Origin of the sequence: Haloglomus halophilum (assembly GCF_024298885.1) — an archaeon.
GTDB classification, from domain to species: Archaea; Halobacteriota; Halobacteria; order Halobacteriales; family Haloarculaceae; genus Haloglomus; species Haloglomus halophilum.
Genome location: NZ_CP101166.1, coordinates 4095819 through 4150960, shown reverse-complemented (window position 1 = coordinate 4150960; position 55142 = coordinate 4095819). Strand labels below are relative to the sequence as shown.

57 protein-coding genes and 1 tRNA gene are annotated in these 55142 nt (G+C 69.4%); 25 read left to right on the top strand and 33 right to left on the bottom strand.

The window, feature by feature from the left end; genetic code table 11:
- Positions 1-18 precede the first annotated feature (18 nt).
- Complete coding sequence (locus NL114_RS20185; protein ID WP_254822716.1) at positions 19-4098, bottom strand: DNA polymerase domain-containing protein; 4080 nt, start codon at positions 4096-4098, stop codon at positions 19-21.
- Between the two features lie 214 nt (positions 4099-4312).
- On the opposite strand from NL114_RS20185, the gene NL114_RS20180 reads away from it, so the two are divergent.
- From NL114_RS20180 to NL114_RS20170, 3 genes are all read left to right on the top strand, one after another.
- Positions 4313-4489, top strand: a complete 177-nt coding sequence (locus tag NL114_RS20180; RefSeq protein ID WP_254822715.1) for a DUF7331 family protein — start codon at positions 4313-4315, stop codon at positions 4487-4489.
- 46 nt (positions 4490-4535) lie between these two features.
- Positions 4536-4949: a DUF7322 domain-containing protein gene (locus tag NL114_RS20175; protein WP_254822714.1), complete on the top strand. Its 414-nt coding sequence runs from the start codon at positions 4536-4538 to the stop codon at positions 4947-4949.
- A 64-nt stretch (positions 4950-5013) separates the two neighbouring features.
- A complete protein-coding gene (locus NL114_RS20170) occupies positions 5014-5448 on the top strand; it encodes a DUF7346 family protein (RefSeq protein WP_254822713.1) in 435 nt (144 codons plus the stop codon).
- Positions 5449-5539: 91 nt separating this feature from the next.
- Here NL114_RS20170 and rad50 read toward each other — a convergent pair whose 3' ends face one another.
- Both rad50 and mre11 read right to left on the bottom strand, forming a co-directional pair.
- A complete protein-coding gene (gene rad50, locus NL114_RS20165) occupies positions 5540-8281 on the bottom strand; it encodes a DNA double-strand break repair ATPase Rad50 (RefSeq protein WP_254822712.1) in 2742 nt (913 codons plus the stop codon).
- Positions 8278-9690 carry a DNA double-strand break repair protein Mre11 gene (mre11, locus tag NL114_RS20160; RefSeq protein WP_254822711.1) on the bottom strand — a complete coding sequence of 471 codons (1413 nt, stop codon included), beginning with the start codon at positions 9688-9690 and terminating at the stop codon, positions 8278-8280. The genes rad50 and mre11 overlap by 4 nt, the downstream gene beginning before the upstream one ends.
- A 135-nt stretch (positions 9691-9825) precedes the next feature.
- On the opposite strand from mre11, the gene ybiA reads away from it, so the two are divergent.
- The 4 genes from ybiA to NL114_RS20140 all read left to right on the top strand — a co-directional run bounded on the left by ybiA (position 9826) and on the right by NL114_RS20140 (position 13134).
- Positions 9826-10296 carry a riboflavin biosynthesis intermediates N-glycosidase gene (gene ybiA, locus NL114_RS20155; protein WP_254822710.1) on the top strand — a complete coding sequence of 157 codons (471 nt, stop codon included), beginning with the start codon at positions 9826-9828 and terminating at the stop codon, positions 10294-10296.
- A 111-nt stretch (positions 10297-10407) separates the two neighbouring features.
- A complete protein-coding gene (locus tag NL114_RS20150) occupies positions 10408-11199 on the top strand; it encodes an SAM hydrolase/SAM-dependent halogenase family protein (protein ID WP_254822709.1) in 792 nt (263 codons plus the stop codon).
- Between the two features lie 128 nt (positions 11200-11327).
- Positions 11328-12719, top strand: coding sequence for an APC family permease (locus NL114_RS20145; RefSeq protein ID WP_254822708.1), 1392 nt, complete (start codon positions 11328-11330; stop codon positions 12717-12719).
- Between the two features lie 85 nt (positions 12720-12804).
- Complete coding sequence (locus NL114_RS20140) at positions 12805-13134, top strand: cupin domain-containing protein (RefSeq protein ID WP_254822707.1); 330 nt, start codon at positions 12805-12807, stop codon at positions 13132-13134.
- A gap of 342 nt (positions 13135-13476) precedes the next feature.
- Here the strand turns inward: NL114_RS20140 and NL114_RS20135 are convergent, their stop codons facing one another.
- From NL114_RS20135 to NL114_RS20120, 4 genes are all read right to left on the bottom strand, one after another.
- Positions 13477-14163 (bottom strand): potassium channel family protein, encoded by a 687-nt coding sequence (locus NL114_RS20135; protein WP_254822706.1) that lies wholly within the window; start codon positions 14161-14163, stop codon positions 13477-13479.
- Between the two features lie 40 nt (positions 14164-14203).
- A complete protein-coding gene (locus NL114_RS20130; protein WP_254822705.1) occupies positions 14204-14950 on the bottom strand; it encodes a DUF7411 family protein in 747 nt (248 codons plus the stop codon).
- Between the two features lies 1 nt (position 14951).
- Positions 14952-15302, bottom strand: a complete 351-nt coding sequence (locus NL114_RS20125) for a DNA-binding protein (protein ID WP_254822704.1) — start codon at positions 15300-15302, stop codon at positions 14952-14954.
- Positions 15303-15383: 81 nt separating this feature from the next.
- Positions 15384-17204 (bottom strand): ABC1 kinase family protein, encoded by a 1821-nt coding sequence (locus tag NL114_RS20120; protein WP_254822703.1) that lies wholly within the window; start codon positions 17202-17204, stop codon positions 15384-15386.
- Between the two features lie 125 nt (positions 17205-17329).
- Between NL114_RS20120 and NL114_RS20115 the strand changes: the two genes are divergently transcribed.
- Complete coding sequence (locus NL114_RS20115; RefSeq protein ID WP_254822702.1) at positions 17330-17950, top strand: MBL fold metallo-hydrolase; 621 nt, start codon at positions 17330-17332, stop codon at positions 17948-17950.
- Between the two features lie 134 nt (positions 17951-18084).
- On the opposite strand, the gene NL114_RS20110 is transcribed toward NL114_RS20115, so the two are convergent.
- The 8 genes from NL114_RS20110 to NL114_RS20075 form a co-directional block, all read right to left on the bottom strand.
- Positions 18085-18234, bottom strand: coding sequence for a 50S ribosomal protein L40e (locus NL114_RS20110; protein WP_254822701.1), 150 nt, complete (start codon positions 18232-18234; stop codon positions 18085-18087).
- A gap of 61 nt (positions 18235-18295) precedes the next feature.
- The gene (locus NL114_RS20105) at positions 18296-19612 is read right to left on the bottom strand and encodes a DHH family phosphoesterase (RefSeq protein WP_254822700.1); all 1317 of its coding nucleotides are present in this window, start codon (positions 19610-19612) and stop codon (positions 18296-18298) included.
- 151 nt (positions 19613-19763) lie between these two features.
- Positions 19764-20642 (bottom strand): SDR family oxidoreductase, encoded by an 879-nt coding sequence (locus NL114_RS20100; protein WP_254822699.1) that lies wholly within the window; start codon positions 20640-20642, stop codon positions 19764-19766.
- Position 20643: 1 nt separating this feature from the next.
- Positions 20644-21069 carry a DUF5791 family protein gene (locus NL114_RS20095; RefSeq protein WP_254822698.1) on the bottom strand — a complete coding sequence of 142 codons (426 nt, stop codon included), beginning with the start codon at positions 21067-21069 and terminating at the stop codon, positions 20644-20646.
- Between the two features lie 96 nt (positions 21070-21165).
- Positions 21166-24249 carry a DUF7286 family protein gene (locus NL114_RS20090; RefSeq protein WP_254822697.1) on the bottom strand — a complete coding sequence of 1028 codons (3084 nt, stop codon included), beginning with the start codon at positions 24247-24249 and terminating at the stop codon, positions 21166-21168.
- Positions 24243-25142: a DUF7284 family protein gene (locus NL114_RS20085; protein ID WP_254822696.1), complete on the bottom strand. Its 900-nt coding sequence runs from the start codon at positions 25140-25142 to the stop codon at positions 24243-24245. Before NL114_RS20085 ends, NL114_RS20090 begins: the two co-directional genes overlap by 7 nt.
- A complete protein-coding gene (locus NL114_RS20080) occupies positions 25139-25567 on the bottom strand; it encodes a DUF7285 family protein (protein WP_254822695.1) in 429 nt (142 codons plus the stop codon). Before NL114_RS20080 ends, NL114_RS20085 begins: the two co-directional genes overlap by 4 nt.
- Positions 25548-26018: a DUF7283 family protein gene (locus NL114_RS20075; protein WP_254822694.1), complete on the bottom strand. Its 471-nt coding sequence runs from the start codon at positions 26016-26018 to the stop codon at positions 25548-25550. Before NL114_RS20075 ends, NL114_RS20080 begins: the two co-directional genes overlap by 20 nt.
- Positions 26019-26164: 146 nt before the next feature.
- Here NL114_RS20075 and NL114_RS20070 point away from each other — a divergent pair, with 146 nt between their 5' ends.
- On the top strand, positions 26165-27046 hold the full coding sequence (locus tag NL114_RS20070; RefSeq protein WP_254822693.1) for a homoserine kinase: 882 nt from the start codon (positions 26165-26167) through the stop codon (positions 27044-27046).
- Between the two features lie 389 nt (positions 27047-27435).
- On the opposite strand, the gene NL114_RS20065 is transcribed toward NL114_RS20070, so the two are convergent.
- On the bottom strand, positions 27436-28335 hold the full coding sequence (locus NL114_RS20065; protein WP_254822692.1) for a KaiC domain-containing protein: 900 nt from the start codon (positions 28333-28335) through the stop codon (positions 27436-27438).
- 185 nt (positions 28336-28520) lie between these two features.
- Here NL114_RS20065 and NL114_RS20060 point away from each other — a divergent pair, with 185 nt between their 5' ends.
- Together NL114_RS20060 and mptA are read left to right on the top strand one after the other, a co-directional pair.
- Positions 28521-29345 carry an NAD(+)/NADH kinase gene (locus NL114_RS20060; RefSeq protein WP_254822691.1) on the top strand — a complete coding sequence of 275 codons (825 nt, stop codon included), beginning with the start codon at positions 28521-28523 and terminating at the stop codon, positions 29343-29345.
- Positions 29346-29441: 96 nt separating this feature from the next.
- Entirely contained in the window at positions 29442-30377 is a 936-nt protein-coding gene (gene mptA / locus NL114_RS20055; RefSeq protein ID WP_254822690.1) for a GTP cyclohydrolase MptA, read from the top strand.
- Positions 30378-30407: 30 nt separating this feature from the next.
- Here mptA and NL114_RS20050 read toward each other — a convergent pair whose 3' ends face one another.
- Together NL114_RS20050 and cyaB are read right to left on the bottom strand one after the other, a co-directional pair.
- Positions 30408-31613 carry a methionine adenosyltransferase gene (locus NL114_RS20050; protein WP_254822689.1) on the bottom strand — a complete coding sequence of 402 codons (1206 nt, stop codon included), beginning with the start codon at positions 31611-31613 and terminating at the stop codon, positions 30408-30410.
- 90 nt (positions 31614-31703) lie between these two features.
- Entirely contained in the window at positions 31704-32273 is a 570-nt protein-coding gene (gene cyaB / locus NL114_RS20045; protein ID WP_254822688.1) for a class IV adenylate cyclase, read from the bottom strand.
- 118 nt (positions 32274-32391) lie between these two features.
- Here cyaB and NL114_RS20040 point away from each other — a divergent pair, with 118 nt between their 5' ends.
- Positions 32392-33387 carry an FKBP-type peptidyl-prolyl cis-trans isomerase gene (locus NL114_RS20040; RefSeq protein WP_254822687.1) on the top strand — a complete coding sequence of 332 codons (996 nt, stop codon included), beginning with the start codon at positions 32392-32394 and terminating at the stop codon, positions 33385-33387.
- 327 nt (positions 33388-33714) lie between these two features.
- On the opposite strand, the gene NL114_RS20035 is transcribed toward NL114_RS20040, so the two are convergent.
- Together NL114_RS20035 and NL114_RS20030 are read right to left on the bottom strand one after the other, a co-directional pair.
- Entirely contained in the window at positions 33715-33960 is a 246-nt protein-coding gene (locus NL114_RS20035) for a DUF7508 domain-containing protein (protein WP_254822686.1), read from the bottom strand.
- Positions 33960-34439 carry a DUF5796 family protein gene (locus tag NL114_RS20030; RefSeq protein WP_254822685.1) on the bottom strand — a complete coding sequence of 160 codons (480 nt, stop codon included), beginning with the start codon at positions 34437-34439 and terminating at the stop codon, positions 33960-33962. The genes NL114_RS20035 and NL114_RS20030 overlap by 1 nt, the downstream gene beginning before the upstream one ends.
- Positions 34440-34730: 291 nt before the next feature.
- Here NL114_RS20030 and NL114_RS20025 point away from each other — a divergent pair, with 291 nt between their 5' ends.
- Both NL114_RS20025 and NL114_RS20020 read left to right on the top strand, forming a co-directional pair.
- Complete coding sequence (locus tag NL114_RS20025) at positions 34731-35573, top strand: hypothetical protein (RefSeq protein ID WP_254822684.1); 843 nt, start codon at positions 34731-34733, stop codon at positions 35571-35573.
- A complete protein-coding gene (locus NL114_RS20020; RefSeq protein WP_254822683.1) occupies positions 35573-35965 on the top strand; it encodes an Ig-like domain-containing protein in 393 nt (130 codons plus the stop codon). Before NL114_RS20025 ends, NL114_RS20020 begins: the two co-directional genes overlap by 1 nt.
- 15 nt (positions 35966-35980) lie before the next feature.
- Here NL114_RS20020 and NL114_RS20015 read toward each other — a convergent pair whose 3' ends face one another.
- A complete protein-coding gene (locus NL114_RS20015; protein WP_254822682.1) occupies positions 35981-36544 on the bottom strand; it encodes an NUDIX hydrolase in 564 nt (187 codons plus the stop codon).
- Positions 36545-36810: 266 nt separating this feature from the next.
- On the opposite strand from NL114_RS20015, the gene NL114_RS20010 reads away from it, so the two are divergent.
- The 3 genes from NL114_RS20010 to NL114_RS20000 all read left to right on the top strand — a co-directional run bounded on the left by NL114_RS20010 (position 36811) and on the right by NL114_RS20000 (position 38619).
- Positions 36811-37032, top strand: a complete 222-nt coding sequence (locus NL114_RS20010; RefSeq protein ID WP_254822681.1) for a DUF1918 domain-containing protein — start codon at positions 36811-36813, stop codon at positions 37030-37032.
- A gap of 10 nt (positions 37033-37042) precedes the next feature.
- The gene (locus tag NL114_RS20005) at positions 37043-37510 is read left to right on the top strand and encodes an RNA-binding protein (protein ID WP_254822680.1); all 468 of its coding nucleotides are present in this window, start codon (positions 37043-37045) and stop codon (positions 37508-37510) included.
- Positions 37511-37650: 140 nt separating this feature from the next.
- Entirely contained in the window at positions 37651-38619 is a 969-nt protein-coding gene (locus tag NL114_RS20000; protein ID WP_254822679.1) for a ferritin family protein, read from the top strand.
- A 7-nt stretch (positions 38620-38626) separates the two neighbouring features.
- Here the strand turns inward: NL114_RS20000 and NL114_RS19995 are convergent, their stop codons facing one another.
- Positions 38627-39076 carry a hypothetical protein gene (locus NL114_RS19995; protein ID WP_254822678.1) on the bottom strand — a complete coding sequence of 150 codons (450 nt, stop codon included), beginning with the start codon at positions 39074-39076 and terminating at the stop codon, positions 38627-38629.
- Positions 39077-39299: 223 nt separating this feature from the next.
- Positions 39300-39515, bottom strand: a complete 216-nt coding sequence (locus NL114_RS19990) for a hypothetical protein (RefSeq protein ID WP_254822677.1) — start codon at positions 39513-39515, stop codon at positions 39300-39302.
- A 59-nt stretch (positions 39516-39574) separates the two neighbouring features.
- Here NL114_RS19990 and NL114_RS19985 point away from each other — a divergent pair, with 59 nt between their 5' ends.
- Positions 39575-40336: a hypothetical protein gene (locus NL114_RS19985; protein ID WP_254822676.1), complete on the top strand. Its 762-nt coding sequence runs from the start codon at positions 39575-39577 to the stop codon at positions 40334-40336.
- Positions 40337-40406: 70 nt separating this feature from the next.
- Positions 40407-40491 (top strand) — tRNA-Ser (locus NL114_RS19980).
- 30 nt (positions 40492-40521) lie between these two features.
- Here NL114_RS19980 and NL114_RS19975 read toward each other — a convergent pair.
- Positions 40522-41343 carry an alpha/beta fold hydrolase gene (locus NL114_RS19975; RefSeq protein ID WP_254822675.1) on the bottom strand — a complete coding sequence of 274 codons (822 nt, stop codon included), beginning with the start codon at positions 41341-41343 and terminating at the stop codon, positions 40522-40524.
- 135 nt (positions 41344-41478) lie between these two features.
- Here NL114_RS19975 and dacZ point away from each other — a divergent pair, with 135 nt between their 5' ends.
- A complete protein-coding gene (gene dacZ / locus NL114_RS19970; protein ID WP_254822674.1) occupies positions 41479-42288 on the top strand; it encodes a diadenylate cyclase DacZ in 810 nt (269 codons plus the stop codon).
- A 3-nt stretch (positions 42289-42291) separates the two neighbouring features.
- Positions 42292-43089 carry a mechanosensitive ion channel domain-containing protein gene (locus NL114_RS19965; protein WP_254822673.1) on the top strand — a complete coding sequence of 266 codons (798 nt, stop codon included), beginning with the start codon at positions 42292-42294 and terminating at the stop codon, positions 43087-43089.
- A 12-nt stretch (positions 43090-43101) separates the two neighbouring features.
- Here NL114_RS19965 and NL114_RS19960 read toward each other — a convergent pair whose 3' ends face one another.
- The 3 genes from NL114_RS19960 to NL114_RS19950 form a co-directional block, all read right to left on the bottom strand.
- Positions 43102-43668, bottom strand: a complete 567-nt coding sequence (locus tag NL114_RS19960) for an acyltransferase (RefSeq protein WP_434084100.1) — start codon at positions 43666-43668, stop codon at positions 43102-43104.
- Between the two features lie 71 nt (positions 43669-43739).
- The gene (locus NL114_RS19955) at positions 43740-44198 is read right to left on the bottom strand and encodes an SRPBCC family protein (RefSeq protein ID WP_254822672.1); all 459 of its coding nucleotides are present in this window, start codon (positions 44196-44198) and stop codon (positions 43740-43742) included.
- Positions 44198-46114 carry a DEAD/DEAH box helicase gene (locus NL114_RS19950; protein ID WP_254822671.1) on the bottom strand — a complete coding sequence of 639 codons (1917 nt, stop codon included), beginning with the start codon at positions 46112-46114 and terminating at the stop codon, positions 44198-44200. Before NL114_RS19950 ends, NL114_RS19955 begins: the two co-directional genes overlap by 1 nt.
- Before the next feature lie 155 nt (positions 46115-46269).
- Between NL114_RS19950 and NL114_RS19945 the strand changes: the two genes are divergently transcribed.
- Positions 46270-46779, top strand: coding sequence for a type IV pilin domain-containing protein (locus NL114_RS19945; RefSeq protein ID WP_254822670.1), 510 nt, complete (start codon positions 46270-46272; stop codon positions 46777-46779).
- A gap of 18 nt (positions 46780-46797) precedes the next feature.
- Here NL114_RS19945 and purD read toward each other — a convergent pair whose 3' ends face one another.
- Positions 46798-48117: a phosphoribosylamine--glycine ligase gene (gene purD, locus NL114_RS19940; protein ID WP_254822669.1), complete on the bottom strand. Its 1320-nt coding sequence runs from the start codon at positions 48115-48117 to the stop codon at positions 46798-46800.
- 57 nt (positions 48118-48174) lie between these two features.
- Entirely contained in the window at positions 48175-49071 is an 897-nt protein-coding gene (locus NL114_RS19935; RefSeq protein ID WP_254822668.1) for an esterase/lipase family protein, read from the bottom strand.
- A 109-nt stretch (positions 49072-49180) separates the two neighbouring features.
- On the opposite strand from NL114_RS19935, the gene NL114_RS19930 reads away from it, so the two are divergent.
- On the top strand, positions 49181-51388 hold the full coding sequence (locus tag NL114_RS19930; RefSeq protein WP_254822667.1) for a thioredoxin domain-containing protein: 2208 nt from the start codon (positions 49181-49183) through the stop codon (positions 51386-51388).
- Between the two features lie 87 nt (positions 51389-51475).
- Here the strand turns inward: NL114_RS19930 and NL114_RS19925 are convergent, their stop codons facing one another.
- The 3 genes from NL114_RS19925 to NL114_RS19915 all read right to left on the bottom strand — a co-directional run bounded on the left by NL114_RS19925 (position 51476) and on the right by NL114_RS19915 (position 53141).
- A complete protein-coding gene (locus NL114_RS19925; protein ID WP_254822666.1) occupies positions 51476-51895 on the bottom strand; it encodes a TlpA family protein disulfide reductase in 420 nt (139 codons plus the stop codon).
- Between the two features lie 67 nt (positions 51896-51962).
- On the bottom strand, positions 51963-52385 hold the full coding sequence (locus NL114_RS19920) for a DUF488 family protein, N3 subclade (protein WP_254822665.1): 423 nt from the start codon (positions 52383-52385) through the stop codon (positions 51963-51965).
- Positions 52386-52514: 129 nt separating this feature from the next.
- Complete coding sequence (locus tag NL114_RS19915; protein WP_254822664.1) at positions 52515-53141, bottom strand: RAD55 family ATPase; 627 nt, start codon at positions 53139-53141, stop codon at positions 52515-52517.
- Positions 53142-53365: 224 nt separating this feature from the next.
- Here NL114_RS19915 and pyrB point away from each other — a divergent pair, with 224 nt between their 5' ends.
- Both pyrB and pyrI read left to right on the top strand, forming a co-directional pair.
- Entirely contained in the window at positions 53366-54283 is a 918-nt protein-coding gene (pyrB, locus tag NL114_RS19910) for an aspartate carbamoyltransferase (RefSeq protein WP_254822663.1), read from the top strand.
- The gene (gene pyrI, locus NL114_RS19905) at positions 54280-54747 is read left to right on the top strand and encodes an aspartate carbamoyltransferase regulatory subunit (protein WP_254822662.1); all 468 of its coding nucleotides are present in this window, start codon (positions 54280-54282) and stop codon (positions 54745-54747) included. The genes pyrB and pyrI overlap by 4 nt, the downstream gene beginning before the upstream one ends.
- Before the next feature lie 12 nt (positions 54748-54759).
- On the opposite strand, the gene NL114_RS19900 is transcribed toward pyrI, so the two are convergent.
- Positions 54760-55140: a DUF7522 family protein gene (locus NL114_RS19900; RefSeq protein WP_254822661.1), complete on the bottom strand. Its 381-nt coding sequence runs from the start codon at positions 55138-55140 to the stop codon at positions 54760-54762.
- Between the last annotated feature and the right edge of the window lie 2 nt (positions 55141-55142).

Genomic DNA, 55142 nt, shown 5'->3' with positions numbered 1-55142 from the left:
GTGTTCAGTATTATTCGGTTACATGAACGACCCGAGGCCGGTCTGCTCCTGCCCACTTTCGACCTCCTGCCAGGAGACGCCCAGTGCCTCCAGGATGCGCGCGATGGGACCTTTCAGCGTCTTCTCCAACATCTTCTCGTAGTCGACGTGGAACTCCTCGGGCACCTGGTCGGCGAACTCGAAGCAGATGACGTCCGGGTCGCGCTTGAATTCGCCGTACAGCGGGTCGGCGTGCGGGTCCAGCCCCTCCTCCTCCTCGATACGCTCGAAGAACGAGGCGTCCACGTTCTCCAGATAGAGTCGCATGGGCTTCGACCCGCGCCCGAAGTTCGTCCCGAGCAGCAGGTTGGCGTACTTCGCTCCGCGGACCTGTGCGGTGGCGGTGTCGTACGCGTCCAGCTTCTTCCCGATGCCGCCGGGGATGCCGATGTCGTCCAGGTCCGCGTTCTCCTCTTTGAACGACTCGATCTCCTCGTGGACGTACGTCCGCACGTCCTCCAGGTCCGCGCCCGTGACGATCATCTCGATGACGCGGTGCTGGACGCGCTTGGTGACGGGCGCGATGTCCGAGCGCTTGTACTCGAAGCCCGTGATGTCGATGTCGTCGACGTCCTTGCCCTCCTTCCAGACGATGTGGCCGGCGTAGCGCTTCTTCTTGCCCGCCTGGAAGAACCGTCGGTAGAGCTTCTCGAACTCGATCTGGAAGCGGTGGTGGGCGGCGTCGAGCTGTTCCATCGCGAACTCGTCGTACGAGTCGTTGATCTGTTCCTCCAGTTCGAACGACCGCTCGATGGCGGTCTCCTTGTCTATCCCACCACCGAACTCGACCATCACGCTGTCTGTGTCCCCGTAAACTATCTCCTGGTCGTTCTCTTCAACGATATCGCTCGTATATTCGATAACTTCTCGGCCCGTAGCAGTCACCGCCGCCCCCATCTCCTTGTCGTAGAGTCGGAAGCGGTCCCAGCCCAGGACGCCGTAGAGTGATTGCCCAACGAACTGGAACTTGCCGTTCCGGCCGGCCATGAGGGTGTGGTTGTCCTCGACGGTGACACAGTAGACGCCGCTGTCGGCGGTACTGCTCCCCCCCGACCGGTGCATGCGGAAGCTGTTCTTGCCGTCCTCGGTGCAGTAGATACGCCAGGAGCCGCTATCGTGGTTGACGCTCGGCGTGAGCCCCAGATGAACGCAGAGACGCAAGACATCGTCCCGGAGTGATTCGCTCGATGTGGTGTACCGCCAGCTGTTCGGCTGCCTGTCGCCGTCGCCAGCGATGAGCGTGTTCAGGAACCGCTCTTTCTGTTCCCGACTCGCCTCGAAGACGAACGCCGGAATCCGCTTCTCGAAGCTATCCCCGCCACACGTCTCCTCCAGCCACTCACCGAGGAGCTTCGACGTGAACTGGTAGCTCCTGTCGTCGACGTAGTAGTCGAAACCCATCCGGTCGAGCAGACCGCCGATCGCGGCGTGGTCACTCTCACTGGTGCCACCGTCGGCAACCGCCTCCTGTGCGATCTGAACCGTCGTTGCGCTCCCGCGGAAGTTCTCCCCGAACTGCTTGTCCTCGGACGCGTAGACGTTCCCCTCCGTGATGTACCAGGCCAGCAACTCCAGGAAGTCGTCCCCGTCGTAGTACCGCGGAATCCACTTCCGACCACGCTCGGCGTGAACGTAGAAGGTGGAGCAGTGTTCGTCGAGGTACTCGCGGTGTTCCTCGAACTCCTCGGCGGTGAACACGTACCCCGTTCCATCCTCGCCTTGCTTCTCCATCTTGTCCGGATACCAGCCGACCTCCGCAGCGAGGGTATGGCCGTGAACGTCGTTATCAGCCCAGATTTCGAACTCGCCGTCGAGCCACTCGATGAGGTCGACCTGCTCCAGACGCGACCCGTCCGGCCCTTCCCAGTCGTGTGGCAACTCGTAGTGCGACGATTCGTTCAGGTCACCGGCCTCGACGAATCGGTAGTCGTCCCAGGACACACCGTTCGTGTCGTCCTTTCGGACCAGCATCCGGTGGTTCGGCGTCACACTGAAGTCGACCTTGCTGGTCTCGATGTCCACCAGCTCCCCACGGTAGTCGGGATACCCTTGCGTCTCGATGACCGGCTTCACTTCCATCTGCATCGTCTCCGGGTCGAGCGAGTACACTTCGTCACCCACGTCGAGGTCGCGGATGTTCCGAACGCCTGCCGGCGTCAGCACCTCGGTATCTGGAGTGAAGCAGTTCATAATAACCTTGACAGCTTGCTGCTGCCGGTCGTACTGCTCGTACGGGTCCGTTCCGGGTTCGTGGTCGTTGCGGAGGCCCTTCTTCTCCTCGCGCTCGGTCAGCAGGTCGTCGACCATCGTCCGGATGATGCCGTCCGGCTCCTTGCGGAACTGCGTCCCGTTGGGGGCGTGGTAGGTCTCCCCGTCGTAGTCATCGCCGACCTTCGTCTCCGGCGACGCGTTGATGGTCACCATCGACATCGGGTAGAGCGATTTGAGGTCCAGCACCGAGACGTTCTCCTTGACGCCCGTGATGGGATCGAAGACGGCACCGCCCTCGTAGTCCTCGGCCTCGACGCTCCCTTTCGAGGGGAGGACGAAGTTCCCGAACACCTCGTGGAGGATGTACATGTCCACGGCGTCGCCGGGCGTGGTGGCGTCCTCCAGCTTGCAGCCGACGAAGGAGGCGACCTCCTGCCAGAACGGGACGATCTCCTGCTTGCGGTCCAGTTCGACACACAGCTCGACGTCGCGGAGGTTGTACTCCAGCAGGCGCTCGGGGTCGTCCTCCCAGAGGTCGCCGATGTCGCCGGGGTAGCGCTCCTTCCCCACGTCGAGTTCCGTCTCGCCGACCGCGTCCAGCCGGTAGCTGTCGAGTTCCGTGAACTGCGTGCGCTTGTAGGCGTACAGCAGGTCGAAGACGACGCGCCCCTTCACGTTCGGCCCCTGCCAGTCCGAGCGCCAGACCTCGTTCACGCGCGAGGTCGGGTCGATGGCGAGGTCGTTTTCGGGCGTCGCGAGTTCCTCGATTCGGTCCAGCAGGTAGGGGGCGTCGAAGTCCGTGAAGTTCCAGCCCGTCAGCACGTCGGGGTCTGTCTCCCGGATGTAGTCGACGAACTCGCTCAGCATCGCCTCCTCGCGCTCGAACGACCGGACCTCGACCTCGAGGTCGTCCTCGATGGGCTCGTAGCCCGGCAATCCGTCCGGGCCCTCGATGCCGTCGGGCGCGGTGTAGAGCCAGACGACGTACTCGTCGTCGTAGGAGTCGTGCGAGGTGAGACAGACGATGGGTTCCTCCCCATCCTCGGGAAAGCCCCGGCGGTCGTCGACCTCGATGTCGAATGTGCAGACGCGCGGCTCGACGTCCATCTCGACGGGTTCGAGTTCGGCGTGGTGGACGTCGATAGGCGCGCCGCCGTCGCTGTCGCCGTCCTCGTTCCCGTCGCCGTCGTCCTCGCGACGCACCGGCACGCGAACACCCGACCGGATGTCCCGGTCGATGAGCAGCCGGTTCGGGAAGAGGATGTCCGCCTCGTAATGGTCGAAGCGGTCGCGAAGTTGCCCCACATCCCGGGGGGTCTGCCCGGTTATCTTCAGCAGGCGCTCGCCCCGGATGCTCTCGAACGGCTCGCCGTCCGCGCCGGTGAGGTAGCGCCCCGTCAGCCGGTCGAACTGCTGCTCGGGGTCCTGCATCGGGTCGAGGTCGTCCTCGGTCCACTCCGCCGGGTCCTTCTCGGCGGCCGCGGCGTCGGTCACGAAGTTCGACAGCGGCGCGTAGAAGTACGGCTCGAACTCGTGAACCCGGACGTGGACCGGTTCGCGGTCCGCGTTCCGCCCGAACACGTGGAGCACGGGCCGCTCCTCGTCGCCACGGCCCTCGATGGTGTAGTCGACCTGTGTCACCGCGAGCGTGGTCGTGCCGTCGGCGTCGGGGTAGCGCCGCTCGGCCATGTCGACGACCGCCGTGCTGTCGCCGTTGCCGCCGTTCCCGGCGACCGCCTCGGCGATCTCCGCCTCGGTCTCGCGCCCTGGTCCCTCGCCGTCGTCCCCGTCCTCGTCCGCACCGGCGCTCCCGAAGTCGGTCAGCGATTGCTGGGAGTCCTCGGCCATTGTCGGCGTTCCGGCGTACGGGGTGAAAAAGGCACGTATCGGGCGCCGGCGCCGGGTCGAGTCGGGTCCTCGACCCGGGCGTTGTTCCGGGGCGTCCCGCTCCGTCCGGGCACGGACCCTCGTCCGCCGGCGGGCCGAGGCCGGGTTCTGAGTCCGATAATGCCCACAAGGGATATATGTGTGTCAATACTTCCCACGTCTGGGTAGAACCACCATGCCTGACCCCGACGCCGATGTCGATGCGGAGTGGGATAGCCCCGAGAGCGAGGCCGACGCTGTCGCCACGACAGAGGCCTACGAGACGGACTCGGGCGTGGTGCTCTACGACGCCGAGAACCCGCTCGCGTGGATCCAGGCCGACAACGCCTGCCAGGTGCAGGAGATGGCCTGAACCGCGCCGAGAAACGCTTTTGCGGCCACACCTCCTCGACCGACGCGTGAGCGATGGCGACCCGTGGCCGGACGAACCCGACGAGCCCACCAACCCCGGGAAGAAGTACCTCGACCGGTTCGACCCCGAGGCAGAGGCCCCCGAACCGGACCCGGAGGCCGACCTCGCGCCGGACATCCCCGACGAGAGCAAGGTTCCGGAGGGGCTGTTCCGTGCGTTCTGGGGCCTCGTCGCCACCATCAATCTCGGCCTGTTCGCCGCGAGCCTCGGACTGATGCTCGTCGTCTTCCGCGGCGAACTCCGCAACGGCGGCGCCGTCTTCCTGCTCGGCATCGCCGCACTCGCCTACGCCGGCTGGAAGTACCGGGAGGTCCAGTCGACCGACTACGGCGACGATGCCGAGGCCGATGAGGGCGACGCCGACACGGACGCCGAGGGTCGCCCGCCCGCCGACGACTGAGGCGACCGCCGGGGACGCCAGCGGCACCGCAATCCTCACGCCTGTCCAACTGCTACGGGGCCTCGTGCAGCCCGTCGAGGACACCGATGGCCGTCGCTACCTCCTCGTGAAACGCTCCGGGGAGTCCAGCCTCGTCCGCGACCCGACCACCGGCAGCGAGGCGTACCTGCCGAACGAGGAGCTCAGCTCCGTCGAGGCGTCCGGGCTCGAACTCGCGGCCGAGGCGGTCCCCGCGCCGGTCCGCCGGGTCCTGCGCGCCGTCCACAACGACCGCGCGCTGGGCCTCCTGCTCACGCTGGAGGACCGCGGGCCGACGGACGTTCGGACCCTCCTCGACCGAACGGACCTCTGCGAGTCCGACCTCCACGGCCTCCTCGGGGAGTTCCGCGCCGCTGGCCTCGTCGTCGAGGCGGACGTCCTGGGCGAGCGCGGCTACGAGACCACCGATGTCGCGAGCGAGGGCCTCGACCTGCTTCGAGAGGACGAGGCGAGGGAGTAATCAGTTATCGAGATATCCCACGCTACGGAAGGAAAATTTCGAGAGAAACCGGCAATTTCGGGTCTATCCTGCAAACTCGACATCCTGAACGTCAGTCGTCGCCTTCCACGGCTTCCGACTCCAGCGCGCCCGGCTCGACGGCGTTCGTTCGCTCGACCCGCGAGCGGTTGCTGGTCGGGTCCTTCGCCACGCGCACGAGGTCGTCGGCCGCGCCGACGAGTTCCTCGTCGTGGCTCACGACGAGAATCTGCTCGACGCCGAGGTCACGCATCGACTCGACCAGGTCGACCAGCTTCGAGACGTGGCCCGAATCGAGGAACACGGTCGGCTCGTCGAGGATGAGCGGCGGCATCGGCGCGGTTCCCTCGATACCCTCGGCGAGCAGCCGATAGATGGCACACCGCAACGAGAGGTTGAACAGCGCCCGCTCGCCGCCCGAGAGCTGCTCGGGTTCCAGCGGCTCGTCGTCCTTCTGGAAGACGGTCAGCTCGTACGAGCCGTCCAGTTCGATGTGCGAGTAGGCGTCGTTCGTGTACACCAGGTCGAACGTCTCGTTGAGCAGCCGTTCCAGCTTCTCGACGTTCTGCTGGCGGAGTTCGGCCCGCAGGTCGGCGTACATCGACTCCAGCCGTTCGGCCTCCTGGTACAGCGAGCCGAGGTTCTCGACCGTCTCGGCGAGGTCGTCACGGCGCTCGCGCAGGTCCTCCAGCGCCTCGATCTCGTTCTCCGTCGCGCCGATGGCGCCCTGCAGGTCGTCGCGGCGCTCCCGCAGGGCCTCCAGCTTGCCGCTGGCCTGCTCGATGTACTGCTCGGCACGTTCGAGTTCCCCTTCGGCGTGTTCGACGCGGTCCTCGTCGAACTCCGCCTCGAGTTCGGCCTTCCGGTCACGCTTGTCTGCGAGCGACTCGCGCCGGAGTTCGTTCTCGCTGGCGAGCGACTCGCGGCGCTCGCGGAGGCGCTCGATCTCGGTCTCGACCTCGTCGGCCCCATCGAGCGCGTCGGCTGCCTCGTCCAGCAGGCCGCGGCGCTGTTTCAGCGTCGCCTTCTCGCCGTTCAACTGCCCGATAGCGCCCTTCGCGGCCTCGGCCTGCTCCTCTGCGGCCTCTGCGGCCTCGCGCTTCGTCTCGGCTGCCTCGTCCAGTTCCGCGGCCTGCTCGCGCAGGTCGTCGACCCGCTCTTCGTCGTCGTCGAGCCCCTGCTCGCGCTCCGCGAGGAGTTCCCGGGCGCTCTCGCGTTCGCCCTGGGCCTGCTCGAGTTCGTCGGCCCGTTCGGCGAGCGCCTCGGCCGCCTCCAGCGCATCCTCCCGCTCCGTGACGGTCTCGCGGGCCGACTCGAGTTCCGACTCGAGTTCCACGACGCGTTCGCGGTCCTCGTCGACGCGCTCGACGTGCGGGGAGTCCTCGACCGGCTGGCCACACTCGGGACACTTCCCCTCGGCAAGCAGTTCCTCGGCCTCCGTGACCCGCTCGCGCGCGTGCTCGAGGTCGCCTTCCAGCGACGTGACCTGCTCGCGCGCCTCCGCGAGCGCATCGCGTCGCTGCTCGACCAGCGCGTCCGCACCGTCGGGGTCGCAGGGAGCGTCCTCGAAGCTGGCCTCCAGTTCGGCGATTCGCTCGTCCAGTTCGGCGAGCTGTTCACGCTGCTGGGCGACCGTCTCGCGGGCCGCCTCCAGTTCGGCCGCGAGTTCGTCGGCCTCCTCGCGCTTTTCCTCGGCCTCGGTCGCGAGTTCCTCGGCTCGCTCCCGAGCCGTCTCGGCGTCGCTCGCGTACTCCTGCTTCTCCAGCAGTCGCTCCTGGATGCGGTCGTTCACGTCCTCGATGCGCGTCTCGAGCGCCGCGACTGCGGCGTCGAGCGACTCGGAATCGGGGTCCGCGGGCCCCACGTCGACCTCGACACCGGGGCTGTCGTCGCCGTTGCCCGTTTCGACGGCCGCCCGGACTGCCTCGCGCGCGGTCTCGCGGTGCTCCTCGGCGGCCGTCGTCAGCTCCGCGATGCGCTCGGCCGCCTCCTCGCGTTCCCCCTCGCCCGCGGCGATCTCGGATTCGAGGTCGTCGATCTCTGCGGCGAGCTCCGCGATCTCCTCGCGCCTGGCCTCGTGGTTCTCCAGGATCTCCTCGGCCTGCGCCTTCGTGTCGCGGGCGTTCTCCAGCCCACGCTCTTTCTCCTCGATGTCGTTCCGAACCTCGCTCAACTCGCTTTGCAACCCGTTCAGCTGCTCGTGGAGCCCCTTCTCCTCCTTGGCCTCGATCTCGCGTTCCTTCTCCGCCAGCAGCTCCTGTTTCCCGTCGCGGACGCGCTTGACACCCACGCGGGCGTCCGAGGCCCGCTCCCGGTACTCCTCCAGCGTCCCGAGCTGGAGGAGGTCGTCGATCATGTCCTGCCGGGTCGACGGGTCGGCGTTGATGAGCTTGTTCACCTCGCCCTGCCGGACGTACGCGCAGTTGACGAACGCGTCCGTGTCCATCCGCAGGAGGTCGGTCACGTACGCTCGAACGTCCTTCACGCCCTCGATGGGCCCCTCGGGCGTCTCCAGCACGCACTTGTCGTTGGTGGCGCCACCGCCGCGGAGTTTGACGCGGCGCTCGATGTGGTAGTCGGTGCCCCCGTGTGCGAACCAGAGTTCGACCCTCGCCGCCTCGGCGCCGGTCGTGACCACCTCGTCGAGATTCGCATCGAGTGCCCGGTGGCCGTACAGCGCGAAGAAGCAGGCCTCCAGTAGCGAGGACTTGCCGCTCCCGTTCACGCCGTGGACCACGGTCACGCCGGGGTCGAGCGTGAGGTCGGCGTCGGCGTAGCACTTGAAGTTCTCCAGGACGACACGCCGGAACCTCACGCGAAATCACCCAGCGAACCCTGGCCGTCGGTACCCGACTCCTCGGTCTCCGCCTCGGCTGTCGCCGTCGCACTGTCCGCCTCGCCCTCGCCGTTGGCGTTGGTCTTGGTGTCGGCGTTGGCGTCGGCGTTGGCGTCGCTGTCGCTCTCTCCATTGGCATCGGCGTCGCCACCGTCGCCGGCCAGTTTCTCGGCCGCGGTTCCGGTCTGCTCGGCCGTCGTCTCGGAGACGTCCGGCGCGGGCCGGAACGCCGACGCCTCCCCCTCGTCGACGAGGTCGCGGACCCGCTGTTCCACGTCGTCGGCGACCCGGGAGTCGGGCGTCTTGCTCTCGCGGACCGTCTCGTCCAGCGTCCGGGCGGCGCTGCTCAGTCCGAGTTCACGGACGCGCTCGCGGACGGCCTCGTCGGGGTCCGCGAACGACACCTCGACCTCCTCGCCCGCTCGGTCGAACTCCCGGCGGTCGTTCACCCGGGCGACGAGCGCGCCCTGCTCGTTCATCCGCTCCTCGACCTGCGCCGGGGCGACCCGCTCGCCCGCCCCCGTGATGGTCACGACCGCGACGGCGTCGTCCAGGTCGTACTGGGTCACCTGTTCGTTCACGCGCTCGACACCCTCGCCGTCCTGCAACTCGACGTCGATGAATCGGAACTCCCGGGTCGGCAGCGAGCGCCGGGTGATGTGGACGCCGTCGGCCCCCGTGCCGTCGAAGCTGACGAGGTTGTAGCCGCGGTCCTCGCGCTCGTCCGCGCTCGCGCGCTCGGTCGACCCGCAGTAGGTGACCCACGCGTCGACGCCGTCACCGCCGTCCGTACCACCCTCCTCTCCGTCGTCCGGTTCGAGCCGCTCTCGCCCGGGTTTGTGGTTGTCACCGAGCAGCATCGCGTCGAAGTCGACGCTGGCCTCGGCCAGCACCTCGCGGGCGTCCCAGTCGCCGTGGTCGAACGGCTGGAACAGGCCGTGTGTGACCAGCGCCGCGTGGGCGGCGTCGTGGTCGGCGAACTCGTACTCGAGAGCGTCGCGCTGGGACCGGGGGACGAAATCCAGCCCGTACACCGCCACGTCGCCCACCACCCGGGGCTGGTCGCCCAGCCGCTCGGCGTAGCCCAGCGACGCGAACAGGTCGAGCCACTGGGCGTCGCGCTTCGTCTCGTGGTTCCCGACCACGGCGAGGAAGGGGATGCCCGCCTCGTCCAGGTCGCGCAGGACGGCGATGGTGCCCATCAGGTCCACCAGTTCAGGTCGCCGGTCGTGGAACAGGTCGCCCGCGTGGATGACGGCGTCCACGTCCGCCTCGATGGCGTCCCGGACGACCTGCTGGAAGGCCGCCATGAAGTCCTGCCGGCGTGCCGGCTCGTTGTACTGCCGGTAGCCGAGATGGGTGTCCCCCGTGTGGAGCAGCCGCGTCATGCGAGCGGGTTGGTCGGGTCCCCGTAAGAACGTGTCGTGGGCTCGGTGGAAGTGGAATCCCTGTGCCACGAGGCCCGGTCGGCGACCGGGGGAACGGGCCGACGTTTCATACTGGTTCGGGCACGGTTCCCCCCTATGGCGACCGTTCGATGGCCGACCCAGGACGTTGTCGGGCCGTTCGAGGGCGACTCCCGCTTCCTCTCCAACTTCGCTCCCATCGGCGTGCGGTACGACGGGACGGAGTTCGCGACGGCGGAACACGCGTACCAGGCCGCCAAGGCGAGGAACGAGCCCGACATCTACGACCGTATTGCGGCGGCGACCGACCCGGACGAGGCCAAACGCCTGGGTCGACGGGTCGCACTCCCGGACGACTGGGAGGACCGGAAACGGTACGTGATGCTGGAGGTGGTGACCGCGAAGTTCGGGCAGCACCCGGATTACAGGGAGCACCTGCTCGAGACGGGACAGCGGACGATCGTGGAACTGAACTCGTGGGACGACACGTACTGGGGCGCCGATATCGAGACGGGACTGGGCCGGAACGTGCTCGGCCGGATCCTGATGGGGGTCCGGTCCACGCTCCGATTCGACCGCGGACCGTGACCACGGCCGGGGCCGTCGGCGAACCTTCGCCGGCATCGACACCGGCGGAACGCACGGGTGGGACCCGGGCTGACCCCCACGATTACGTCGTCGCCCGTCCCAGTCCCGGACATGATAACCCTGAGTTCGGACTTCGGGGCGCCGTACCCGGCGGCGATGAAGGGCGTCATCCTGCAGCGCGTCGACCCCCGACTCGTGGATGTCAGTCACGAGTTCCCCCGGCAGGACGTGCGTGCGGCGGCGTTCTGGCTCCGGGAGGTTCTCCCCTGGTTCCCGCCGGCGGTCCATCTCGTCGTCGTGGACCCGGGTGTCGGCACGGACCGCCGGGCGCTCGTCGTTCGCGCGGGCGACCACGCGCTCGTCGGCCCGGACAACGGTGTCCTCCTCCCGGCAGCACGTCGTCTCGCGACGGCCTCGGACGCGGCCGACGGCAACGGTGGTGACGGCGAGGTCGAGGTGTTCGACTACGCCTACGGTGACCCTGCCAGCCGGACGTTCCACGGCCGGGACGTGTTCGCCCCCGCGGCCGCCGCGGTCCACGAGATCGGCGTCGACGACCTCGGCGCGGCCGACCGGCTCACGCCGACCGACGAGTACGAGGCCGTCTCCTTCCCGGACCCGTCGCTCGACGAGACGGGCGCCGACGGCGAAGTCATGGTCGTCGACGACTTCGGCAACGTCGTGACGAACGTCCCCGGGGAGACCCTGGCCGACCGCGTCGGCGACCGCATCGAGGTGAACGGCCTCGATGCGCCGGTGGTCCGGGCCTACGCCGAGCGCGCCCCCGGCGAGCGACTGGTCACCGTCGGCAGTCATGGCAACGTCGAGTTCGCGGTCAACCAGGGCCGGGGCGACGAGGCGTTCGGCCTCGCGCCCCGTGATACGGTCCGGCTGTCCTGGTAGGTGACTGCCCCGCCGCCGTCCGACGATTCTGGAAACGAGGTGGATATGGTGCCAAACTATTCGGTATCTCTAAAAGCGGGCCACTACACCAGATATTTCCGTCTCTCCGGCGGACCTGCCGGGCGAGTATGTCCGCCGAGAATCTCGGGCTGACGGAGTCGGTCTCCATCGCGCTCGGGGGGATGATCGGCGGCGGCATCTACGCCGTCATGGGGGTCGTGGCCGGCATCACGCAGTACGCGACGTGGGCCGCGTTCGTCGCGGCCGGCATCGTCGCGCTCTGTGCCGGCTACTCCTACATCACGCTCGACCGGATGACCGACAACCGCGGCGGCTCGGTCACGTTCGTCCAGTGTTACGCCGGGGACCCGGACCTCGCAGGGATGGTCGGCTGGACACTTCTCGTGGGCTACATCGGCTCCATGGCGATGTACGCCTTCGCGTTCGCCGAGTTCACCGTCTCGTTCGCGGTCGTCCCGGCGACCGTGGCCGGCCTCCCGGCCCGGCCGGCCATCTCCGTGCTGGCCGTCGCGGGGTTCGTCGCGCTCAACCTCGCCGGCGCCCGGACCACGGGGACCGCCGAGAACGTCCTCGTCGCGCTCAAGGTGTTCATCCTCGTCGCGTTCGGCGTCCTGGGGGTCGTCTACGCGTTCCGGTTCGCCCCCGGGAGCGGCGGGCTCCGCTTCGGCACCGGCTCGCTGGTCGGGGTCGGTCCCCTCGTGGCCGCGGCCATCTCCTTCGTCGCGTTCCAGGGCTGGCAGCTCCTGTTCTACGACCAGGAGTCCATCGCCGACCCCGAGGCGACCATCCGGAAGGCAGTCTACATCTCCATCCCGGTCGCCGCCGTCATCTACGCTCTCGTCGGCGTCGTGACGGTCAACCTCGCGCCGCAGGCGCTCCAGCAACACCCCCACGTCGCCCTGAAGGACGCAGCCCGGACGATGCTGTCACCCTACGGCTTCGCGACGGCTGGCGGCGTCGCGCTCGCCCTCTCGGCGCTGTTCTCGACCGGGAGCGCCATCAACGCGACCATGTTCTCGGCGGCCCACTTCGCGAAGGGGATGCTCGCCGACGACCTGCTGCCCGACGACATCGGTGACGCCGACGCCGACGGCATTCCCGAGCGGACGCTGCTGGTCATCGGCGGCGTCACGGCCCTGTTCACCGCCGTCGGGAGTCTCGGAGCCATCACCTCCTTCGCCTCGCTGGCGTTCATCCTCGTCTTCGGGGCGATGAGCCTCCTCTGTCTCCGGGAGCGCGACCACGACGCCGTCAATCCGGTGCCGCCCGCCGTCGGCTTCGTCGGCGCGACCGCGTTCCTCCCGCTGATGGCCTACAACCTCTACACCCGCGAACCGAACACGTTCGTGATGGTGCTCGTGGTAGCGGTCGCCGTCGTGAGCGTCGAACTCCTCTACTTCAAGCGCGACCTGCTGGAGGAGACGGTCGTCCCAATCGAGGAGGAGCGCATCGACAGCGCTGTCGACGATGCCACGGACCACCTCTCCGGAGCCGAGTGACGGTCGCCCACGCGAACCATTCCCGGCGGCATACCGGGGCGGCGCCGGCGCGTGGGACTAAGTTCCGCCCGGTCGTGAATCCGGTATGCTCGATTGCTACCCCGAGGCGGCCGCGCTCGACCCGGAGGAAGGAGAGGTCCAGACCGCGGAGCTCGTCGTCACCGACGACGTGCTCGTGAAGGCGTTCGCGCTCGGCGCCGGTGCCCGCGTCGAACCCCACGAACACGGCGACGCTACCAACGTCTTCCACGTGCTCGAGGGGACCGTCACTGTCGTCCGCGACGACGAGGAGGAGCGGGTCACCGCGCCGGGGGTCGTTCTCAACGAGCGGGGGGTCGTCCACGGCGCGCACAACGACAGCGAGGACGTCGCCGTCCTCACGGCCAGCCTCTGCCCGCTGCCGGGCGGCGGCTGATTTATATACCAGCACGATCCGGTGACGGCGGCCGGTCGGCCGGCGTCCTTCGCCCGAAACCGCAAGACGCGGGCACGACGGGCGTCCGACGAATTGCGCCGGTCACACGACTGTCTGACGCGGATTTATGTCCCTCCCGGGGATGGCTATCGGTGGGCGCGCACTGACGGCCTCAACACATCCCCATCCTCCCCACCGCGCGCCCGGACCTATCTCCTTTCCGGGGATGCAGAGGCCACATACACTCTCTGTCTCCTGCGCCCTCGACTCGGAGCTATGGCTCTCGACAGCGGTCGCTCGCCGGTCCGTCGCCCCCGAGAACTGACCGCCGGAATCGCCCGCTCAGGCGCCGGCTTCCGCGTCGGCGTCCGGGTCGTCGCCCCGGACCATCGCCCGGACATCGCCGAGCGAACTCCCGTCAGCGATGACTGCCAGCCGGTCGCCGGCCTCGATGGTCGCCTGCGGCAGCGGGATGTTCAGCGGCTCGTTCACCCGGCCGTGGGCGTACACCCGCGAACCCGCCGGGAAGTCGACCTCGACGACCCGGCTCCCGATGAGCGGTGAGTCGGCCGGGACGTCGACGGTCGCCGCCGTCAGCGTCTCGGTGAGGTCCGCGAGAACGTTCAGGTCGCCGCCCAGCAGCGCCGTCTTCGCGCCCGCCGCCCCGAGGCGCTCGGGGTAGACGATCTCGTCGACGTCCGCGGCGTACTTCTCGTAGATCTCCTCGCGGTAGTCCTCGTCGATGCGCATGACCGTCCGGATGTCGTGAGCCTTGCCGGCCATGCAGGCGGCGAAGTTGGCGTTCAGGTCGCCCGTGAGCGCGGCGATCGCGTCCACGTCGGCGATGCCGGCCTGCTCCAGCAGGCGCTCGTCCTGGCCGTCACCCTGGTGGGCCTGGAACCCATCATCGGACGCCTTCGCGACCTTCTCGGCGTCCTGTTCGACGATGGTGACCTCGTGGCCCTCGGAGGCGAGAATCTGCGCGGTCCGCAGTCCGACCCGACCGTAGCCGACGATGAGGAATCGCATACCGCCCCTTCTCCCCCCCACGTCAAGAGGTTTTCCGCGATTACGACCGGCCGGCCTGCTCGCCGTCCGACCCATCGCCCGGCCCGTTCCCCGACTCCGGGACCGACCCGTCGGTCCGCCCGACGACCCGCGACTGGACGTGGTCGGGGAACAGCTCGTCGACGCGGTCGTGGCCGTGCTCGCGGCGGATGAGCGTCCGGATGGCCGCTTCGTAGTCGGCCTTGGCCAGCTCGTCGCTGGGACCGATGGCGACCTCGAGACGGTCGCGGGCGAGCCGGTCGACCGCGCCCCGGCCGAAGCCGCGCAACGGAACGAGGTAGTCCACGCCGTGGCGGTCCTCCAGGCTCTGTATCGCCGGTCGGTCCAGCCGGGGAACCCGGTCGTCGCGGCGGGTGCCGTCGGCGATAGCCGGGGGCGTGTCGCCGCCCGCTTCGGCGGCCGCCGCCGCCGCGACCGTCTCCAGTGCCTGCTCGTGGACCGACTGGATGGCCTCCCGGGGGTAGCCGTCGGCCAGCGTCCGCTCGGCGGCCTCGTGGGCGACCGACTCCGGGAGCGACACCACGCGGTGCGGGAGGCCGATGGCCTCGGCGGCCTCGCGGGCGTGGTACGTCGCACGGGCGATTCCCCAGCCGGGCTCGGGCGCCGCGTCGACCCCGAACCCGACGGTGACGAGCGTCACGTCGTAGAACGGCTCGAGGCAGAGTGCGGCGAGCGCGGAGTCCTTGCCGCCGCTGAACAGGACCCACGCTGGCGGCTGGGCGGCCGACGCCGTCTCGGTCGGGGCCACGTTACCGGCGCTTGATGTCGAAGCTCTGCTCCTCCGGCTTGAGCTCCTGCAGGAGCTCCTTCATCTGCTCCTCGTCGATACGGCCCTGGAGCCGGCCCGAGCGGTGGAGCGCGATGACCTGCTGTTCGACCTTCTCGGCGAACTCCGGCTTGCTCATCCGGATGGTGTTGAGCCGCTTGCGCGCGCCGTCGTCCAGCGCCTTCCGGAGCATCGCCTTCTTCTGGGCCTCTGCCTGCTCGCGCTGGGCCTCCGCGGCCTCCCCGTCCGGAGCGCCGCCCTCCTGCTGGCGCTGCTTCAGCTCCTCCATCTTCTTCTGTCGCAGTTCGTCGATCTCCTCTTCGTTCCCACTCATGGACGACCGTTGTGTCGTTCGCAGGAAAACCGTTTCGCCGCAGGTACACGACGGGGCCGACGCCAGCCGGCCGCCCCGACCTCACTCCTCGCCGCGCTGGCGCTCGCGCATGTTCTGCCGCGTGAACTGCGGGGTCGCGCTGATGCCCCGGTCGCGGCGGAAGGACAGCGCCGTCAGTCCCAGTAGCCCGACGGTCCCGGCAGCTGACAGCAGGACGACCTCGGTCCCCACCGTCGCCCGGAAGCCGTAGGCGAGCGTCGTCATCACGATGCCGGCGGTCGCGAGCCCCCCCACCACGACCCGGCGGGTGAATCGCGTGACAACTCGCCCATCGTCGCGGACGGTCGCCCGGAGTTCGACGTTCCCGCGGACGACCCGGTCGAGGGCTCGTTCCGCACCTGTCGGTGCCCGGAAGACCGCGAGCCCGACCCTGGCCGCCTCGTCGATGCCCGCCTCGAGGAGGCGCCGGGCCGACTCCTGTCCCTGCTCCTTCCGGACGTAGTCGGTCACGACCGCGACGAAGTCGAACTCGTCGTCGAGCGTGTAGCACACCCCCTCGAGGATGGTCGAGGTCCGGACCATGAGTGCGAGGTCCCGTGGGAGCCGCATCGGGAACTCCCGGAGCGTCCCCTGGAACCCCTCGACGAGTTCGCGCACCTCGCTCACGTCGACCTCGCCACCCCGCAGGTTGTCGAACGCGAGCTCCATCCCGGCGCGCATGAACTCGCGGTCGGCGTCCGGGTCCAGCGCGCCCATCCCCTCGAACGCGTCCAGTACGCCCTCGATGTCCTCGCTCGCGACGGCGACGTAGAACTCGAACAGCTCGTCGCGCCGGCGCTCGCTCAGCGTCCCCGTCAGCCCGAAGTCGTAGAAGACGATGGTCCCGTCGGACTGGACGGCGAGGTTGCCGGGGTGGGGGTCGGCGTGGAAGACGCCGTCCTCGATTATCATCCGGATGTACGCCCGGAGGAGTCGGTCCGCGAGGTCGGTCGTATCGACACCCATCGACCGGAGCGTCGAGACGTTCGATATCTTCGTCCCCTCGACGTACTCCGAGACGATGACGCGGTCGGTCGTCAACTCGGCGACGACCGGGGGGATACGAACCCCCGTATCGTCGGCGAAGTTCGCCCGGACCAGCTCCTGCCGGCGGGCCTCGTGGGCGTAATCCATCTCCTGGCGGATGGTGGCGGCGTACTCGTCGGCGAGGTTCTCCAGCGTGAAGCGCTGCCCGGGCGGCGCGAGCCGCGTCACGAACGGCAGCAGCGTCCGGATGACCCGCAGGTCGGCCTCGACGCGCGGCCGGACGCCCGGCCGGAGCACCTTCACGGCCACGTCCGTGGGCGACTCGCCCCCGACGCTATCGGGGTCCAGTCGTGCGACGTACACCTGCCCGATACTCGCGCCGCTGATGGGCTCGCGCTCGAACTCGGCGAACACCTCGTCCACGGGCCCGAGTTCACCCTCCAGCACCTCACGGGCCTCGGACCAGGGGGCCGCGGGCACCCGGTCCTGGAGCGCCGACAGCTCCTCGACGTACGCCGGCGGGAGGACGTCCGGCCGCGTCGACAGCATCTGCCCGAACTTGATGAACGCCGGGCCCAGCTCCAGCAGCGTCTCGCGGAGCTTGCGTGCCCGGCGCCGGTCGTCGTCGTCGGTCGGCTCGCGGCCGTCACCGAACAGCAGCCACCGCCGCCGGTCGCGCAGGAAGGCGACGGCGAACGGCAGGAAGGCGCCGATGACGACGAAGAACCGGTACAGCGACCGGAGCCGGACGCGGAGCGGGAGCCGCTCGTCCGTGACCCCCCCGACGAGTTCCGGCTCCGGGAGGGCCGGGTCGAGGGCGTCGCTCTCGGCGTCCTCGGGGAACTCCGCCGTCGACTCCTCGGCTGCACTGCTCACGCCTCTACTGGGGCGCGGCGGCCGGATAAAGGGCCTGCTCGGGGGGCCTCTGGTCGGGGCTCGGTGGCACTGCCCGAGCGCCACCGGGGCAAACGACTTTGCGGGCGCCGGGTGCAGATACGGCCATGAGTGACACCGATGTCGTCTGCGTCACGGACGCGGCGGAAACCTTCACCTGCAACGCGTATCTGGTGCCGGGCGAGGTCACGACGCTCGTGGACGCGGGCGCCTGGGACGGCATCGTCGACGCCGTCCGCGAGCACGTCGGCGACATCGACCGGGTCGTGATGACCCACCAGCACGGCGACCACGTCGCACAGCTGGACGCCGTCTGCGACGCCTTCGACCCGGACGTGTACGCCTACGCCGACCACTCGTGCCGAACCCACGCCATCGAGGACGGTGGCACGGTGCAGGTCGGTGACGAGGACTGCGACGTGGTCTACACGCCCGGCCACGCCGACGACCACGTCTCCTTCGTCTCGCCCACGAGCCTCTACTCCGGTGACGTGGTGGTCCACGACGACGGCGCCTTCGACTACGGCTCCTTCGGCCGCACGGACATGGCCGGCCAGTCCCGCGAGCGACTCATCGAGTCCATCCGCGACCTCCTCGACCGACTGCCCGAGGGCGTCGAGCACATGTACGCCGGCCACGGCGGCGTCTTCCACGGCGACGTACGGGACGTGGTCGAGACGGCCCTCGAACGCGCCGAACAGCGCGAGCCGAAGTACCCCGACGGGTGAGCCCCGCCACGGCGCGTGAGACACCTGCAGCTCGGCGTCATCGATGGTACGGTGGCCCACCATCACCTCGACGGTGGTCGGGCTATCCCTGTCGAGAGCGGGAGAACCGAATCCCGGGCGGTGCGGCCGGCGATTCAGGCCGCGCGCCGCTCGGTCGCCTTCGGCCGGAGGTTCTTGTAGCCGCACTTCCGACAGCTGTCGGCCCGCTCGGGGTTCCGGGCGTTACAGCGCATACAGATCATCTTCTTCAGCATGCGGTCCTCCGCTTTGTCGAACTGGGCCATACCCCGGCTTCCGGGCGCGGCGGTTAAACGTTTCCGGGTCCGGCCGAGCGCCCCGTCAGGGTCAGTCGCCGCCGCTGGCTTCGGGCTTGTCGACGGGCTCTCCGGCATCCCCCTCGTCGTCGCTGTCGACGGCCGCCGGCGCTTCCCCGGCATCCACCTCACTCGCCCCGACCGTCCCCGGGTCGACCGGCTCGGCCATCTCGTCGGGGGCGCCCTCGGGGTCCTGACTCGCCATGACGGCGAAGATACTCTCGAAGAACCGCTCGATGCTCACGCCGTCGCCCGGGCCGAGCCCGGCCATGTGGTCGACGGAGAGCTGCCCGCCACCCATCCGGGCGTGGCCGCCCGCGTCCGCCATCGGGATGCCCTCGATGGCCGTCGAGAGCGTCTCGCCGATATCGACGCTCCCCTCGATGGCGCGGCCGGAGAGGTGGAGCGTCCCATCACACGTCCCGCTGACGACCACCGCCCGGACCTCCTTCATCCGGAGCAGGTCGTCGGCGGCCTGGGCGACCGCGTCCGGGCTCGGAACCTCCCCGGCGTGGGTACAGACGAACGCCCCCCGCTGGACGCGGTCCAGCACGGCTCGTGCCCGCACGTCCATCGTCTCCGGTGACATCGGTGGGGTCGCTACGCGCTCGATGGTGTCGGGGTCGGCACGCGAGGAACAGTAGGCCGCCGCGTCGAACTCCGCCGCCGTACAGCCGCGTGTGAAACCAGCCGTGTCGGCCCGGATGCCGTACACCAGTGCCGTCGCCAGCGATTCCGGCATCGACGGCTGCGAGTCGTCCCCGCCGTCGTCGGTGGTCTGCCAGCCCAGTTTCTGCAGGTACTCGGCCATGAGGCTCGCGCAGGCGCCGTACTCCGGACGAACGTCGGTGAACGCCGCCCCCTCGCCGTCGCCGGGGTGGTGGTCGATGACCGCGTAGGCCTCGACCCCGCCGGCGCCCGCGAACCCGCGGGGCTGGTTGTGGTCGACCAGCACCACGTCCCGTTCGGCGAGGTCGCTGGCGTCCCGGAGCCGGGTCGCCTGGATACCCAGCTCGCTGACGAGCGCGAGGTTCTCCTCGTGGCGTATCTCGCCGGGGTAGTAGATGGTGGTCTCCGTCTCGACCGTCTCGGCTAGCTCCCGAACCGCCAGCGCACAGGCGAGGGCGTCGGGGTCCGGGTTCGGATGTGTTAGCACCGCGATCTCGTCGCTGGCCGCCAGCGTGGCGCGGAGTCGGCGCCCCGGTGTCCGGGCCGCACGCACCTTCACGAAGAGGACGGCACCGGCCGCCGCGAGGATGACGACGGCGACGCCGCCGAGCAGAACGGGGTCGACTCCGGGTGGTGGACCGATGGCGTCCGCAGCCGCTGGCACGGTCCTCCCACTCACGAGACCCATCTCCCGTGCGGCTTGTTGTCGAGGGGAAATGAAGCTTCCCCTCCACCTGAAACGTACCCTTGGTTGCGGGAGATTCATCCCGGAAACGCTCCAGTGATGGCTCAGAAACGGCGAAAAATGCCCGGGGGTCGCCCCCCAGACCTCAGTCGCGATACGCCTCGATGGCCGCCCGATACCCCTCGCGGAACGTCGGGAACCGGAACTCGTAGCCGAGGTCGCGGAGGCGGTCGTTCGAGCAGCGCTTGCTCGTCAGGATGCGCCGCCGTGCCGCCGCCGAGAGGCCGGGGTCGTCGAGCCGTTCGTCCTTGCTCCGCTTCGGCGGGCGGTCGACACCACACTCGTCGGCCAGCCAGTCCGCGAACGCGTGCTTGTCGACCGGCTCGTCGTCGACGGCGAGCAGGAGGTCCTCGTCGCTGTCCTCCAGCATGAACCGGACGACGCCGGCGGCATCGTCGCGGTGGAGCATGTTCAGATACCCCGCCGTCACCGGTCCCTCGATGTAGCGCTCCAGCCGGTAGCGGTCCGGCCCGTAGAGGCCGGCGAACCGGGCGACGCGCCCGTCGATGCCGTACTCGGCGGCGACCTCCCGGGCGACCCGTTCGGCCTCGGCGAGGACGCGCGTCTTCTCCGTCGTCGGGTCGAGCGGCGTCGTCTCGTCGACCCAGCCGCCGTCGTGGTCGCCGTAGACGCCCGTGCTGGAGGTGTACACCAGCTGGTCCGGCGCGTCGTCACGCGCGCCGAACGTCTCGATGGCCGTCCGGAGGCCGTCGACGTAGACCTCGCGGGCGGCCTCGGCGCCACGGCCGCCCGAACTCGCGGCGAAGACGAGTGCGTCGGCGTCCGGCACGGCCGCCAGGTCGCCCGCGTCGGTCACGTCCGCCCGGACCGCGGTCGCACCGGTTCCTTCGACGGCCTCTGTGCCGTCCGCGGACCGCCTGACGCCGACCACCTCGTGGTCCGGCTGGAGCTGTCGGGCGAGTTCCAGCCCGACGTAGCCACAGCCGAGGATACAGACGCGCACGTCAGGGGCTCCGTGCCTGGATGGTCGCGTGGAGCAGTGCGAACTCCCGGAGCGTCATCGGGAAGCGGCCCTCGACCTTCGACTGGATCTCGCGCCCCTCAAGGGCCCCGCCGGTCTCCGCGGCGAGTGCCTCCACGTCCAGGACGGCGTTGGTCATCCCCATCAGCAGGGCGTCGCGGTCGAGCTGGACGGCCGTGTCCGGGTCGATGTCGGCGTCCACCGCGAGTATCGCCGCGGCGTCCTCGTGGTCGAGGTCGGGAGACTCCTCCTCGCGCAGCGCGCGCAGGGTCGCCGCGTCGATTCCGCTTTCGTCGGCTACCGTCTCGACGCCGTGGGCCTCGATGACCGCCACCAGTTCGGCCTCGTAGCGCTCGTACAGTTCGTCCGGCCCCAGTTCGTCGGGGTTCGGTACAACGTCGTGGAACACGGGGAGGCGTACGCGGTGAACGTATAAGGTCGCTGGGTCACGGGTCGCCTCGCGTCCCGGTCGGGCGCGCCACCCGCGGCCCCGCGGCCCCGGGACTCACGGGCGAGGCGCCGGCCACCCGGTCCGTTCGTCGGCCTTCCCGTTCGTGTCGCCGACGCCGCGGCCACCCGGCGGGACCACCACGAGTACCGTCGTCTCGATATCGAACGACACGCGCGTCGCCCGTCCGAGCCGCTCGCTCGTTCCATCGTCGTCCACGTCGAGCCGGACCGACCGGCCGTCGCGCTCGTACGCCAGCGGCGGTCTCGGTCGACCTCGGCCGTTCGCCCTGACCACCAGCGACGGATGGACCCCGCGTACGCGGACGTACCAGACGTTGACCGTCGCGTACCACGGCTGCACCGGGGGCAGGACCGGGAGTCCGGCGGGAACCGTCCGGGCTGGGCCCTCGTAGAGCCGTTCCCGGGCGGCTGTCGCACCGCGCTCGGCGGTCGCTTTCACGGCCTCGGTGGCCGCCACGTCGATCAGGTCGCGTACGAGGCGCCCGGTCCGCTCGGTCGGTCGTCGGGGAACACGGCCCGCCGCCTCCTCGCTGGCCTGGCGGAGCTCGGCCCGGAGCAGGAGTTCGAGCCGGTCGGCACTCGTTCGGCCGAGCCTCGGATTCCGGTCGACCGCCGTCTCCGCGATGGCGCTCGCTGCCGACCCGTTCAGCAGCGCCAGCGCACGGGCCGACGGTGTGTCCCACCGGTCGAGCGCGGACGCGACCACGGCTCGTCGTCGCGTGGCTCCCTCCATACCTTCCCGCCGGAGGAGCCCCCTGGCCCGTTCGCGGAGGGCGCCGTTCGCGTCGCGCACGGCGCCCTCGAGGTGGCCGCGCGCGGTCAGCAACGACCCGTTCGCGTGAACAGTGTCGTTCGCCGGGTGGGTGTCATTCAGTGCCGCCGCAGCCTGCAGGGTCCGTGCGGCCGTTCGTAGTGACACCGTCTCCCGCCCTCCACCCCGGACGAACGACGCGACGTCGTCGTACGGCAGCGTGAACACGTTCAGGTTCCGGGCGGCGAGTGGCCGGACCGTCCCGCCGCCCCGGAGGCCGACCGCCGGCCGCGAAACCGCCGTGAGCGCGAGCCGGTTCGGCGTCGTGTCCGGGACGAACCGGGACCCCGTGGCGGACGACGGCCGCACCCTGCCTGCCGTCGCATTCGCGGCGACCGCTCGCTGGCGCTCGATACGTGCCAGCGAGGGGAGCCCCCGGGAGACGAGCGAGTCGTTCAATCGCCGGCGGGCACGCTTCCGGCGGTCGGACCGGTCCTCGAGCCGGTCGATGACACGGTCGAGATAGGCCGCTCGGACGGCGATTCGGGCCCGGTCCGACACGCCGTCGTAGGTCCGTGGCGGGTCGAGCAACGGGCGCCGCTGCTGTCGCAGCGTGGCCGCGAGGTCGGCAGCGGGACTCGCCGCGAGTGTCCCCAGGTCGCGGCGCGAGGTCCGGACGGAGACGTTTCGAACACGTCGGTTGAGGGCCGTGAGGTCGCGCACTACCCATCGCTCCAGCTCGGGCGGCCGACGCCCCACCACCCGCACGGCGGTCGTATTCACCGCGTCGGCCGTGGCTCGCGCCGCGAGCCGGTCGTAGCCACCACGGGCCGCCACCAGCTGGGTGGTGGCCCGTTCCGCGACACCTCCGAGGTTCGGACCGTCGAGGACGCCACCGGGTTCGTGGATCGGACGCACCGGGCGCTGTGGGACATCGCTGTCGGGCAGAGTGTGTCGACCCAACACCTCGATGGCGACCGCGTTCCTGGTCGTGGTGGTGCGGCTGGTCGTCACCGTGCGGTTCCCGTCCCGCCAGTGACGGACGACCGTCTCCCGAACGATGACGCGACGGTGGGCCGAGGACAGGCGGTGCCATCGTCCCTGGGGGTCCGGAGGCTCGGCCCGCTCGTTGTCGATGACCTCGCGGCTCCGTCGGTCCACCTGCCGGTCGTGGTCGACGAGGCGCCAGTCGCCGGGGGACGCGGGTCGGCGCTGTCCGGACCGGCTCGTTCCGACTCGTCGGGTCGTCGTAGCGAGCCGGGCCCGAACCGTGTAAGACGCTCGGAGTACGTCGGTGAGGTTCCGCGTCCCTCCGGTCGGTTGCCGGAGCATCGCGGCCAGCGCGCTGTCGGCACTGGCACCGACATCGACGGTGACGGGTTCGTCCTCGAACGGTCCGGCGGTCCGACCCCCCTGCCGACTCCGGCTCACCAGGAACCGCCGTAGCGTATCCATCGCGCGCGCGGTGCCGCGGGAGCGATTCTGCTTGACCTGCCCGAAGCCGAGGGCGACGGCGTCCTGGCCGAGCGTCCGTGCGGCCGTGGTGGCGAATCCCTCCTTCCACGCCGGGTCCCGCGCGCCGAACGTCCGGGCCTGCGCGTCGTACACTGCGGCGTCGGTGGCGAGCGCGAGATGACGGTTGGCGAGCACGTTGCTGACCGGTGCGCCCGCCCACTGTGCCGTGCCGCGGCCGTACGCCGCAAGATAGGTCCCGAAGGTGAGACGTGCCCCGGCACTCTCGGGGGATAGCGTTCGGGCGTCCAGGCGGCGCTGGTACCGCGTCGTCCGGTCGTGAATGGCGAGGACCGGCGTCGTGACGGTCACGCTCGGGGCGAACGACTCGCGAGTTACCACCCGGCCGTCACGGGTCGCGCGGAGACTCACGTTCCGCAACCGGACCTGGAGTCGGGTCCCGTTCGGTCCGGTTCGGCGGAGTTCGACCCGCTCGATGGTCCGGCGGAGGGCCCTCGTTCCGTCGTCCTCGACCGCCGGTAGCGTGGTGCTGGCGCGGACGGAGTCCTCCCGGACGTGAACGGTGTCGAGCGTCGTCGCGGCTGACAGGTATATCCGGAGCCGGAGGGCATCCCGGAACGCGTGCGAGTCGTTCAGCGCCCGTCCAGCCGTGGTGTTCGCCGTCGTCAGAACCGGGTCCGCCGCGGCCGCGCGGGCGGCCTGCCGCACGGCGACACGGAGCGCCGGCACGGCGGCCGCACCGGCCCGCTCCAGTGCGGCCTCCGTCGCCGGTTCCCGGACCGCCGGTGCCGCTCCCAGGGAGGCGTGGAACGCGGTGCTCGTCACGAGCAGGACGACGCCGACGAGGGCGAACGGAACCCGGGCACGGTCGTCGGTCCCCAGGGTGTTCACCACGTGGCGACCACCACCCTGACCTCGCCGATACGGACGGCACGGGCGGCCGCAGTGGGGGAGTCGAACCGCTCCCGCAGGTCCGTCTCGTACTGTCGGGCGAGCGCGGTCGTGAGCCGTGCGTTCGCCCGGCGTGGCTCGACCGCCCGGACGGGGGCGGCCACGTTGGTCCCGAGCCCAGTGGCTGTCCGCCGGTAGCGCCGCGTCAGCAGCGCGTCGACGGGATAATCGCCACGGAGCGCGAGCCGGGCGTCCTGTGGCGGGAACCAGCCGGCGACCGTGGCTCGTGCGAGCGCCCGGGCGACGCCGGGGTAGCCGTCGCGTCGTGCCGCCCGGCGGGCCCGCTCGCGTGTGGCCCGGAACCGGCTTGGAACGGTGAGCGTCGCGGCTGCCACGCTCGCCCCCGGTGGCGGCCGGGGGCCCGCGCTCGCGACACCTCGCGTCGGCGCTCCCGGGTAGGGGGTCCAGGTCGCGGTGACGCGTGTTCGACCGCCGGTCGCGCGGGTCGCGTTCCGGACCACGGTGGCGACCCGTCGTTCGAACCCGTCGCTGGCGCCGGAGAGTACGCGCCCGTCGAGGGTCGCGTTCTCGACCGCCGCCTCGGCGAGCAACTCCGCGTAGCTCCCGTGAGCGACCCGCTCCGCCTCGCCGGTCCCGCTCGCGTGGTCGCCGGAGGCTTCCAGATGGCTGGTATCGAGCTCGTATGACACCGAGACGGTCCCCGTGGCGAGCGCCTCGGCAGTGGCCGACGGGTCGGGGCCGTCGTGGGGTGTACCCGGAACCGCTTGCGGTAGGACGAGCGTCCCGATGGCCGCCGACACCAGCAGCAGACAGAGGCTCACGTCGACGACAGTGCTGATGGCACGGTCGGTCCTGGCGCGGGCGCTACGGATCACCAGACGACCACCCGGAGTCGGCCCACGGTAGTCCGGCTCACGGCGGTGTCGACGGCGATGCGACGAGCAGCCCGGTCGGATGCAGCGTCTGGTATCGGCGGACCGGCGCACCACCGCCGGTCGGCCGCGGTGAGCGTCGCGTTCAGTCGGCGTCCCTCGGGTCCGGCGCCCGGCGCGGCGGACAGGCGCGTCGGGTCGACGACGCCGGTCCGGTCGCTCACCGCCTCGGCGACCGCATCGAGCGCGGTCGGCGCGAGGTCGGCACCGGTCGGTTCCGGGAGCGCGGCCTGGAGTGCCCCCGTGTAGAGACCGAGCGCGGCCGTCACCGCGAAGACGGCCGCCAGGGCCGCGAGCGGCTCCACCTGCCCACGGCCGGCGGGTTCCCAGCCGCGGGGGCCGCTGCATTCAGCCGACGAGCGTGACATCGACCTCCCCCCAGATGACGCGCCGGACGAGTAGCTGGTCGGGTGCTGGTCGCCAGTCCGGGTCGGTTCGTCGGGCGGCGGCAGCGCGCCCCGCGAGTGCCGTCGGCGAGCCGAGAACCCGACCCGGTCGGTCGCCGGTCAGGACGGCACGCAAGGGCGACGCGTCCGGCGGGACCGGCGTCACCGGACCGTAGGCCAGCGACTCACGGGCCGACCCACCGTCCGTCCGGAGCGAGATGCCGTCCGGGTCGACCCGCACGGCGGTCGCTTCGAGCGGGTGTTCGGCGGTCGCCGGCCGCGGGCTCGACGCCACCGCGTCGACCGTCCGGGCGACGGGCGTGGGGTCGGGCGGGGCCGCCGTGGGGAGCCCCGTCGCCGTTCCGAGGACCGCCACGCTCACGGTTGCGAGACCGAGCCACACGTACCACGCGTCGGCAGGAGTTCCGAGCACGGGGGTGCTGGTCCCGTTCCGGTACTTGAACCTTCGCCGGCGTGCCCGGAGACTCCAGCGAACGGTTCGGTGGGGCGTGCGTCCGAACGCCGGCGGGCACCCGACATGTCGCCAAGTTTTTGCGACGCTACCGACAATCCGGCCTCATGCTGACCGTCCGGGCGCCGGCCACGAGTGCGAACCTCGGGAGCGGGTTCGACGTGTTCGGGGTCGCCCTCGAGCGCCCGGCAGATGTCATCCGCGTGGAGAAGGCCGACCGGACCACCATCGACGTGTCCGGCGTCGGCTCACAGTACATCCCAGAGGACCCGGAGAAGAACACCGTCGGGGCCGTCGCGGAGGCGCTCGATGCCCCCGCGCACATCCAGATCGACAAGGGTGTCCGCCCGGCGTCGGGGCTGGGCTCCTCCGCGGCGAGCGCCGCGGCAGCGGCCGTCGCGCTCAACGAACTGTACGACCGCGGCCTCACCCGCGAGGAACTGGTCCCCATCGCCGCGGAGGGCGAGGCGGTCGTCTCGGGCACCGCCCACGCCGACAACGTCGCGCCCTCCATCATCGGCGGTTTCACCATCGCCCGCGAGGACGGCGTCACGGGCATCGACGCGGACATCCCGCTCGTCGCGGTCCTCCCCGAGATCGTCGTCTCCACGCGCGACGCCCGCCGGGTCGTCCCGGAGACGGCGACCGTCGACCAGCTGGTCGAGACGGTCGCCAACGCCGCCACGCTCACCGCCGGGATGGCGCGCGACGACCCGAAACTCGTCGGCCGTGGGATGAGCGACTCGGTCGTCACGCCGGCCCGCGCGGAGCTCATCGACGGCTACAACGAGGTCTGCACCGCCGCGATGGCCGCCGGGGCCTGCGGGGTCACCATCTCCGGCGCCGGCCCGACCGTCATCGCGGCCTGCGACGCGGATGACCGCCGCGACATCGCCAACGCGATGCTCGACGCGTTCGACGACCGCGGCACCGAGGCCCGCGCCTACCAGACGCGGGTCGGTCGTGGTGCGGAGATATTCAACAGTTAACGGATAAATTCCGGGAACAAGTGTATAACTAATTTCATCAGTCTATATACTCGGATTTTGGCAATAGTCTCGGGTACAAGGGCGGCTGGTACTCGGCCACCGCACGAGCCTCGCTTCAGGCCACAAACAACAGACACCACTCCGTGAGGCAGGCAACAGGCACCACTCCGTAACACCGAGCCTATTTCTTGCATCCGCGCGAGCGGAGTCCTCGCGAGCGAAGTGAGCGAGGGCCGTGGGAGTCGCACGCCCGCGCAGGCCGAAGGCCGAGCAGGAACGTCTCCCTGAGCGAGCGCGGTTCACCAGCCGGAGTGAGCGTAGCGAACGGAGGCCGGCCTTTTTTCTGAACGTTTTTGTCGCGAGGACACCCGATCGAGAAAAAAGCTCGTTCAGAAGATGTTCGCCTGCTGGTACACCGAGATGCCGTCGCTGGTGATCTCGTAGGGCTTGGTCTCGCGGGAGTGGTTAGCGTTCCGTATCTTCTGGATCTCGACGGCTAGGCGGGTCTCACGGAACTCCGAGCGGACGTACTGGAGGACGAACACGCCGTCGGTGAGGTACTCGATGATGCCGTGCCGTGAGGCGTAGGGGTTGTCCTGGTCGGCTTCGGAGGTGACCATGGTGGTGACGCCGGCGCTCTTGAGCGCCTTGGTGAAGTCGAACACCTCCGTCCGGCGGTCGGGCTGGTTGTCGTACATCATCTCGAGCAGCGAGACGGAGTCCAGCACCAGCCGGTCGGCCTCGAACTCGTCGATGAGCCGGGGCAGGTCGCTCCGGATGGAGGCCAGCGAGTTGGCCATCTCGACCGGGTCGAGGTCGATGATGGCGAGCTGGTCGTTCTCGAGGTACTCGTCGAACCCCCAGCCCTTCTCGGTGGCCGCCTCGACGATGGCCTCGCGGGACTCCTCGAGCGTGATGTAGACGGTGCGCTCGCCCTCCTCGAGGCCCTTCTGGAGGAACTGGAGGCCGAACGTCGTCTTCCCGGTCCCGGCCGAGCCGATGACGACCAGTAGCGACCGCTCCGGGACGCCGCCCTGGATCATCTCGTCGAGGCCGGTGATTCCGAGGTCGATCCGCGGGATGTCGGACTCGAACTCCTCGTCGAAGCCCGAGGAGCCGCCGCCCTCGAACGCCGAGGCGAAGTCCTCCTCGAACAGTTCGTCACCCTCCCCACCTGGAGGACCACCGCCCATCCCTCCACCGCCAGCGTCCGGGGCCCCGCCCTCGCCGAAGGAGGCGTCCTCGTCGAGCCCGCTCTCGAACCAGTCGTCGTCCCCCTCGTCGCTCACGGCCCCACCTCTCCGTCAGCGCGATCGTTCATGCGGTCCGGTTGGATGTTCTAACTGATTAACTTTGCCCGGCCAGCGGCCTGCGTGCCTCGGACTCGGCGGCTGCTGGGCCTGCGCCCCGACGACCACCGGCCACCGGGTCGCTCCCGCGGGGTTCTTGACGGCGGGGGGCGAACGCCCGGCCGATGCATCTCGGCATCGTGGCGCAGCGCGATAACCCCCGGGCCGTAGAGCTTGCCGAGCGGATTCGGGGCGCCGTTCCGGAGGCGCGTATCGCGCTCGACGAGACGACTGCCGAGGCCGTCGAAGAGCCCGACATCGGCGTGCCGGTCGACCGGATGTCGGCCTGCGACCTCGTCGTGAGTATCGGCGGCGACGGGACCTTTCTGTTCGCCGCCCGCGGGGCCGGGACCACACCGATGATGGGCGTCAACCTCGGTGAGGTCGGCTTCCTCAACGCCGTCCCGCCGGAGGAGGCCGTCGATGCCGTCCGGGGTGTGGTCTCAGAGATTCGCGGACGGGGAGAGCCGTCCGTCTACGAGCTGCCGCGGGTCGTGGCCGAGAACGACGACTGGACGCTCTCGCCGGCCCTCAACGAGATCGCGGTGATGAGCCCCCAGCGTGGCCGGGCCAACGGTATCGGCCTCGAGATCCGGGTCGATGGGGCGCTGTACGCCGGAAGCCGGGCCGACGGCGCCCTCGTCGCCACACCAGCCGGGAGTACAGCGTACAACCTCAGCGAGGACGGCCCGCTGGTCCACCCGGGGGCCGACGCGCTCGTGCTGACGGAGATGTGCGCGCGCTCGCCCATGCCGTCGCTGGTGCTGGGGCCCGATAGCGACGTGACAATCAGGGTCGAGGAGGCCGAACACGCCATCGTCGTTGCCGACGGTCGGCGCTCCGAGGAGGTGACGCCGCCCACGCAGATCGCCGTGCGTCGCGCCGACGAACCGCTCCGGGTCGCGGGGCCGCCGCTGGACTTCTTCGCCGCGCTGGGCAAACTGGATTGACGCCCCGTTCAGTCCGGGCAAACCACCGGACGGTATCGAGATGGCCAGTCTCCGGTGTCGTAAGTGCTAACAGCGTCGCGGCCCTCTCTCGGGGTAATGAGTGAGCAACTCCCGGACGTGCAGGCCTCGCGTCCGGAGGTGAGCGTCGGCCTGAACCGGGTGGGTGTGACGGGCGTCGAGAAACTCGTCAAGCTCGACCGCGACGAGCGCCGCCCCATCGTCCTGATGGCGGAGTTCGAGGTGTACGTCGACCTCCCGAAGTGGCGCAAGGGTATCGACATGAGCCGGAACATGGAGGTCGTCGACGAGATCATCGAGGAGGCACTCGAGGACCGCCACGTCCGCATCGAGGACCTCTGTGGCGACGTGGCCGAGCGGCTGCTCGACAAGCACGACTACACCTCCCGCGCCGAGGTGACCATGGACGCCGAGTACGTCCAGCGCGAGGACACTCCCGCGAGCGACCGCCCCACGCAGTTCACCGCCGATATCCACGCCTCAGCCACCGCGAACGGTGACGGGACCCACGAGGAGGTCGGCACCACGGTCACGGGGATGACCGTCTGCCCCTGTTCGCAGGGGATGAGCGAGGCCCGCGCTCGCGAGACGCTCGCCGACCTCGGCGTCGAGGATGAGGTCGTCGAGTCGTTCCTCGACGAGGTCCCCCAGCCGGGCCACTCCCAGCGGGGCCACGCCACGTTGAAGGTCCGGAGCAAGGGCTCCCCCGATGTCGACCTTGAGGACCTCATCGACGTGGCGCGGGACTCGATGTCCGCGCGCATCTACAACATGGCCAAGCGCCCGGACGAGGACCACATGACCTACCACTCGCACGCGAACGCGAAGTTCGTCGAGGACTGCGTGCGCTCGCTCGCCGAGGGCACCGTCGAGCGCTTCGACCTCCCCGACGACGCCATCGTGACCATGAAGCAGTCCAACGATGAATCCATCCATCAGCACAACGCCCATGCCGAGCGTGTCGCCGAGTTCGGGCAGCTGAAAGCGGAGCTGAACGGGAGTCTGGACGACTGAATCACCCCCTTTCCTGCAGGAGCGACGGCCCTAGAACGTCGTCAGCTCGCCCTCGATGACGCGCTCGGTGATGCTGGTCACGTCGGCGAGTTCGCGGTCGATGATGCGGCTCACCTCGTTCTCGATGTCACCGACGGAGACGCCGTCCTCGGTGACGAGGGAGGCGTCGGCTACGTGGGGGTCGTCGATGGGCTCGCCGATCTGGCTGAGCAGGCGGATGCGGATTTCCCGGATGCCGTCCACCTCGGCGACGACGCTCTCGGCGATCTGGGTCGAGAGGAGGTTGTAGATCTTCCCGATGTGGTTGACCGGGTTCTTCCCGGAGGTGGCCTCCATGCTCATCGAGCGGTTCGGGGTGATGAGACCGTTGGCGCGGTTGCCACGGCCGACGGAGCCGTCGTCGCCCTGCTCGGCCGAGGTACCGGTCGTGGTGAGGTAGATGGAGCCCTCGTCGTAGTCGTCGGCGGTGTTGACGTGGACGCGGACCTCGCGGTCGGTGATGTCGGCCGCGAGGTCGCTGACGAACTCGCGGATGCCGGCGACGGCGTCGTCGTAGTCGTCGTAGCCGTCGACGTAGCTGTCGATGATGGCGACCGCGACCGTCACGTCGATGTGGTCGCCCTCGCGCTTGCCCATCACCTTGATATCGGGCCCGACGACGGGATGCTCGTCGGCGTAGTGGCCGTTGAGCTGGCGCTCGGTCTCCAGCACGACCTGCTCGGTCTCGGTGAGCGGCGCGTGGCCCACGCCGAACGAGGTGTCGTTGGCCATCGGAATCCGCCGCCCTTCGTCGTCGAAGACGTCCTGCAGGTCGCCGCTGCCCTCACCCAGCTTGATGTCGACGACGACATCCGTCCCGAAGTCCAGTTCGGGGAAGTTCTCGGCGAGGTACTCGCGGGCGGCCCGGAGCGCGATGGTCTCGGCGGGGATGCGCTGGCCGTCGTACTTCTTCGTGGCGCGGCCGGTGATGAGGAGATAGATCGGTTCCAGCACCTCGCCGCCACCGAAGGTCGGCGCCGCGCTTCCGGCCACGAGCTGCGTCTCGTCGGTGTTGTAATGGAGGACCTCGCCGAACCGCTCGAGATAGGTCCGTGCCAGCGCTTTCGAGACGGCCTCGGCGATGCCGTCGCAGATGGAGTCGGGATGGCCGAGCCCCTTCCGTTCGACGATCTCCACCTCCTGGTCCTCGACCGCGCGGCCCACGACGGGCTCTACGCGGATGTTCCGGTCGGTCATTACCAGCAGTTTCGCTGGCGCGGACATATAACCTACGGAAACACCAGCAGCCGAATTAATAACTGGAGGGCATAAACCGAGCCGCGACCGCTACCCGTCGGCGAGCAGCAGGCCGAGATACGACGTGCGGATCTGCTCGTCCGGGTCGAGCCCGAGTTCAGCCATCACGGCGATGGCCCCCTCACGAGCTGCCTCGACGGCCTCGGCTTCGGTCTCGACCTCGACGAACTCGCCCAGCCCGTCGACCCGGTCCAGCGTCACCGTGTACCCCTCATACCGGAAGAACCGACGGTGCTTCTCGACGGTGGCCGCCGGCTCGAAGCCCAGTCCCGAAAGGATGGCCATCGCCTCGTCGTCGTCCAGCACCTCGGTCTCGTGTTCCCGGCGGGTCTTCGACTCGGCCTCGACGAGCGGGCCCTTGTAGGTGAGCTTCGTCACCGTCGCCCCGTCCGCCCTGGTATCGGTGTCCTCGTCAACCGTATCGGTCGGCGTCTCGCGACGGAGCCGCAGGGCTTCGTCGGTGCTGGCGAAGTCGCGATGCGGGGCGTCGTAGTAGGTATCGACCTGCGTGACGCCACCGGCGTCCGTCGCCTCCACTTCGGCCAGTCGCTCCCGGACCCGGTCGTGGTCGGCCCGGACCTTGAGTTCGACCTCGTACATGGGCGCTGGGAGGCGGCGCGGTGGCAAAAACACCCGGATGCGACCGCCCCGGTCACGGAAATGCGGTTTGTAGGCCCGAAACGTGACCGTTAAGGATGCGTCGGGAGTCGGTCGTGCTATGAGCGAGGAATCCGACGAGGACGTCGAAGAGACAGAAGCGGAGACCGAAGAGGAAGTAGCCGAGCCGGAAGCCGAGTCGGAGGCCGACGAGGAGGAGCCCGAGGGGCTTCAGGACGGGGACTTCGTCCGCATCGACTACACCGCGCGCACGGTCGAGGGCGACCAGCTGGTCGACACCACCGACCCCGAGGTCGCCGAGGAGGAGGGCGTCGCCGACCAGGGCACCTTCGAGCCGCGCGTCATCGTGCTCGGCGCCGGTCACCTGTTCGAGTCGGTCGAGGAGGGCATCATCGGCGGCGAGGCCGGTGACAGCGGCTCCGTCACCATCCCCGCCGAGGAGGCCTTCGGCGAGTACGACGAGGAGCGCGTCCGCACGGTTTCGGCCGACAAGATCGACGAGGACGACCGCTATCCCGGCGCCCGCGTCCAGATCGACGGCGAGCAGGGCGTCCTCGAGACCATCGTCGGCGGCCGCGCCCGCGTCGACTTCAACCACCCGCTCGCGGGCGAGGAGATCGAGTACGACTACGAGATCCTCGAGGAGGTCACCGACCAGCTCGAGCGCGCCCAGGGCCTGTTCGGGATGTTCCTCGACATGGACCTGGAGATGCACCTCGAGACCGACGAGGTCGAGGAGACCACTGTCGAGGAGCCCGAGGAGGACGACGAGGACGCAGAGCCCGAGACGGTCACGGAGACCGTCGAGAAGCTCACCCTCTACGTCGAGTCCAACCCGCAGCTCTCGATGAACCAGCAGTGGATGATGCAGAAGACCCAGATCGCCCAGGAGATCATCGAGAAGACGGGCATCGACCGCATCATCGTCCAGGACATCCTCGACGGCTCCGGTGGCATGATGGGTGGCATGGGCGGCATGATGGGCGGCATGGGCGGCGGCGCGCCCGGCGGTGAGGACGTCGACGAGGCCGACATCGAGGCCGCGCTGGAGGAAGCGGACATCGACGCCGACGAGATCGCCGACGAGATCGAATAGAGCTTTTTCCGCCTCGGGTTCCGCGCCGAAGGCGCGGAACCACTCGTCGTCGTGGAATCGCTTTGCGATTCCACGGGCAATCAGAACGCGCCGCGTTCTGATGACGCCAAAAAACGTTCAGAGAAAGGCCGCTCCTCGCTACGCTAGGAGCGGTGAACCGCGCGCCTCCGGCGCGTGGATGCAAGACGGGATTTCGGTGTCACGGAGCAATGCCCGTAGTTGTCTCCACTGGCCGAATCACGTTCTTCCGCAAGGGCGTTTTCTCTGATCTGGCATCTTTATAGATGTAGATTGGGAAATATAAATGAAACGTCGATGATTATTGGTTTATAACAATCGCTCCCGGTGCTCCTCGGCCAGCCGTTCGGCGTGCTCGCGGTTCTGACACGCTTCCCAGCGGACCTTCGCGGCGTCCCGGTAGGCGAGGACCTCCTTGAGTTCGTCCCGGAGGGGGCCGTGGTCGATGGCGATGACGGTGCCGTCCTCGTCACCGAGTTCGTAGACGCCGTAGCGGTCCGGGGCCTTGCCGACGGTGGCCCGTTCGAGGGGCTCCCAGCGTTTCTGCAGCGGCATCACTCGGCTCCGTCGCCCGGCGCACTCCCGTCGGCGGCGCCCTCGCCGTCGGGCGCGACGATCTCGTAGGCCTGCTCGGAGAGCTCGTCCTCGACGAAGACGAACACGCGGCCGCGGGCCTGTTCGGGGTCGGCGGCCACCTCGACACGGTACCCCTGGTTGGTGGCCTCGACACCGGGGAAGATGGCGTCGGTCTCCCCGCGCTCCAGGATGACCCGGCCGACACCGGTCGATTCGAGGATCTCGTCGTCGGTCTTCCGGTCGTTGACGTACACGATGACGCCCTCCGTCTCGGTCGGGTCCGTGACGAGGACGTGGACCTCCTTGCCGGGGGCGGAGACGACCCGCTCCTCGGCCCGCTCCGGGACGCCGTGGTAGAACACCGACCGGCCGTCGGTGTAGGTCACCTCGACGCCCTCCGGTTCGAGGGAGACGCCGACCGTCTCCGGCGGCACGTCGCTCCGGTTGGCACTGCTCATGGGCGCCGATACATCGCTCGGCGTGAAAAGGGACGCGGGCGACCGACGAGTTCGACGCGACCGGTGGATGCGACGTGACCGATGAGTGAATCCTCCACAAGGATTATGTTACGACCCGACGACCCATCAACTATGTCCAAGAAGGTGCTTGCCGCGGTGGTCCTGCTCGCAGTCGTCGCCATCTACCTCGTGCGCCGGTAGGGCCGACGCTCCCGCACCGCTCCCGGCGCCGGGTCCCTGCCCGCGCCGGCGAACGACACTACTTACCGTCCGCCCCCGCCACCGACGGGTATGGAGTACGGGGTCGTCACGCGCAACGCCGAGGAGCTGGAGTGGCCGGAGTTCGATGTCGGGTTCTACGAGGTGAAGTCCGTCGCCGGCAAACCCTCCGAGCCCGAGGCCGGAGCGGTCAACATGGTGTCCTGCTTCGCCGACAACGCCGCCGCCACCGGGAATCCGGACCTCGTTCCCGAGGACCCCGCGGGGCGCAAGGCCACCCGCGAGCGCGACTACTTCGACTGGGACTACATCGACCCCTCCGTCGCGGACTACAAGCGCGGCCTGCTCGACATCGTCGAGGACTGTGCCGAGGTGAACGGCGACGTCCGCCTCGACGACGTGGGCTGGCCGCGCGCGGAGTACTGCCACTGTGACCGCTGTGACGCGGCGTTCGCCGACAGTGGCTTCGAGGAGCGCGAGGCGTGGCGCGCCGAGGTCATCACGGACTTCGTCGCCACGGCCCGCGAGCACGTCCCCGGCGACCTCTACCTCACCGTCTATCCCGACCCCTACCCCGGCCACCTGTACGAGCGGAGCGGGCTCGACCTCGATGCGCTCGCCGAGTACGTCGACGAGTTCGTCGTCCCAATCTACGACATGGCGTACTCGACGACCTACTGGCTGGAGATCCTCGCCTCCGCGTGGGCCGACCGGTGTGCGGAACTGGACACGCCGTTCTCCGTCGAGCTGTACGCCGTCAACGTCGACCTCGACGACCTCACGAAGGCCGTCCGCGTCGCCGGTGAGTACGGCGACCGGGTGCTGTTCGGCTACGACGCCTCGCAGGCGCGGGCGACGCTCCGCCGGATGGACGCCGAGTCACGCCCGGGTGTCGACCACAGCTCCGATCCGTAATGCGCCCGACGCGCAGGGCAGTACTGGGCGGTCTCGCGGCTGGAACGCTCCTGACTGCGGGGTGCAGCCAGGAGGCCGAGGGACCCCCCGACGGGGCCGTCCACCTGTTCAACCAGACGAACTTCGAGAAAGCAGTCGACGTGCAGGTCACCACGGCCGGCGCCGAGTCGCTACTCGACCGGACGTTCACGGTCCCCTCTGGCTCCCGCGAGACCTCGGCCGTGGTCATGGCGGGGGCCGGTGAGTTCCGGGTCCGTGCGGCCGTCGACGGCGACAGCTCTGAGCGGACCCTGACGTTCCCATCCGCGAAGGACGGCAGTGGCGTCCGCGGCTACGTCCGTGTCGCGGTCAGCCGCGACGGGGTGCTGGTGTCACGCGCGGGCCTCCGGTAACGGCGACCGTCTCCGTCAGTCGAGCCACGTCCTGCGCCAGGCGTGGAGGATGTCGCGGTCGCGCGTGTCCTCCGGGAGCCGGTCGAACCAGCGGGCGTCACTGATCTCGCCGTCCGGGTCCCGGACCTGTGGCTCCGCGCCGGTCGCCGCCGCCCGGGCGGCGTACACCGGGAGCACCCCCCACGTGTCGTAGCTCCCGGCACTGACCTCCACGCGGCCGAGCACGCCGAGCCCCTCGTAGTCGGCCTCGATACCGGCCTCCTCTGCGAGCTCGCGGCGGGCCGTCTCCTGGAAGGATTCGCCCGGGTCCACCTCGCCGCCCGGGAGCACCCACATGTCGACGGCGTCGTGGCGGACGAGCAGGAGCTGCCCCGAGGGACGGTAGACGATGGTGTGGGCGCCGTACGGGGTACCGGTCTCACGGATGCGGCGCGCGAGCGTCCGGAAGCGACCGCGGGAGACGTGTTTCTCGCGGGTCCGTTCGAGGAAGCCGTCGTGGTGCTCGCGGAGCCGGTGGTAGGCCTGCTCGGCGTGCTGGTCGGCCTCGTCGGCGAGATACCACAGGTCGTCGAGGGCCATCAGACCCCCCCGCGTCTGGTGGACCGTCTCGGCGGCGACGCTGGCGGAGGTCCCGCGGTCGCGGACCGCGAGAGAGGGCGAACGAGGGAGTGCATGGCCACGGGTACGACATGCCGTCGCAAAAACCGTTCGACAGTCGCCGGTGCTTCCGGTGCGCCCATCGCCGGCCCGCTCGTCGGCTCCGATACCGTCGGTGTGGGTCCGCGCCGTCGACGGGTGCGCCGTGAACCAACGTGTTTTTGCGCCGCCGTGGAGAACTCGCGGGCATGAGCTTCGAGAAGGGCGACACGGTCGTGCTGAACGACGAACACAGCGAGTACGACGGGCAGGTCGGTGAGGTTTCGCAGGTCTCCGAGACGATGTTCGGCGACGCGACCTACATGATCCAGTTCGAGGACGGCCAGGAAGCCGGCATCTCCGAGGACGCCATCGAGGCGGCGCCCGACGAGGAGGTCGGCGGTGCCGAGGACGACGACGAGGCGGAGTAGCGAGCCCCCGATGGCGTCGGTCCCCTTCCACTACGTCGAACTGCGGACGTTCTGCTACGCGACCGAGGACGAGCACCGCGTGGCGGACGCGCTCGACCACTTCCTCCCCGAGCGGGGCGACGACGACCCGCGGGACCCGCCGGAGCTGGAGCGGACGGAGACGGAGGGGTTCAACGGCGACCGCATCCTCGTGTTCTCGACGCGACTGGAGCGGGCCGACGACATCCGCCACGTCCTCTCCGTGCTGGCCGAGGCCGACGCGATGGACCGGGTCCTCGACGAACTCGACGACCGGGTCGACGACAACTGCTCCTTCTTCCTCTCGCTGGACAAGCAGGCCGCGTTCGGCGGTCGCACGGAACTCGGCGAGGGCATCACCCTCCGCGCGAAGGTCGAGGCATACCCCGCGAAGCGCGAGACCGCCATCGAGAACGCCCGGGAGACGTTCACCGACCTCGCCGACGGGGACGCCGACTGAGAGTCCGTCGGGACTCCATCCCGGGTATCAGCGGTCAGAAGACCCGAATGTCGGTGGAAACCCGGATATCGCCGCTCTGTATTTAACCACTCTCGATTACACGGCGAAGGCTTGATGCTGGCCACACCGTACGTGAGGGTATGTCACGCTACGCGGACAGCGAGCGGACGATGCGACTGGACCCCGACTCGTTCGCGGGTGGGTACTTCAAGAACGCCGTCTACCGGCACTGGGACCCGTACGAGGACATCCCGGGAGAACTGCTCGAACAGGACCGCGAGCGTATCCTCGATTCGGACTGGACCGACGAGGAGTTCCGTGGCTTCCGTTCCTCCATCGCGAAGTTCGGCGCCGGCGAGGAGGCCGTGACCGAGGACCTCGCGCCGCTGGCCATCGCGCTCGACGACATCAACGACCAGATGTTCGTCTCCAGTCAGATCTACGAGGAGGCGAAACACGCGGTCTTCTTCGACCGCTACTGGCGCGAGGTCATCGACCCGGTCGCGGAGGCCCGGGGTATCGAGCGGCTCCCGCCGACGGCGGACGAGTTCTTCAACGAGGCCTACGAGCAGCTGTTCGACAGGACCGAGGCCGCGATGCACAAACTGCTCGAGGACGGCGAGAACACGGTTCGGAACCGCGTCATCGCCTACTGCCACTACCACCTCGCCGTCGAGTCCGTCCTCGCGCAGACAGCCTACTACGGCTACCAGGCCCAGTACTCGGATACGGGCCCGGAGTTCGAGCAGTTCGAGGACGAGGACCGCGAGCAGACGATGCTCGACGGCCTCATCGAGGGCATCACGCGCATCCGCTCCGACGAGGGCCGTCACGTCGGGTTCGGGATGCACAAGGTCGAACAGCACGTCGAGAACGGGGACGTGGACGAGGCACTCATCCAGGAGACGCTGCAGGAACTCCTCCCCCACATCGCGGGCGTCGTCGACGACGACCAGTACGACACCGACTTCGATTCGACGCCGCTGGTCGAGTACGCCAGCGAGAAGCTCTCCAAGCGTATCGAGATCATCACCTCTCGGGACGCCGAGCTGCCGCCGGTCGAGGAACTGGTCCACATCGAGGGCGCCGACCGGGTCGGCGCCGACTGAGCCCGGCCTACCCGTCCACCGCCGTCCGGTAGCAGGTCACGTTCCCGCCGCAGACGTGGGTCTCGGCCGACGATGGGCCCTGAACCAGTAGCGTCGCGCCGCTCCGTCGCTCGACGTTCTCGGACTCCCGGAAGCTGAACGACGAGGTGCCGCGCACCTCACCGTCCACGAGGAGCTGCAGTTCGTACTCCCTGTCGCCGTAGTTCTCGGCGCTCAGATTGACGACGTGCCACCGCTCGCCGCCCGCGAGCTGCTTCGAGCGGTTCAACAACGTCGACTCGCCGTCGCGGACGCGGACGCCGAACGTCTGCTCGTCGGGGTAGTCGCTCTGGACCGCGATGCCGTACCGGACCGGCTCGTCGGCCCCGTCAGAGGTCGCTGTCGGTGTGCCGCCGATGAATCCGCTGCAACCGGCCAGCAACAGGAGTGCCGCCAGCAGGAGGGCTTCGAATCGCATATCGGGGTCTGTCGACGGCCCGGCATAAGTCTTGGAACCGCTCCACTACCGGCCTGTCGACGGTCCGGCGATGGTCGCCGAATCCGCTCGTAACCACCTCAGCTATCCACCAATGAGATATCCACCCGATATGGCGGGATGGTTGGGCTTTCTGGATATATATCTGATATATGGGAAATAGTGGCGCCCTTCGCCGATAACTGCGTCGATGCGGTCAGCAGGCTCACCAGTAGCCGCTGTTCTCCAGCCACTCGCCGCTGAAGCGCGTGCCGATACCGACCATCGCAACCACGCTGACGACGACGACGGCGACGGTGGCGATGGCGGCGACCGCGCGCGACCCGGCGAGCGGGCCGGTGACGAGCGAGAGCAGTGCGCCGATGACGGTCAGGCCGACCCCGAGGGCACAGAGGAAGCCGAGCGGCTGGGTCCAGTCCATACTGCTGGCTGACGCCGCCGGAGTATAAAACTCAAGACTCGTCGGCGTCACCCGTCGGTATGACCGTCGTCTGCGTACTGGCCGACCCGCCTCGCCCCGGCCTCGTCTTCCCCGACCTCGTCGACACGTCGCCCCTCTCCGAGGTCGACGTGGCCGAACTGTACGCGGCTGCCCTACGGGATGTCTGTACCGCCGTCGAGGGGAGCGGCGGCGACCTGCTGGTCAACTACCGCCCGGACGACGCCATTCCGGACGAGCACGTTCCCGCGGACGCGGACGCCGAGGGAGAGGTCCGGGACGCCCTCGAACCGGCGCTCGACGCACCGGGCGAGGCGCGGTTCGAGGTACAGGTCGGCGAGACGTTCGCCGGGCGCGCCGGGAACACCGTCACGCACCTGCTGGAGCAGGAGGAGGTCGCCTCGGCCGCGGTGACCGAGCCGGCGGCCGCCTTCTGCTCGCGGCAGGAGATCGACGAGGCCGCGATGAAACTCCGACGCACCCCCGTCGTCCTCGGCCCCTCGACCGGGGGCCGGGTGTACTTCGCCGGCTTCACCGACACCATCGACTTCGAGGGAGCGTACACGCCACCCGCGCTCCGCACGCTGACGGACCGCGCTGGTGATGCCGGCCACGAGGTGGACTTCCTGAACTCGCTCCCGGTGCTGGAGACCGGCGCCGACCTCGCCGAGGCCCTGCTGCAGGTCGAGACGCGCCGGGCTGCGGGGCGTCCGGTACCCACGCACGTCGGCGACTGGCTGGACGATTCGGGGCTGCCGGTCGTCGCCGACGGCTCGGGCGGGCTGGAACTCGCGGGGGAGTAGCCCCCGCGGGCCACGGCCACGCGCCCGGCACCGACAGGTCTTAGCGACCCCCGGCGTTATCCCGGGACGAGGTGGGGTGACCGAGTGGCCCAAGGTGGTTGCCTTGAGAGCAACTGGCGCTTCGCGCCTCATGGGTTCAAATCCCATCCCCACCGCATCCTGCGGACCGGCTCGCCACTGAGCTCTCAGTACACTTCTCCGAGGAACTCCCGGATGGCGGCGTTCGCGGCCTCGGGGTTCTCCGTGTTCGAGGAGTGGCCGGCCTCCGGAATCGGTTCCAGTCGCGCGTCCGGCAGGTGTTCGACCATGTCCTCGGCCTTCTCCATCTCCAGCGCGGTGTCCTCCTCGCCGTGGATGGCCAGCACGGGCACCTCGATGTCGGCGAGTTCGTCGGTGAAATCCGGGCGTTCGAGCCACGAGGAGACCTCCTGGTAGACGGCCTCCCCGGGGTAGGTGAGCCATCGCTGGACCCAGCGGTCGACGAGGTCCGTCCGCTCCTGATTGGAGGTGGCGCCGAACAGGATGTGTCGGACCGTCTCCCCCATCGGTTCGGGCACCTCGCCCATCTCGCGGGCGGTGTCGATCATCTGCCCGTACTGCTCGATGTCGCTCTCCTCGTGGGGCTGCGCGATGGAGTCGACCATGACGATGCCGTCCAGCCGCTCGGGGTAGCGGTCGGCGACCCGGAGCGCGGTGAATCCGCCCATCGACATCCCCGCGAGCGTACACGAGTCGATGCCGCGGGCGTCGAGCAGGGCCTCGCAGTCGTCCGCGAGGTCGTACAGGTCGTACGGCCCGGTGTAGTGCTCCGTCCGCGCCCGCAGGTCGTACGCGAGGACGTGGTAGTCGTCCGAGAGCGCATCGAGCTGCGGGTCGAACATCGTCCGGTCCATCAGCGTCCCGTGGGCACAGACCAGCGTCGGGTCCGTCGGGTCGCCGCGCTCGGTGACGAGCGTGTCGTGGCGGTGGCGGTACATCCGGGTGGCCGGCGATTCGTCGGTGGCCATGCCGGATACCTCGCCCCCCGCTACCAAATAGCGTGGTGTCACCGGTTCCACGGACCTGTCCGATGACTGGTACGCGTGAGACGCGCGCCTGACGGCCCATAAACCTCTTACGTGTCGTGCGAGAGGTAGTGAGCGATGAGCGACCTGCGCGACCTGGTCGGCGAGATGACGGACGGCGTGGAAGCCGTGTTGCTGTTCAGCCCGAGCGGGTCCTACTACGAGCGGGTCGTGGACGCGGACCAGCCTGTCGTGGTGGTCTCCGGCGAGAACACGGTGGACGCGGAACACTACGTCGAGTTACCACTGGAGTTCTCGGACGTGGCCCAGCGTATCCGGTTCGGACTGGAGGGCGCCCTCGAGAACGGCGTCATCGAGGAGGGCGACGCCGTGCTGTGCGCGGCAAAGACCTTCGCCGAGGACATCGACAGCCTCGTCCGCGTGCGTGCGGGCGACTTCGTCCGCTCGGGTGTGTACGAGCTGTTCGCCGATTCGCGGGCCGAGGCATCGGTCATCCGTGACGTGCTGGAGGTGGCCATCGAGCTCGGGAAGAAGGGACAGAAGGGGAAACCCGTCGGCGCACTGTTCGTCGTCGGCGACGCGGGCAAGGTGATGAACAAGTCCCGTCCCCTCTCGTACAACCCGTTCGAGAAGAGCCACGTCCACGTCGGCGACCCCATCGTGAACGTGATGCTGAAGGAGTTCTCCCGGCTCGACGGCGCCTTCATCATCTCGGACTCGGGGAAGATCGTCTCCGCGTACCGCTACCTCGAACCGTCCGCCGAGGGTGTGGACATCCCGAAGGGGCTCGGCGCCCGCCATATGGCCGGTGGCGCCATCACCCGTGACACGAACGCCGTGGCCATCGTCCTCTCGGAGTCCGACGGGCTGGTGCGGGCGTTCTCGGGCGGGGAACTCGTCCTGGAGATCGACCCGGAGGACTACTGAGCAATGGTCGGACAGATCGCCGCGCTCCGACGACTCCTGCGGCGCCTGCTCACGAGCGAGCTGGAGCTGTTCGTCGCCAGCCTCATCGTCGTCACAGCGCTCCTGCTCGGGCTCGCCGTCGCGCGCCTCCTCAACAGCCTCCTCACCGACGCCGGTGTCCCGGAGGAGGTCGAGGGGACGCTGTTCGAGCGGACGGCCCGCCGGCTCGGCACCTCGACGGTGAAGCTCGTCTCGCGGCTGTCGGGCCTGTTCATCGTCGCCGTCGGCACCATCTTCGCGCTCCGGGTGGCGGGCGTCGTGAACGCCGGGCTGCTCATCGAACGGCTCGCGGACTTCCTCCCGAGCCTGTTCGTGGCGGCGCTGGTCGCCATCCTCGGGCTCGTCCTCGGTGACAAGGCCGAACTCGTCGTCGGCGAGCGGCTCCGCTCGGTGAAGCTCCCCGAGGTGAACGCGCTCCCGCTCGTCGTCAAGTACAGCATCTTCTACATCGCGGCGCTGGTCGCGCTCGGCCAGCTCGGCGTCGCGACCGCGGCGCTGCTGGTGCTGCTCGCCGCCTACGCCTTCGGCGTGTTCTTCATCGGCGGGCTGGCGTTCAAGGACATGCTCTCCTCGGCGGCGGCCGGCTTCTACCTCGTCCTCAACGAGCCGTACACCATCGGCGACGAGGTCGTCATCGACGGCCAGCGTGGCATCGTCCAGGAGGTGGACGTGTTCGTCACGCGCATCGAGAGCGACGGTCGCGAGTTCATCCTGCCCAACCGGCAGGTGTTCAAGAACGGCATCGTCCGCGTCCGGGACTGACCCGGCGACCCCTCACTCCGACGCTGTTCCGTCCGCATCGACCCGCTCGGCGGGCACGCCGGCCCACGTCTCCCCGGCGGGCACGTCCTCGGCGACCAGCGAGTTGGCCGCGACCTGCGCACCCTCGCCGATCTCGACGCCCGGCAGGACGATGGCGCCCGCGCCGAGCATCGCGCGCTCGCGGAGCACGACCTCGCCCGTTCGGTACTCGTCCTGCAGGAACTCGTGACAGAGCAGCGTCGCGTCGTAGCCGACGATGACATGGTCCTCCAGCGTGACCAGCTCCGGCCAGAACACGTCCGGCGTGGCCTCCAGCCCCCAGGAGACACCCTCGCCGACCGTGACGCCGAGGCGCCGGAGCGCCCACGCCTTCACCGGGAGCGCCGGCGCGAGGCGTGCGACGAGGACGAAGACGTAGTTGACGACGATGGTCGGGATGGATTTGGCCTCGCGCCAGTGCTGGAGCGAGTTCTTCGGCCCCGGTGTCGCATGGCGTTCGAGGCGCTCGTGGCGGTGCCCGCGGCCGATATCTTCCGGGCCCGCCGCTTCGGCGCCCGCCGGCTCTGTGTCGTCGCTCACGCCACGGCGTTGACGGGGTGGTGGCTTGTAGTTTGGCCGGCGTCGGGAGCCTCCCGCTGACTCCGCGGCGGCTACTCGAGGAACCGCCGCCAGTCGTCGCTCTCGGCGACCTCCTTCAGCGCCCCGGCGTGGTAGTCGACGAGCCGGCGGAGTCGACGCTCGGCGACCGGTTCGACGAGCGGTCCCAGCGGGCCGAAGGGTGGCTCGAACCGCACCTCGTCGACCATCACGGTCCCGTCGCCAGCACGCTCGAAGGTGTGCTCGTGGGTGAGTGCGCCGAACACGCCCTCGACCTGTTCGTCGCGGAAGGAGTGGGGCCGGTCCATGGCGACGACCTCGGCCGTGAGTTCGAAGGGGACGCCGAACTGTCGCTGGCGGAAGGTGACCCGGTCCCCGCGTTCGAGCAGGCCCGAGCCCTGGAGCGCCCGCTCCTGGGGCATCGTGGCGACGTGGGCTTCCACGTGGCGCGCGAGGTCGAACACGCGCTCGCGGGGGGCGGCGATGCGGGTCCGCCGGTGGATTCGACCCATCAGCCGTCGTCGCCCGTCTCCGGGTTCTCTCCGGCGTCCGTTCCGGACGATTCGTCGTCCACCTCGACCGCCGTCGCCTCGCCGGCCTCGAACGACCACGCCGCGCTGTCGCGCTCGCGGACCCGGACCCCCTTCGCCGCGAGGTGGCGGGTCCGCTGGCGGGCGAACTCCTCCTCCTTCGTCCCGCGCGTGGCAAGCACGTACATCCGGGCCTTCCCGACCGGGCGCATCGTCCGGCCGGCGCGCTGGGCGCCCTGGCGGCGGGAGCCACCCAGCCCCGAGGCGGCGATGGCGACCTCCGCGCCGGGCAGGTCGATACCCTCGTCACCGACCCGGCTCACGATGAGCGCGTCGCGTGGCCCCGTGCGGAACTCCTCGAACAGCTTGCGGCGGCGTGCGTGTGGCGTCTCGCCACTCACGAACGGGACGTTCAGCTCGTCGGCCAGGCGGTTCCCCTGGTCGATGTACTCGACGAATATCAGCGTCTTCTCGCCGACGTGGTCCCGGCGGATGGCCGCGATCTCCGCTGCTTTCGCCGGGTTGGTGGCGGCGACCATCCGGCGTTCGTGTCCGTGCTCGGCGGCGTACTCGCTCTCGTGGAGGTCGCTCGCCCACGGGACGAACCGTATCTCCACCTCGGGTTCGGCGACGTAGCCGGCCTCGAACAGCGCCTCCCAGTTCGTCCCCACGGGCGGGCCGACGAGCGTGTAGATCTCGTCCTCCTTCTCGTCCTCGCGGATGGGCGAGGCGGACAGGCCAAGCCGGTGCTTCGTCTGCAACTGTGCGCTCCGCCGGGCGATGGGCGCGGGGATGTGGTGGACCTCGTCGTAGACGATGAGCCCCCACTTGCGGTCGTCGAACAGGTGGCGGTGGCGGTCCATCCCGGCGGTCTGGTAGGTGGCGATGGTCACCGGCCGGACCTCTTTGCGCCCGCCGTGGTACTCGCCGACCTGCTCCTCGGTGAGGGAGGTGTTCGCCAGCAACTCGTCGTGCCACTGGCTCGCGAGTTCGCGGGAGGGGACGAGGATGAGCGTCTCCCCCTCGATGGCTGCCATGATGCCCATCGCGGCGACGGTCTTCCCGGAGCCGGGCGGCCCGACGAGGACGCCCGAACCCTTCGAGATGAACCGCTTGACCCAGTCGTTCTGGTAGTCCCGGAGCTGCAGGTGCAGGTCCATCGGCAACGTATCGCCCTCGTCGAGCGAGCGCTCGTCCAGCACCGGGTAGCCGGCCTCGTACAGCGTCCGCTTGACCTCCGCGGTCCGGTCCTCGGCGACCCACGCCTCCGTGTCGTCGATGCGCGCCCGGAGGACCCCCTCGTCGAGGTGTTGTTCGGCGACGTTGCCCAGCAGGTCCGCGCTCGCCGCGGCGAGGACGACGTACCCCTCCTCGTGGGTGTAGAGCCGGAACTTGCGGGCGCGCTCCCACTGGCCCTCGGCCCACTCCTCCAGCGCCTCGTACCGGCCGCCGAGTGCCTGCTGCATCGAGCGTTGCAGCCCCTCGAACGTCTCCTGTGGCGCGCGCCAGATGTCGTCCTCGCGGACGACGTAGCGGTAGCCGCGCTCCCCGTTCACGTCCTCCAGCCGCGCGAACGTCGAGAGCTGTGCGCGGGTGAACTGGCTCGGCTGGTCGACGATGACCTCCCGGCGGTTCGGGAAGACGACGACGCGCTCGCGGCCCTGCGTCTCCTTCCAGTCGGTCGGATACCAGACGACGGGGTCGTTCTCGACGGCCTGGCGCTCGATCCGCCCCTCCTCGACGAGTTCGGCCAGAGCGTCCTCGGCGGCCGCGTGCGAACAGTCGAGTACCGTGGCGACCTCCGTGGCCGTGACGACGGGTCGCTCGCGGTCCTCTAGCAGGTCGTAGAACGCATCTATCGGCAGATCAGCCGGCACAGCGTCGTCATCGTCGGTCACTACGATACCGTAGCGCCCACGTGCGCAAAAGGACAGCGGGTGCCAGTGCGTCGGCCGCGCGTGGTCCGGTCGCCTCCGTGTCTCGAGGCCTCGGTGTTCTCATGTCTTGAATAGACGTTCAGTGGTTTATATTGGTCGAGCCCCCTGGATTCCACGTGACGCTCGGAAACTCCACCGGTGGACCAGCGGCCCGCGAGCGTGGCGTCTCCGCGGTCGTCGGAGCCGTCCTGATGGTCGCCATCGTGGTGGTGCTGGCGTCGGTGCTGGGGACCATGGCGCTAGCGTTCGAGGGGCGTCTAGCCGACCCGGCTCCGACCGCGAACTTCCAGGCCGAACCGGTGCTCGATGGCGCGGACAACGGTGGCGTCCCGTACGTCCGCATCCGTCACGAGCGCGGGGAGGTCGCCGACGGCGCGCGAATCCTCATTCGAGACGGTCAGGGCGGCGAGGAGGAGTGGGAGGATATCTGGATGGGCGACCCGAGCGTCGACACGCCCGACTACGTCCATGTCGACGGCAAGGGGAGCGACTGCGCCCTGACGGAGGTCCGCGAGGGGACGACCTACCACGTCGTCTACGAGACCGCGGATGGGGAAAGTCAGATAATCGAGACCATCGAGATCACCGAACAGCCATCCAGTTCGCCGGGGTCGTACACCTGCTGACCGGTCGGGTCCATCCGGTCACTCGCCGCGTAACTGCTTCATGTGGTCGATACGCGACTGCACCAGCTCGGCTTTCCCGATGTCGTGCCGAACCCGGAGCCCTTCCTCCCCCGCTTCGGCGAGCGCGGCCTCGGCCAGTTCCTCGGCCGCGGCGATGGTGTCGGCGACACCGACCACGGCGAACGAGCGCGAGGTCGTCGTGAAGACGGCGCCGTCGTCGCGGGCGTCGACGCTCGCGTAGAACAGCTGTGCTCCCACGTCGGCGGCGGATTCCTCGTCGATGCGGACCTCCGCGCCGGCCTCGGGGTCGGTGGGGTAGCCTGCGGGGACGGCGTACTTGCAGACGGTCGCCTGCGCGTCGAAGGCGAGCTCCGGCAGGTCCGTCCCCGCACGCGCATCGCGCAGGAGGTCGACGAAGTCCGTCTCCAGCACGGGCAGCGTGTTCATCGCCTCCGGGTCGCCGAAGCGGGCGTTGAACTCGACGACCTTCGGACCCTCGGCGGTGAGCATGAACTGGCCGTAGAGGATGCCCTTGTAGTCGGGGAGTGCCTCGACGACGGCCTCGATGACCTCGACGGCCTCGTCGTAGTCGGCCTCGGTCATGAAGGGCAGCTCGAACGAGGCGTCCGTGTACGACCCCATACCGCCGGTGTTGGGCCCCTCGTCGCCCTCGTAGGCGCGCTTGTGGTCCTGCACGGCGGGCGAGGTGCGGACGGAGCCGTTCGCGACGAACGCCTGCACGGTGAACTCCTCGCCGACGAGGCGCTCCTCGACGACCCACTCGTCGTAGTCGCTCTCGCGGACGTACTCGACGGCCTCGGACTGCGTGAGCTGGTCGCCCGTGACGCGGACGCCCTTGCCGCCCGTCAGGCCACGGGGCTTCACAGCGACGTCGTGGTCGACGGCGGCCACGTAGTCGGCGGCCTCGTCGGCATCCTCGAACGCCTCGAACGCGGGGCAGCCGGGGATGGCCTCGTCGCGCATGAACTCCCGCTGGAAGCGTTTGTCCGTCTCGATGCGGGCCTCGTCGGCCTTCGGCGCGAACGCGTAGATGCCGGCCTCGTCCAGCGCGTCCGTGACGCCGGCCTGGAGCGGTGCCTCCGGCCCGACGACGGCCAGCGTCGCGCCCACGTCCTGGGCGACGCCGACGACCGCGTCGGGGTCGGTCTCTGCCTCGACGAGGTGGTACTCCTCGGCGAGTGTGTCGATACCCGGGTTCCGGTTCGACGCGCAGGCGTACAGCGTGGCGTCCTGTGCGCGGTCCACGGCGCGCGCGACGGCGTGTTCGCGGCCGCCGCCGCCGACCAGCAGGACTCGCTCGTGCTTGCTCGTGCTCATACGCGAGTCGCGGCGCGGGTCCCCCCTAAGGGTTGCTTTCCCGGCGTGGCGCCGGCCTCACCCGGCCCCGTCGCGGGTCCCCTGGTCGGGCAGCCCGACCTGCAGGCTGAGGTCGTACGGATGCTCGCCCGAGACCCACTCGAAGACGAGTTCCCGTGCGCGCCGGTCGGTCCGGACGCCGTCGTGGTCGGTCTCCAGCGCGACGTTGGTCGCGCCAGCGAGTTCCGGACTCTCCGGGCAGCCCCAGAACAGCGGGTCCTCGGTCCCGCGGAGCGTGTAGTAGTCCACGTCACCCGGCGTCTCGTCGGCGTTCAGCCGCGCGAGCGGGTGGTCATCGTCGCGGTCGTAATCGTCCCGGAGGAAGGGGCTCATCTTGTAGGTCCCCTCGGACATCCCGGCCCGGTCGGCCCACCGGTTCAGTACGGAGCCGTGGTTGGCGCCGGCGAGGCCGACCATGCTGTCGACGTGGTCGTGCTCGTCGTACTCAGAGAGCCACCACCGGACGCCGGTCACGCCGAGGCTGTGGGCCACCACAGATACCTCGTCGGCACCCGTCTCGTTGCGGACCTGATCGACGAAGTCCGCCAGCGACGCTGCCATCTCGCGGTGGCTGGGGCTCCCGTCGCGGAAGGTCACGGCCCACAGCTCGTCGCCGAGATAGCCACGCTGCAGGAAGAACTCGGCGTGGCCCTGCCAGTCGCAGGCGTCGCGCTGGTTCCCGTGGACGAACACGACGGGCGTCCGCTCCGTGCCCGGTTCGGTGCCGTGGTGGGCGTGGCCACCCCAGCCGCCGTACAGTCCGCCGGTGTTCCAGGGGAGCCGCGTGGCGTTGCCTCGCTCGCGGTCGCACTCGACGTGGCAGCCACCGTGCCGCCGCGCCCGCTTCAGCTCTCGCAGGTTCGCCCGCAGGTCGGCAGAGAACGGCCATCCCTGTGAGCCGTTGGCAAGAGACACGTTCGCAACCGACGGGCAGGCCGTATAGCTGTTTCGTTCACTCATCGGGCGTCGGCTGCCCCGGCCACCTGGCAGACGCCTTTTGCGCCTTCCCCACGAACCCCCGTCCATGCCCACCGTCGACCGCAACCGCCTGGACGACGCCGCCTCGCCCTATCTCCAGCAGCACGCCGACAACCCCGTCAACTGGCAGCCCTGGGACGACGAGGCGCTCGCGGCCGCGCGCGAGCAGGACGTCCCTGTCTTCCTCTCGATCGGCTACTCGGCCTGCCACTGGTGTCACGTGATGGAGGAGGAGAGCTTCGAGGACGACGAGGTCGCCGAGGTTCTCAACGAGTCGTTCGTCCCCATCAAGGTCGACCGCGAGGAGCGCCCGGACATCGACTCGCTGTACATCACCGTCTGTCAACTCGTCCGCGGGCAGGCGGGGTGGCCCCTCTCCGTGTTCCTCACGCCCGAGGGCAAGCCGTTCTACGTCGGGACCTACTTCCCGAAGGAGCCGAAGCGGGGCCAGCCCGGCTTCCTGCAGCTCCTGCGCGATGTCCGGGAGAACTGGTCGGACCCCGCGGAGCGCCAGGAGATCGAGGAGCGCGCCGAGCAGTGGGCCGCCGCCGCCCGCGGTGAACTGGAGGATGTCCCGGACCAGCCCGCCGAGTCCCCGGATGCGGACTTCCTCGACGCTGCGGCCTCGGACGCGCTCCGGTCGGCCGACCGCGAGCACGGTGGGTTCGGCCGAGGACAGAAGTTCCCCCAGCCCGCCCGTCTCCACGTCCTCCTGCGCGCCCACCAGCGCACGGGCCGCGAGAACTACCGCGCCGTCGTCACGGAGACGCTGGACGCGATGGCGTCTCGTGGGCTGTACGACCATCTCGGCGGCGGCTTCCACCGCTACTGCACGGACCGCTCGTGGACGGTACCGCATTTCGAGAAGATGCTGTACGACAACGCCGAGATCCCCCGCGCGTTCCTCGCCGGCTACCAGGTCACGGGCGACGAGCGCTACGCCGAGGTCGTCCGGGAGACGTTCGACTTCCTCGACGCCGAGATGCGCCACCCCGAGGGCGGTTTCTACGCCACGCTCGACGCCCGGAGCCCGCCACTCGACCACCGTGAGGGCGGGGCCGGTGAGGTCGAGGAGGGGGCCTTCTACGCCTGGACGCCCGACGAGATACGGACCGCCCTCGACGCGTACGGCGACCACGACGACCTCGACGCCGACCTCTGCTGTGACCGCTTCGGCGTGACCGAGCCCGGCAACTTCGAGGCTGGGCTATCGGTGTTGACGCTCGCCACGTCGGTCCCGGCCCTCGCCGACGAGCACGGTCTCGACGAGGCAGCGGCCCGCGAGCGTCTCGATGCGGCCACCGGGACGCTGCAGGCAGCTCGCTCCGAACGACCCCGGCCGCGACGCGACGAGAAGGTCCTCGCGGGCTGGAACGGCCTCGCTGTCGCCGCCCTCGCCGAGGGGGCGCTCGTCCTCGAGGACGAGCGCTGGGCCGACCTCGCCACGGACGCGCTCGCGTTCGTGCGCGAGCGACTGTGGGACCCCGAGGGCGTGCCGGCCGCCGGCGCCGACGCGGATGCCGACGACACGGTCGGTCGCCTCCAGCGGCGCTGGAAGGACGGCGACGCCGGCATCGACGGCTACCTCGAGGACTACGCCTTCCTCGGCCGGGGGGCGCTCGCGTGCTACGAGGCGACCGGCGATGCCGAGCACCTCGCGTTCGCACTCGACCTGGCGCGGTGCATCGAGGACTCCTTCTGGGACGCGGAGCAGGGAACGCTCTACTTCACGCCCGCCGGCGGGGAGTCGCTGGTCGCGCGGCCGCAGGAGCTCGGTGACTCCTCGACACCGTCCAGCGCGGGCGTCGCCACCCGCCTGCTCGCCGCCCTCGACGGCTTCGTCGACCACGACCGGTTCGGCGACGTTGCTGCGAGCGTCGTCGGAACCCACGCCACTACCCTGGAGGAGAACCCGCTCAAGCACCCGACGCTGACGCTGGCGGCCGACGACGTGGCTGTCGGGCCGCTGGAACTCACCGTCGCTGGTGACCTGCCCGAGGCGTGGCGGACCACGCTCGCGACCACCTACCTGCCCGAGCGCCTGCTCGCCCGACGGCCCGCGGCGGACGACGCGCTCGACGACTGGCTCGACACCCTCGGCGTCGACGCGGCACCGCCCATCTGGGCCGGCCGCGAGGCCCGCGACGGCGAGCCGACGGTGTACGCCTGCCGGTCCCGGACCTGCTCGCCACCGACCCACGACCTCGCGGAAGCACTGGAGTGGGCCGCGGACCTGGCGCCCGGTAGCGAGTAGGGCGCGATAAGTGACGGGCGAGTCAATTAACAGTCAGAAGGGCGCATTTGGCCTCGAAAGGGCAGCATTATCGGATTATCTCGCCGGTTACTCGCGTTCTAGATTCCGTGCGAGGTGGACCAGGATGGGGACGGGTTCCTCCTCCACGAACCGGGCGAGTTCCTCGCCGTCGCCGGACTCCACTACGACCGTCGGGATGAGTTCGATGTCGTAGGCCTCCACCTGCGGGCCGACCTTCGAGCCGTCCTCTTCCTTCTCGACGGGGTAGTGCTCGACGCGGTCGCCGGTGATGCCCGCGGCCTCCAGGGCGGCGCCGAAGTCCGGGAGCTGCTTGCGGCAGTCCTTGCACCAGTCGCCGCCCCACACCTTCACGACCGTGTCGCCGGGGAGCGCCGCCAGCGTCTCCACGGCGTCGGCGTAGGACTCCTCGTCCCAGGCCGGATTCGGCCGCATCGTCTCCAGTCGGTCCCCTGCGGGCTCCGTCGCCTCGTTGCGTTGGTCGACCATACACGGAGTGACGGCGCCGCGCGGGTTAAGCGCCGCGCTCCCGGGAGTCGTCGCCGACCGGCCGGCGTCAGAACTGCTCGTGGAGGTACTCGAGGAGCGTGTGTCGATGACAGCGTTTCCCCTCGCCCTCGAAACAGACCAGCCACACGTCCTCACCGCCGTCGACACGGGCGGCGAGGGCGGCGAGGGCGTCGTGTGCCGCGTCGTCGTTGGCGAGGTACTCGCGGTAGCGCCGAGCGAAGTCGGTCTCCTCCCACGCCGCGTTGTGCGCCCCCTCGTCGCACATCCCCCGCCGCTTCAGCTCCTCGGTCCGGTCCTTCGCCTCGTCGATGAGCGCGGCCGGCGGTCCCAGTGCAGGGCGGTTCTCGTCGGTCACGTCCCGGAACCAGCCCGTCGGCCGCCGGACGACGCCCACGAGTGTGGCGTCCCCGGGGTCGATCAGGTCGTGCTGGAGCGCCGCAACGTACGTCTCGTCGACGGTCCCGGTCATCGCTGGCCCGTGGGTTCGGCAGGAGCCTTAAGCTGACGACGGTTCAATCCCCCGGCTGCGCGGCGATGCAGGGAATCGACGGGATGAGTGGCCGCGGTCCGTGAGACGGCATCGCGGGGGACCGGGCGGTCACGCGATGTCGCGGGAGGTGTCGATGGCGACCTCCTCGGACAGCTCCAGCTTGATGATGTCGTTGAGTGCCCGCCCGCCGCGGAACTTGGGGACGGCGAGCCGGTTCTCGATGTCGTCGCCGGACTCGATGGTCTTCAGGTCGAACACGATATCCGACATGTGGAGCGTCGTGTCGCGCAGCTCCGGGACGTAGTGGCCGTCGAGACAGTGGAGGAGCGCCAGCGAGCCCGTGTTGTAGATGTGGTTCTGGAGCTCGTTCATGAAGTTCCGGAACCGGGCGGGCTCCTGGTTCTCGAGGATGTTGAGCGGGTCGACGATGAGGTTCGACGATTCCGGGAGCGCCGAGACCAGTTTGGCCGCGTTGTCCAGCGGCGCCTCGCCGGCCACGTCCCGGACCGTCGGGCTTCCGGTCGCCGTCGGGGAGTTGGCGATGGAGTCCGTGACGGCGTCGCCGGTCCGGTCGAGGGAGATGTACAGGGTCCCGCGGGTGGCGGTGAGTTCGTAGAGGAACAGCTCGGCCTGGCTCGCGGGGTCGGCAGTGAGGGCGACGATGCTACCGGCAGGGATTCCTCCATCGAGCTTGCGGTCAAGCACCTCGATTCCTGTCCGTAGCCGGTCCGCCATTGAGGAGTGGTTACTATCTACTCTGGTTTAACAGTTCTGGCCTTTTCGGGATGGCAGCCCGGAACACGAACTGCCGAATACTGGCACCTGGGGGCTTATATGGCCGATACCTGTCGACCGCCGAGGGGGGCAAACGACGGAGCTACGCCCGGACATCAACGCGCCTTGATATACGGTCCATGGGGTCGGGAGATTCAAGGCGGCGGGGGGCGGCCGTTCCGGTAATGCGGCACGACCACCTCATCAGTGCCAGACAGCTGTCGCGGGGCGACGTCGAGGCGGTGCTGGACCGCGCCGCCGAGTTCGACGCCGGCGAGCGCGTCGCCCGGGACGACGACCTGCTCGGGCTACTGTTCTTCGAGCCGTCCACGCGGACGAAGATGAGCTTCGACACCGCGATGAAACGCCTCGGCGGCGACACCGTCGACATGGGGACCGTCGAATCCTCGTCGGTCAAGAAGGGCGAGTCGCTCGCCGACACCGTCCGCGTCGTGGCGGGCTACGCCGACGCGCTCGTCCTCCGGCACCCGAGCGAGGGCGCCGCCAAACTCGCCAGCGAGTTCGTCGACGTGCCCGTCATCAACGCGGGCGACGGCGCCGGCCAGCACCCGACCCAGACGCTGCTCGACCTGTACACCATCCGGGAGAACGCCGGCCTCGACGATATCACGGTCGGCATCATGGGCGACCTGAAGTACGGCCGGACGGTCCACTCGCTCGCGGGCGCGCTCACCGAGTTCGACGTCCGCCAACACTTCATCAGTCCGGAGAGCCTCCGGCTCCCGAAGAACGTCCGCTACGACCTCCACGAGGCGGGTGCCGACGTGCGCGAGCACACGGAGCTGGCGGGGGTCCTCCCCGAACTCGACGTGCTGTACGTCACGCGCATCCAGCGCGAGCGCTTCCCCGACGAGAACGAGTACCGGCAGGTCGCCGGCGAGTACCGCATCGACGCCGACACGCTCGACGCGGCCCGGGACGATCTGACCGTGATGCATCCGCTCCCCCGCGTCGACGAGATCGCCCCGGACGTCGACGAGACCGAGTACGCCACCTACTTCGACCAGGCACACAACGGCGTCCCCGTTCGGATGGCGCTACTGGACATGATGCTCCCCGGTGACGGGGGTGATGCTCGATGAGCGACTCGAACCAGGAGCTCCGCGTCTCGAAGATCAAGAACGGCACCGTCATCGACCACATCGCGGCCGGGCAGGCACTCAACGTCCTCGCCATCCTCGGCATCGACGGCTCCGGCGGCGAGGAGGTCTCGGTCGGGATGAACGTCCCCTCCGACCGCCTCGGGCGCAAGGACATCGTGAAGGTCGAGGGACGCGAGCTGAGCCCCGCGGAGGTCGACGTGCTCTCGCTCATCGCTCCGGCCGCGAGCATCAACATCGTCCGCGAGTACGACGTGGTCGAGAAGTCCCGCGTCACCCGGCCGGAGGTCGTGACGGGCATCCTCTCCTGTCCGAACGCGAACTGTATCAGCACGGAGGGCGAGCCGGTCGAGTCCCGCTTCGACGTACTCGACGACGCCGTCCGCTGTGGGTACTGTGACACCATCCTCCGGGAGGACCTTGCGGAACACATCGCGACCGACTGACGCCGCCTGCCCTCAGCCGTCGTCCTCGATGAGGTTCCGGCAGGCCTCCATGAACGCCAGCAGATCCTGGCCGACCTCCGGCGTGAGACTGATCAGGATGCTCTCCGTATCCGATACCGGAAACTGGACGACGAACGCCGTCTCGTGGTAGTGGACGACCCCGCGACGCTCCCCGACGGGCCACTCCGCCACGTCGGGGGGCTGTTCCGGAGCGTCGAGCTGGAAGTGGTCGACGACCTCGCCGAACGACTCACGTGTGTACTCGCGCTGGAGGTCGTCCCGGAGGTAGTAGATCTCCCAGTCCGCCTCCCGGACGATGACGACCGTGCGGAGTTCCCGGCCGACACGGTCCCGGAGGTACTCCACGATCCGCCGCGCAGCGGCCTCGGTCATGC

Excerpts from the sequence above, each read along its gene's own strand:
- dacZ (WP_254822674.1), top strand. The coding sequence starts at position 41,479 with ATGAGCGACCTGCGCGACCTGGTCGGCGAGATGACGGACGGCGTGGAA.
- NL114_RS20010 (WP_254822681.1), top strand. The coding sequence starts at position 36,811 with ATGAGCTTCGAGAAGGGCGACACGGTCGTGCTGAACGACGAACACAGC.
- NL114_RS19925 (WP_254822666.1), bottom strand. The coding sequence starts at position 51,895 with ATGGTCGACCAACGCAACGAGGCGACGGAGCCCGCAGGGGACCGACTG.
- NL114_RS20025 (WP_254822684.1), top strand. The coding sequence starts at position 34,731 with ATGGAGTACGGGGTCGTCACGCGCAACGCCGAGGAGCTGGAGTGGCCG.
- pyrB (WP_254822663.1), top strand. The coding sequence starts at position 53,366 with ATGCGGCACGACCACCTCATCAGTGCCAGACAGCTGTCGCGGGGCGAC.
- NL114_RS20015 (WP_254822682.1), bottom strand. The coding sequence starts at position 36,544 with ATGGCCCTCGACGACCTGTGGTATCTCGCCGACGAGGCCGACCAGCAC.
- NL114_RS20180 (WP_254822715.1), top strand. The coding sequence starts at position 4,313 with ATGCCTGACCCCGACGCCGATGTCGATGCGGAGTGGGATAGCCCCGAG.
- NL114_RS20000 (WP_254822679.1), top strand. The coding sequence starts at position 37,651 with ATGTCACGCTACGCGGACAGCGAGCGGACGATGCGACTGGACCCCGAC.
- mptA (WP_254822690.1), top strand. The coding sequence starts at position 29,442 with ATGAGTGAGCAACTCCCGGACGTGCAGGCCTCGCGTCCGGAGGTGAGC.
- NL114_RS19990 (WP_254822677.1), bottom strand. The coding sequence starts at position 39,515 with ATGGACTGGACCCAGCCGCTCGGCTTCCTCTGTGCCCTCGGGGTCGGC.
- mre11 (WP_254822711.1), bottom strand. The coding sequence starts at position 9,690 with ATGACGCGGCTGCTCCACACGGGGGACACCCATCTCGGCTACCGGCAG.
- NL114_RS20080 (WP_254822695.1), bottom strand. The coding sequence starts at position 25,567 with ATGTCACGCTCGTCGGCTGAATGCAGCGGCCCCCGCGGCTGGGAACCC.
- NL114_RS19915 (WP_254822664.1), bottom strand. The coding sequence starts at position 53,141 with ATGGCGGACCGGCTACGGACAGGAATCGAGGTGCTTGACCGCAAGCTC.
- NL114_RS20040 (WP_254822687.1), top strand. The coding sequence starts at position 32,392 with ATGAGCGAGGAATCCGACGAGGACGTCGAAGAGACAGAAGCGGAGACC.
- NL114_RS19955 (WP_254822672.1), bottom strand. The coding sequence starts at position 44,198 with ATGGGTCGAATCCACCGGCGGACCCGCATCGCCGCCCCCCGCGAGCGC.
- NL114_RS19975 (WP_254822675.1), bottom strand. The coding sequence starts at position 41,343 with ATGGCCACCGACGAATCGCCGGCCACCCGGATGTACCGCCACCGCCAC.
- NL114_RS20005 (WP_254822680.1), top strand. The coding sequence starts at position 37,043 with ATGGCGTCGGTCCCCTTCCACTACGTCGAACTGCGGACGTTCTGCTAC.
- NL114_RS20150 (WP_254822709.1), top strand. The coding sequence starts at position 10,408 with ATGATAACCCTGAGTTCGGACTTCGGGGCGCCGTACCCGGCGGCGATG.
- NL114_RS20060 (WP_254822691.1), top strand. The coding sequence starts at position 28,521 with ATGCATCTCGGCATCGTGGCGCAGCGCGATAACCCCCGGGCCGTAGAG.
- ybiA (WP_254822710.1), top strand. The coding sequence starts at position 9,826 with ATGGCGACCGTTCGATGGCCGACCCAGGACGTTGTCGGGCCGTTCGAG.
- NL114_RS20135 (WP_254822706.1), bottom strand. The coding sequence starts at position 14,163 with ATGCGATTCCTCATCGTCGGCTACGGTCGGGTCGGACTGCGGACCGCG.
- NL114_RS20020 (WP_254822683.1), top strand. The coding sequence starts at position 35,573 with ATGCGCCCGACGCGCAGGGCAGTACTGGGCGGTCTCGCGGCTGGAACG.
- NL114_RS20030 (WP_254822685.1), bottom strand. The coding sequence starts at position 34,439 with ATGAGCAGTGCCAACCGGAGCGACGTGCCGCCGGAGACGGTCGGCGTC.
- NL114_RS19995 (WP_254822678.1), bottom strand. The coding sequence starts at position 39,076 with ATGCGATTCGAAGCCCTCCTGCTGGCGGCACTCCTGTTGCTGGCCGGT.
- NL114_RS19900 (WP_254822661.1), bottom strand. The coding sequence starts at position 55,140 with ATGACCGAGGCCGCTGCGCGGCGGATCGTGGAGTACCTCCGGGACCGT.
- NL114_RS20125 (WP_254822704.1), bottom strand. The coding sequence starts at position 15,302 with ATGAGTGGGAACGAAGAGGAGATCGACGAACTGCGACAGAAGAAGATG.
- purD (WP_254822669.1), bottom strand. The coding sequence starts at position 48,117 with ATGAGCACGAGCAAGCACGAGCGAGTCCTGCTGGTCGGCGGCGGCGGC.
- NL114_RS19985 (WP_254822676.1), top strand. The coding sequence starts at position 39,575 with ATGACCGTCGTCTGCGTACTGGCCGACCCGCCTCGCCCCGGCCTCGTC.
- NL114_RS20050 (WP_254822689.1), bottom strand. The coding sequence starts at position 31,613 with ATGACCGACCGGAACATCCGCGTAGAGCCCGTCGTGGGCCGCGCGGTC.
- NL114_RS19965 (WP_254822673.1), top strand. The coding sequence starts at position 42,292 with ATGGTCGGACAGATCGCCGCGCTCCGACGACTCCTGCGGCGCCTGCTC.
- pyrI (WP_254822662.1), top strand. The coding sequence starts at position 54,280 with ATGAGCGACTCGAACCAGGAGCTCCGCGTCTCGAAGATCAAGAACGGC.
- cyaB (WP_254822688.1), bottom strand. The coding sequence starts at position 32,273 with ATGTACGAGGTCGAACTCAAGGTCCGGGCCGACCACGACCGGGTCCGG.
- NL114_RS20185 (WP_254822716.1), bottom strand. The coding sequence starts at position 4,098 with ATGGCCGAGGACTCCCAGCAATCGCTGACCGACTTCGGGAGCGCCGGT.
- NL114_RS20035 (WP_254822686.1), bottom strand. The coding sequence starts at position 33,960 with ATGCCGCTGCAGAAACGCTGGGAGCCCCTCGAACGGGCCACCGTCGGC.
- NL114_RS20070 (WP_254822693.1), top strand. The coding sequence starts at position 26,165 with ATGCTGACCGTCCGGGCGCCGGCCACGAGTGCGAACCTCGGGAGCGGG.
- NL114_RS20115 (WP_254822702.1), top strand. The coding sequence starts at position 17,330 with ATGAGTGACACCGATGTCGTCTGCGTCACGGACGCGGCGGAAACCTTC.
- NL114_RS20140 (WP_254822707.1), top strand. The coding sequence starts at position 12,805 with ATGCTCGATTGCTACCCCGAGGCGGCCGCGCTCGACCCGGAGGAAGGA.
- NL114_RS19920 (WP_254822665.1), bottom strand. The coding sequence starts at position 52,385 with ATGACCGGGACCGTCGACGAGACGTACGTTGCGGCGCTCCAGCACGAC.
- NL114_RS20145 (WP_254822708.1), top strand. The coding sequence starts at position 11,328 with ATGTCCGCCGAGAATCTCGGGCTGACGGAGTCGGTCTCCATCGCGCTC.
- NL114_RS20110 (WP_254822701.1), bottom strand. The coding sequence starts at position 18,234 with ATGGCCCAGTTCGACAAAGCGGAGGACCGCATGCTGAAGAAGATGATC.
- NL114_RS19930 (WP_254822667.1), top strand. The coding sequence starts at position 49,181 with ATGCCCACCGTCGACCGCAACCGCCTGGACGACGCCGCCTCGCCCTAT.